At 62.8% G+C, this 57,671-nt stretch carries 47 protein-coding genes, 3 tRNA genes and 1 riboswitch (1 of these 51 running past the window's edge); of the genes, 31 read left to right on the top strand and 19 right to left on the bottom strand.

The features are described from left to right. Positions 1-1,420 carry the 3' portion of a patatin-like phospholipase family protein gene (locus tag AC54AG_RS17140; RefSeq protein WP_496631049.1) on the top strand. 839 nt of this gene lie to the left of the window's left edge, so the window shows 1,420 of its 2,259 coding nt (coding positions 840-2,259); the start codon falls outside the window, past its left edge; the stop codon is at positions 1,418-1,420. Here AC54AG_RS17140 and AC54AG_RS17135 read toward each other — a convergent pair. Continuing rightward, positions 1,393-2,178, bottom strand: a complete 786-nt coding sequence (locus AC54AG_RS17135; RefSeq protein ID WP_496631047.1) for a helix-turn-helix domain-containing protein — start codon at positions 2,176-2,178, stop codon at positions 1,393-1,395. The genes AC54AG_RS17140 and AC54AG_RS17135 overlap by 28 nt on opposite strands. Before the next feature lie 168 nt (positions 2,179-2,346). Here AC54AG_RS17135 and AC54AG_RS17130 point away from each other — a divergent pair, with 168 nt between their 5' ends. After that, positions 2,347-2,961 (top strand): outer membrane protein, encoded by a 615-nt coding sequence (locus AC54AG_RS17130; RefSeq protein WP_070304524.1) that lies wholly within the window; start codon positions 2,347-2,349, stop codon positions 2,959-2,961. Between the two features lie 69 nt (positions 2,962-3,030). Here the strand turns inward: AC54AG_RS17130 and AC54AG_RS17125 are convergent, their stop codons facing one another. The 8 genes from AC54AG_RS17125 to AC54AG_RS17090 all read right to left on the bottom strand — a co-directional run bounded on the left by AC54AG_RS17125 (position 3,031) and on the right by AC54AG_RS17090 (position 10,454). Beyond that, entirely contained in the window at positions 3,031-3,225 is a 195-nt protein-coding gene (locus AC54AG_RS17125) for a hypothetical protein (RefSeq protein ID WP_034753063.1), read from the bottom strand. Positions 3,226-3,243: 18 nt separating this feature from the next. Continuing rightward, entirely contained in the window at positions 3,244-4,596 is a 1,353-nt protein-coding gene (gene hslU, locus AC54AG_RS17120; RefSeq protein ID WP_034753607.1) for an ATP-dependent protease ATPase subunit HslU, read from the bottom strand. Between the two features lie 37 nt (positions 4,597-4,633). Beyond that, positions 4,634-5,170, bottom strand: a complete 537-nt coding sequence (gene hslV, locus AC54AG_RS17115; protein ID WP_034783551.1) for an ATP-dependent protease subunit HslV — start codon at positions 5,168-5,170, stop codon at positions 4,634-4,636. Positions 5,171-5,393: 223 nt separating this feature from the next. Then, positions 5,394-5,846, bottom strand: coding sequence for an RNA polymerase-binding protein DksA (gene dksA / locus AC54AG_RS17110; protein ID WP_034753066.1), 453 nt, complete (start codon positions 5,844-5,846; stop codon positions 5,394-5,396). 481 nt (positions 5,847-6,327) lie between these two features. Continuing rightward, a complete protein-coding gene (locus AC54AG_RS17105) occupies positions 6,328-7,434 on the bottom strand; it encodes a CobW family GTP-binding protein (protein ID WP_496631044.1) in 1,107 nt (368 codons plus the stop codon). Between the two features lie 138 nt (positions 7,435-7,572). Continuing rightward, positions 7,573-8,520: a tyrosine recombinase XerC gene (locus tag AC54AG_RS17100; RefSeq protein ID WP_496631042.1), complete on the bottom strand. Its 948-nt coding sequence runs from the start codon at positions 8,518-8,520 to the stop codon at positions 7,573-7,575. 7 nt (positions 8,521-8,527) lie between these two features. Then, positions 8,528-9,205, bottom strand: coding sequence for a DUF484 family protein (locus AC54AG_RS17095; RefSeq protein WP_035823876.1), 678 nt, complete (start codon positions 9,203-9,205; stop codon positions 8,528-8,530). Positions 9,206-9,383: 178 nt separating this feature from the next. Then, on the bottom strand, positions 9,384-10,454 hold the full coding sequence (locus AC54AG_RS17090; protein ID WP_034753069.1) for a porin: 1,071 nt from the start codon (positions 10,452-10,454) through the stop codon (positions 9,384-9,386). Positions 10,455-10,869: 415 nt separating this feature from the next. Here AC54AG_RS17090 and AC54AG_RS17085 point away from each other — a divergent pair, with 415 nt between their 5' ends. Next, the gene (locus AC54AG_RS17085) at positions 10,870-12,372 is read left to right on the top strand and encodes a tetratricopeptide repeat protein (RefSeq protein WP_496631040.1); all 1,503 of its coding nucleotides are present in this window, start codon (positions 10,870-10,872) and stop codon (positions 12,370-12,372) included. 11 nt (positions 12,373-12,383) lie between these two features. Here the strand turns inward: AC54AG_RS17085 and dapF are convergent, their stop codons facing one another. The 3 genes from dapF to AC54AG_RS17070 are packed head-to-tail and all read right to left on the bottom strand — an operon-like array spanning position 12,384 to position 15,000. Continuing rightward, positions 12,384-13,247: a diaminopimelate epimerase gene (gene dapF / locus AC54AG_RS17080; protein WP_496631039.1), complete on the bottom strand. Its 864-nt coding sequence runs from the start codon at positions 13,245-13,247 to the stop codon at positions 12,384-12,386. An 11-nt stretch (positions 13,248-13,258) separates the two neighbouring features. Then, positions 13,259-14,134: an LpxL/LpxP family acyltransferase gene (locus tag AC54AG_RS17075; RefSeq protein ID WP_034753075.1), complete on the bottom strand. Its 876-nt coding sequence runs from the start codon at positions 14,132-14,134 to the stop codon at positions 13,259-13,261. Continuing rightward, positions 14,131-15,000 (bottom strand): lysophospholipid acyltransferase family protein, encoded by an 870-nt coding sequence (locus tag AC54AG_RS17070; RefSeq protein ID WP_034753077.1) that lies wholly within the window; start codon positions 14,998-15,000, stop codon positions 14,131-14,133. The genes AC54AG_RS17075 and AC54AG_RS17070 overlap by 4 nt, the downstream gene beginning before the upstream one ends. A gap of 188 nt (positions 15,001-15,188) precedes the next feature. Between AC54AG_RS17070 and metK the strand changes: the two genes are divergently transcribed. From metK to metF, 4 genes are all read left to right on the top strand, one after another. Further along, positions 15,189-16,355 (top strand): methionine adenosyltransferase, encoded by a 1,167-nt coding sequence (gene metK, locus AC54AG_RS17065; protein ID WP_034783537.1) that lies wholly within the window; start codon positions 15,189-15,191, stop codon positions 16,353-16,355. Between the two features lie 123 nt (positions 16,356-16,478). After that, a riboswitch (S-adenosyl-L-homocysteine riboswitch) is annotated at positions 16,479-16,547 on the top strand. A gap of 24 nt (positions 16,548-16,571) precedes the next feature. Then, positions 16,572-17,996: an adenosylhomocysteinase gene (gene ahcY / locus AC54AG_RS17060; protein ID WP_092713571.1), complete on the top strand. Its 1,425-nt coding sequence runs from the start codon at positions 16,572-16,574 to the stop codon at positions 17,994-17,996. Between the two features lie 188 nt (positions 17,997-18,184). Beyond that, positions 18,185-18,541 carry a phage holin family protein gene (locus AC54AG_RS17055; RefSeq protein ID WP_034753082.1) on the top strand — a complete coding sequence of 119 codons (357 nt, stop codon included), beginning with the start codon at positions 18,185-18,187 and terminating at the stop codon, positions 18,539-18,541. Then, positions 18,528-19,358, top strand: coding sequence for a methylenetetrahydrofolate reductase [NAD(P)H] (gene metF, locus AC54AG_RS17050; RefSeq protein ID WP_496631037.1), 831 nt, complete (start codon positions 18,528-18,530; stop codon positions 19,356-19,358). Before AC54AG_RS17055 ends, metF begins: the two co-directional genes overlap by 14 nt. 14 nt (positions 19,359-19,372) lie before the next feature. Here the strand turns inward: metF and AC54AG_RS17045 are convergent, their stop codons facing one another. Beyond that, positions 19,373-19,972 (bottom strand): 5-formyltetrahydrofolate cyclo-ligase, encoded by a 600-nt coding sequence (locus AC54AG_RS17045; RefSeq protein ID WP_496631036.1) that lies wholly within the window; start codon positions 19,970-19,972, stop codon positions 19,373-19,375. Between the two features lie 32 nt (positions 19,973-20,004). On the opposite strand from AC54AG_RS17045, the gene AC54AG_RS17040 reads away from it, so the two are divergent. The 4 genes from AC54AG_RS17040 to AC54AG_RS17025 are packed head-to-tail and all read left to right on the top strand — an operon-like array spanning position 20,005 to position 24,557. Continuing rightward, on the top strand, positions 20,005-21,993 hold the full coding sequence (locus tag AC54AG_RS17040; RefSeq protein ID WP_496631035.1) for a lytic transglycosylase domain-containing protein: 1,989 nt from the start codon (positions 20,005-20,007) through the stop codon (positions 21,991-21,993). Between the two features lie 12 nt (positions 21,994-22,005). Next, positions 22,006-22,722, top strand: coding sequence for a glutathione S-transferase family protein (locus AC54AG_RS17035; RefSeq protein WP_034753087.1), 717 nt, complete (start codon positions 22,006-22,008; stop codon positions 22,720-22,722). A gap of 12 nt (positions 22,723-22,734) precedes the next feature. Further along, positions 22,735-23,847, top strand: a complete 1,113-nt coding sequence (locus AC54AG_RS17030) for a tRNA nucleotidyltransferase/poly(A) polymerase-related protein (RefSeq protein WP_496631033.1) — start codon at positions 22,735-22,737, stop codon at positions 23,845-23,847. Further along, positions 23,844-24,557 carry a GNAT family N-acetyltransferase gene (locus AC54AG_RS17025; protein ID WP_338680498.1) on the top strand — a complete coding sequence of 238 codons (714 nt, stop codon included), beginning with the start codon at positions 23,844-23,846 and terminating at the stop codon, positions 24,555-24,557. Before AC54AG_RS17030 ends, AC54AG_RS17025 begins: the two co-directional genes overlap by 4 nt. On the opposite strand, the gene AC54AG_RS17020 is transcribed toward AC54AG_RS17025, so the two are convergent. Further along, positions 24,549-25,073: an Lrp/AsnC family transcriptional regulator gene (locus tag AC54AG_RS17020; protein ID WP_034753092.1), complete on the bottom strand. Its 525-nt coding sequence runs from the start codon at positions 25,071-25,073 to the stop codon at positions 24,549-24,551. The two genes, AC54AG_RS17025 and AC54AG_RS17020, sit on opposite strands and share 9 nt — an antisense overlap. 125 nt (positions 25,074-25,198) lie before the next feature. Here AC54AG_RS17020 and hppD point away from each other — a divergent pair, with 125 nt between their 5' ends. The 11 genes from hppD (at position 25,199) to kefC (ending at position 42,703) form a co-directional block, all read left to right on the top strand. Further along, complete coding sequence (hppD, locus tag AC54AG_RS17015; protein ID WP_496631031.1) at positions 25,199-26,326, top strand: 4-hydroxyphenylpyruvate dioxygenase; 1,128 nt, start codon at positions 25,199-25,201, stop codon at positions 26,324-26,326. Between the two features lie 299 nt (positions 26,327-26,625). Next, the gene (locus AC54AG_RS17010; protein ID WP_496631029.1) at positions 26,626-30,222 is read left to right on the top strand and encodes an indolepyruvate ferredoxin oxidoreductase family protein; all 3,597 of its coding nucleotides are present in this window, start codon (positions 26,626-26,628) and stop codon (positions 30,220-30,222) included. Between the two features lie 123 nt (positions 30,223-30,345). After that, positions 30,346-31,857, top strand: a complete 1,512-nt coding sequence (locus tag AC54AG_RS17005; RefSeq protein ID WP_496631028.1) for a S41 family peptidase — start codon at positions 30,346-30,348, stop codon at positions 31,855-31,857. Between the two features lie 162 nt (positions 31,858-32,019). Then, the gene (locus tag AC54AG_RS17000) at positions 32,020-34,743 is read left to right on the top strand and encodes a TonB-dependent receptor plug domain-containing protein (RefSeq protein WP_496631027.1); all 2,724 of its coding nucleotides are present in this window, start codon (positions 32,020-32,022) and stop codon (positions 34,741-34,743) included. A gap of 125 nt (positions 34,744-34,868) precedes the next feature. Next, positions 34,869-36,668, top strand: coding sequence for a M14 family metallopeptidase (locus AC54AG_RS16995; protein ID WP_496631026.1), 1,800 nt, complete (start codon positions 34,869-34,871; stop codon positions 36,666-36,668). Between the two features lie 119 nt (positions 36,669-36,787). After that, positions 36,788-37,933, top strand: coding sequence for an ankyrin repeat domain-containing protein (locus AC54AG_RS16990; RefSeq protein WP_496631025.1), 1,146 nt, complete (start codon positions 36,788-36,790; stop codon positions 37,931-37,933). Positions 37,934-38,044: 111 nt separating this feature from the next. Next, positions 38,045-39,172 (top strand): MGDG synthase family glycosyltransferase, encoded by a 1,128-nt coding sequence (locus AC54AG_RS16985; protein ID WP_070304542.1) that lies wholly within the window; start codon positions 38,045-38,047, stop codon positions 39,170-39,172. Positions 39,173-39,180: 8 nt separating this feature from the next. Next, complete coding sequence (locus AC54AG_RS16980; RefSeq protein WP_230540300.1) at positions 39,181-39,651, top strand: hypothetical protein; 471 nt, start codon at positions 39,181-39,183, stop codon at positions 39,649-39,651. Continuing rightward, the gene (locus AC54AG_RS16975; protein WP_496631024.1) at positions 39,648-40,223 is read left to right on the top strand and encodes a dual specificity protein phosphatase family protein; all 576 of its coding nucleotides are present in this window, start codon (positions 39,648-39,650) and stop codon (positions 40,221-40,223) included. The genes AC54AG_RS16980 and AC54AG_RS16975 overlap by 4 nt, the downstream gene beginning before the upstream one ends. Next, complete coding sequence (locus AC54AG_RS16970) at positions 40,220-40,804, top strand: SRPBCC family protein (RefSeq protein ID WP_331778288.1); 585 nt, start codon at positions 40,220-40,222, stop codon at positions 40,802-40,804. Before AC54AG_RS16975 ends, AC54AG_RS16970 begins: the two co-directional genes overlap by 4 nt. A gap of 84 nt (positions 40,805-40,888) precedes the next feature. Continuing rightward, a complete protein-coding gene (kefC, locus tag AC54AG_RS16965; RefSeq protein WP_072455771.1) occupies positions 40,889-42,703 on the top strand; it encodes a glutathione-regulated potassium-efflux system protein KefC in 1,815 nt (604 codons plus the stop codon). Between the two features lie 94 nt (positions 42,704-42,797). Here kefC and pepF read toward each other — a convergent pair whose 3' ends face one another. Further along, the gene (pepF, locus tag AC54AG_RS16960) at positions 42,798-44,678 is read right to left on the bottom strand and encodes an oligoendopeptidase F (protein ID WP_496631022.1); all 1,881 of its coding nucleotides are present in this window, start codon (positions 44,676-44,678) and stop codon (positions 42,798-42,800) included. 147 nt (positions 44,679-44,825) lie between these two features. After that, positions 44,826-46,154 (bottom strand): amidohydrolase, encoded by a 1,329-nt coding sequence (locus AC54AG_RS16955; RefSeq protein ID WP_496631021.1) that lies wholly within the window; start codon positions 46,152-46,154, stop codon positions 44,826-44,828. A 196-nt stretch (positions 46,155-46,350) separates the two neighbouring features. Here AC54AG_RS16955 and AC54AG_RS16950 point away from each other — a divergent pair, with 196 nt between their 5' ends. Then, on the top strand, positions 46,351-48,048 hold the full coding sequence (locus AC54AG_RS16950; RefSeq protein WP_331778292.1) for a methyl-accepting chemotaxis protein: 1,698 nt from the start codon (positions 46,351-46,353) through the stop codon (positions 48,046-48,048). A 53-nt stretch (positions 48,049-48,101) separates the two neighbouring features. On the opposite strand, the gene ttcA is transcribed toward AC54AG_RS16950, so the two are convergent. The 3 genes from ttcA to AC54AG_RS16935 are packed head-to-tail and all read right to left on the bottom strand — an operon-like array spanning position 48,102 to position 50,301. Beyond that, positions 48,102-49,055 carry a tRNA 2-thiocytidine(32) synthetase TtcA gene (ttcA, locus tag AC54AG_RS16945; protein WP_413774559.1) on the bottom strand — a complete coding sequence of 318 codons (954 nt, stop codon included), beginning with the start codon at positions 49,053-49,055 and terminating at the stop codon, positions 48,102-48,104. A 5-nt stretch (positions 49,056-49,060) separates the two neighbouring features. Continuing rightward, on the bottom strand, positions 49,061-49,459 hold the full coding sequence (locus AC54AG_RS16940) for a dihydroneopterin aldolase (RefSeq protein WP_070304550.1): 399 nt from the start codon (positions 49,457-49,459) through the stop codon (positions 49,061-49,063). Positions 49,460-49,512: 53 nt separating this feature from the next. Then, entirely contained in the window at positions 49,513-50,301 is a 789-nt protein-coding gene (locus AC54AG_RS16935) for an SDR family oxidoreductase (RefSeq protein WP_219328474.1), read from the bottom strand. 74 nt (positions 50,302-50,375) lie between these two features. Here AC54AG_RS16935 and AC54AG_RS16930 point away from each other — a divergent pair, with 74 nt between their 5' ends. The 8 genes from AC54AG_RS16930 to AC54AG_RS16895 form a co-directional block, all read left to right on the top strand. Then, the gene (locus AC54AG_RS16930) at positions 50,376-51,527 is read left to right on the top strand and encodes a class I SAM-dependent methyltransferase (RefSeq protein WP_496631019.1); all 1,152 of its coding nucleotides are present in this window, start codon (positions 50,376-50,378) and stop codon (positions 51,525-51,527) included. A 149-nt stretch (positions 51,528-51,676) separates the two neighbouring features. Continuing rightward, positions 51,677-52,768, top strand: a complete 1,092-nt coding sequence (locus AC54AG_RS16925; protein ID WP_319992113.1) for a J domain-containing protein — start codon at positions 51,677-51,679, stop codon at positions 52,766-52,768. A gap of 63 nt (positions 52,769-52,831) precedes the next feature. Continuing rightward, on the top strand, positions 52,832-54,427 hold the full coding sequence (locus AC54AG_RS16920) for a DUF3369 domain-containing protein (protein ID WP_070304557.1): 1,596 nt from the start codon (positions 52,832-52,834) through the stop codon (positions 54,425-54,427). A 133-nt stretch (positions 54,428-54,560) separates the two neighbouring features. Further along, on the top strand, positions 54,561-56,207 hold the full coding sequence (locus AC54AG_RS16915) for a response regulator (RefSeq protein WP_496631017.1): 1,647 nt from the start codon (positions 54,561-54,563) through the stop codon (positions 56,205-56,207). A 232-nt stretch (positions 56,208-56,439) separates the two neighbouring features. After that, a tRNA-Tyr gene (locus tag AC54AG_RS16910) sits at positions 56,440-56,524 on the top strand. A gap of 62 nt (positions 56,525-56,586) precedes the next feature. Then, a tRNA-Gly gene (locus tag AC54AG_RS16905) sits at positions 56,587-56,660 on the top strand. 43 nt (positions 56,661-56,703) lie between these two features. Then, positions 56,704-56,778, top strand: a tRNA-Thr gene (locus AC54AG_RS16900). A gap of 88 nt (positions 56,779-56,866) precedes the next feature. Further along, a partial coding sequence (locus tag AC54AG_RS16895; protein ID WP_496631015.1) for an elongation factor Tu occupies positions 56,867-57,671 on the top strand: 805 nt, incomplete at its 3' end.

Here is a 57,671-nt window from a genome sequence, read left to right as displayed (position 1 = left end):
CACGGAGCAGAACGTGCAGCGCTCGCTCAAGGAGCTGCAATCGCAGGATATCCTCGTGGCGCCCGACCTGACGGGCGTCAGTTTCCTCGACTTTGAAAACTATGCGCGCGCCATGCGCGCCGGCGAGCAGGCGGCGCAGGCCTTGGCCGCCCGCCTGGCGCCGCTGGCCCTGCCGCCGGAACAGTATGCGGCGCGCGAGCAGCTGCGCCTGGCGGCGCCGGCCCTGCTGGACGTGGCCCTGCCGCTCACGCGCCTGGCCGTGGAGAGCGAAGGCGATATCAATCCGCGCATCCTGCAGGCCCAATCGGGCCTGGTGGAAGGGCAGCCGGTCAGTCAGGAAGATGTGCTCAAGGCGGCCGCCAGGCTGTATGGCCGTGGCGACGTGGCGCGCGTGGAGACGGAAGTGGTCGACGCGGGCGACCAGCGCACGGTCAACATCAAGGCGGTCGAAGCGCCGTGGGCCAGCAACCGGCTGCGCGTGGGCCTGGAAATGGCCAGCGATTTCAGGGACAGCAATACCTTTGCCCTGAAGCTGCTGCACGTGCGCTCGAACCTGAACAGCTGGGGCGGCGAATTGCGCAGCATGGCGCAGATCGGCAATGAGCGCGGTTATGGCGTGCAGTTCTGGCAGCCGCTGGGGGCCGGCAACCCGTGGTATATCGCGCCGGAACTGCAGTACAGCTCGTCGGCGATGGATTTGTTCGACAAGGGCCGGCGCAGTTCCCGCGTGACATATAACGGCCAGACGGCGGCGCTGGTACTGGGACGCCAGTTTGGTACCTGGGGCGATCTGCGGTTTGGCGTCACGCGCACGGAGGTCAAGGGCCGGCTGGCGATTCCGGCCGACCCTACGCTGCCGGAATCGCGTGCACTGGGCACCACGCAGTTTGTGCAGCTCCGCGTCGATACGCTCGATTCACCGGGTTTCCCCACGCGCGGCATGCTGGTGGATGCCACCTGGACGCGCGATTCGAGCACGGGGTCAGGCGAAGCGGCCCTGGGCCGCTCTTCCATCACCGGCATGCAGGCTTTTAGCCGCGGCAACTGGGCCGGCCATGTGTATGGCGAATGGGCGCGCGCGCAGCGCGGAGAGGCGCCGCTCAGCCTGGGCGGCTTCCTGCGCCTGTCCGGCACGCAGTTCGAATCGGTGACGGGACGCAGCGTGGCCCTGGCGCGCTTCGTGATGGCGCGCCGCATCGGTTCCCTGCCCAGTACCCTGGGCGGCGCCGTGCGGGCCGGCTTTTCGCTGGAGATGGGCGGCGGCTTCGATCAGAGCGAGCGCTGGAAATCGACCAAGTTCACGCAAGCGAGCAGCGCCTTCATTTCCGTCGATACGCGCTTCGGTCCCGTGTACGTGGCCTCGGGCGCATCGAAGGGCGGCGAGAGCACGTTTTATCTGTTCCTGGGACCGGTCTGGTAGGGAGCCGCCGGGGCGGCGGACGCCGAGCTGCGGCGCAGGGCCGTGAAGGCGGCAAATTCCCATGAGCGGAAACCCAGCAGCAGGGTAAAGCCATCGCGCTCGGCGGGTGCCAGGCGCCGGTCGTTCTGGTGCAACCGCGCCAGTTCCTCGGCCAGCTGGCGGATCTTCTGCACCAGCTCCTGCGCACTCGACAGCGACAGGCGCGCCGGGATGCACATCAGGGTCTCGCCGGCGCCGTCGAAATGCCCGCTGAAGTAATCGGCCACCACGTGTTCGCGGAAGTACTGCTGCACCGGACCGTCGGCCAGCCAGTGGAAGGCGTTCGAGACGCGCAGGCTGTAGCGGTTCAGCGGCTTGAGTTCGATCAAGCCCAGTCGGTCCAGTTCGGCCAGGCAGCCGATGCATTCGGCCTGCGTCAGCGCATACGTTTCCACCACCTGCTCCAGGCTCCAGTGGCCGAGGCAGCAGATCGCCACGAGCAGCAGGCGCGGATGCGCCACCAGCGATTTTTCCTGCACCAGGGTGAGCGTGTCGGCATGCGGCGTGATGTCGGCCGCGCCGCGCAGCACGTCTTCCATGGCGATGCCCGAGGCCTTGCAGATCAAGGCCAGGCGCGACAGCGACATGTCGTGCTGGCCAAACATGCGCTTGACGCTCGACTCGCTCATGACGATGCGTTCGGCCAATACCTTGTACGTGATGCCGGCGGCGCGCAGTTGGGTGCGCAGCACGCGCAAAACCAGTTCAGGTGAACTCACGGGATATCCTTTTTTACAAGTTTGGTAGCGGGTGACGGTACCGAATGTAGCCGTTAATGGCACTTTGCACAAGGTGATAGTACTTTTTGGCAAAAGCGATGACACTCCCGCTTGTGGCTCGCGCAGCGCGCTACAACCAGGCAATCCATCCACTTGTAGAGGTTATCCATGTTCCCATCTTTCCGTTTCCCCGCAGCGCTGCTGGCGCTGGCCACCATCGCTCCCTTGCACGCCAACGCAGCCGAAGCTGCACCGGGTCCCATCTATGCGGGCGCCAGCTATGGCTTTCGCGCCAGTAGCGGCCTCGATTGCATCGCCGGACAAAGCGATTGCGACAAAAGCAGCAAGCGCAATGGCAAGGCCTACGTGGGTTACAGTTTCGACGCGCTGCCGTTTCAGGGCGGCGTGGCCGTGCCTTCGATTGAACTGGTGGGGTACATGGGTGGCGAGGTCAAGTCCGGCTTCGACACGGACGCGGGCAAGCGCGCTGGCCGCGGCAAGTTCTCGGGCCTCGGCATGCAGGGCGTGCTCGGCTACCAGTTTGACGCGTTTACATTGAGTGGCCGCGCCGGTGCGGCCTACACGCAGGGCAAGGTCGATTATCTGGGTGGCGGTTCGGACAAGAAGAGCAAGATCGGCCTGACCTACGGCCTTGGCGCGGCGTATGCGCTGAACAAGAACTGGTCGCTGCACCTCGACTGGGACCGCGTGCCCGTCAAGTACAACAGCAAGCAAACGACCAAGGTCGACATGTTTTCGCTGGGCGCGTCCTACCGCTTCTAAGGGGATGCTGCCGCGGCAGAGAGTGGCCTGATGGCGGACGCCCTGTAAAAAGGGGTGTCCGCGGGCGGCCTATTTGTCCGTTTCTACTTTCAACAGCAGTTTCGCCAGCAGGCGTTTTTCCTGCTGGCGCTGGCCTGATACGGTTTTCACGTGCGCCCCGGCGGCGCGCTGCAGGGCTGCAGTGGCGACCGGGTTGCGCGGTTTTTGCGAGGGTTCGACGCGGAACTGCATTTTCTGCCGCGTCGCCAATGCCTTGTTTGCCATCGGTTTCCCCCCTCTTTCTTACAGCACGTAGCGCGACAGGTCCTCGTTGACCGACAGCGCTTCCAGGCGTTCGTTGACATACGCGGCATCGATCACCAGCAGGTTTTCCGAACTGCTGCTGCCTTCGCTGGCCGTAAACGACACTTCTTCCAGCAGCTTTTCCATCACCGTGTGCAGGCGGCGCGCGCCGATGTTTTCCGTGCGCTCGTTAACCGAATAGGCGATTTCCGCCAGGCGCGTGATGCCTTCCGGCGCGAACTGCAGTTTCAGGTTTTCCGTCGCCAGCAAGGCTTCATACTGCATCGTCAGGCAGGCGTCGGTGCTCGTCAAGATGCGCTCGAAGTCCGAGATCGACAGCGATTCCAGCTCCACGCGGATGGGGAAGCGCCCTTGCAGTTCCGGGATCAGGTCCGACGGCTTCGACAGGTGGAACGCGCCCGAGGCGATGAACAGGATGTGGTCCGTGCGTATCATGCCGTACTTGGTGTTGACGGTCGTGCCCTCGACCAGCGGCAGCAGGTCGCGCTGCACGCCCGCGCGCGAGACGTCGGCGCCGCCCGACTCCGAACGCGAGGCGATCTTGTCGATCTCGTCCAGGAAGACGATGCCGTTCTGCTCGACGTTCTGGATGGCCTTCTGTTTCAGCTCATCTTCGTTGAGCAGCTTGGCCGCTTCTTCCTCGACCAGCAGTTTCAAGGCTTCCTTGATCTTGACCTTGCGCGCCTTCTTACGCTGCGCGCCCACGCCCGAGAACATGGACTTGATCTGTTCCGTCATTTCTTCCATGCCTGGCGGCGCCATGATTTCCATCTGCGGGCCCGCCTCGGCCAGCTCGATCTCGATTTCCTTGTCATCGAGCTCGCCCTGGCGCAAGCGCTTGCGGAAGGTCTGGCGCGTGCTGTCGCCGCTGCCCGTGTCCACGGCCGCGGCCGTATTTGGCGTGAAGCCGAAGTCGCGCGCCGGCGGTACGAGGATGTCGATCACGCGGTCTTCGGCCGCATCTTCGGCGCGTGCGCGCACTTTCTTCATTTCCAGCGCGCGCGTCTGCTTGATGCCGATGTCGATCAGGTCGCGGATGATGGTGTCGACGTCGCGGCCCACATAACCGACTTCGGTAAACTTGGTCGCTTCGATCTTGATGAACGGCGCCTCGGCCAGCTTGGCCAGGCGGCGCGCGATTTCCGTCTTGCCGACGCCCGTGGGGCCGATCATGAGGATATTTTTTGGCGTGATTTCATGGCGCAGGGGCTCGGCCACCTGCTGGCGGCGCCAGCGGTTGCGCAGGGCGATGGCGACGGCGCGCTTGGCCTTGGCCTGGCCCACCACGTGCTTGTCGAGTTCAGTGACGATTTCCGACGGGGTCATGTTCATGATCATAATTGGCTTTCCATTCTGTGCTCGGGGACGCTTAGTCGAGCGTCTCGATAATGTGGGACATGTTCGTGTAAATGCACAGCTCGGCGGCGATGGTCAGCGATTTCCTGACCACGTCGGCCGGCGACAAGTCCGTGTTTTCCTGCAGCGCCTTGGCGGCGGACTGGGCGTAGGTGCCGCCCGAGCCGATGGCGCCGATGCCGTCTTCCGGTTCCAGCACGTCGCCATTGCCCGTGATGACGAGGGTCGATTCGCTGTCGGCCACCAGCAGCATCGCTTCCAGGCGGCGCAGCACGCGGTCGGTGCGCCAGTCCTTGGCCAGTTCGACGGAGGCGCGCAGCAGATTGCCCTGGTGTTTTTCCAGCTTGCCTTCAAAGCGGTCGAGCAAGGTAAAAGCGTCGGCGGTGCCGCCGGCAAAGCCGACCAGGACTTTGCCCTGATACAACTTACGCACTTTGCGGGCCGTGCCCTTCATGACGATGTTGCCGAGCGTTACCTGGCCGTCGCCACCCAGGGCGACTTGCTTGCCGCGCCGGACGCAGAGGATGGTGGTGCCGTGAAATTGTTCCATAGTGACCTCAAAAGATTCGTGCCGATGCGTGCAAGGCCATGCGATTGCGCGCCCATGCTTCAAAAGTGGGGATGGAAAAGGCAATTGCAAGCGGCACTTGCCGCTGCCGTGCTTGCTTCAGTGTAGTCGGCGCGGGACGAAAAAAAAGCACGCAACCGGGGTTGTGTGCTTTTTTTATCGCCATCACGGGGCCGCCGGGGCGGCCGCGCAAGGGGAGGGGCGATCAGTCGCCGTAGAGTTTTTGCTTCAGTTCGCGCCGTTGCTGGGCTTCCAGCGACAGGGTGGCGGTCGGACGGGCGATCAGGCGCGGGATGCCGATAGGCTCGCCCGTTTCTTCGCACCAGCCATAGTCGCCGGCGTCGATGCTGGCGATCGATTGTTGTACTTTCTTCAGCAATTTGCGCTCGCGGTCGCGCGTGCGCAGTTCCAGCGCATGCTCTTCCTCGATCGTGGCGCGGTCGGCAGGGTCCGGTACGAGCACGGTTTCACGCAAGTGTTCCGTGGTTTCGCCGGCGTTTTTCAGCAGATCTTTTTCGAGCTGCTGCAGGCGCGCCTTGAAGAATGCCAGTTGTGCCGGATTCATGTAGTCATCTTCGCTCATGGCGCGAATTTGATCTTCGCTGATGAGAGGGATGTCTTGGTTGGCGGCCGGGGTCGATTTATTAGTTTTGGTCATAACTTCGCTTACCTTCGATACGACAGAGTTTTCAAATTGATCAGTTGATGCGGCGATACCGAGCAACTGTACAGGTTCCGCTTGGCATTGCTGTCCCGCTGTACTGCGTGCGACCTTGGCTTGCCGGCGTAAGCCAGGATTACCGGCCGGCTAAGGTGCCATGTTGATAACTTTTTACCGCTCTATGCCAGTCGCGCTATGCGCGCGTCAACAGGCGTGTTGGGTGGATCGGTTGCATGCCTGGCATGCGGCCAGCGGCAGTTTGCCAGCATTTCATGACAGGCTAACGACATGGGCCGTTTTCGTCGCTGATTTTGGCACGCTTTGCTTTATATTGCCATCCCGATTTGTTGACTAGCCGATCAGAGACGGCTACTTGTTGGTTTATACCAGCAAGATGGGTGTCGGACAGCGGGAAAGCGTGCTTAACTTTCCCTTTTGTTTCTGCTTTGCAACGGATACTTTGCAAAACCCGGCTAGTTTATACCAAACATTGTTCGAGTCCGCGAATAAAAATGTCTTTTGGTAGATTTTTGCCAATAAATACCATTTTGCTGCCACGCACTTCGTTGTCGCCCCATTTGGCGCCCAGGTCGCTGCCCATCAGCTGGTGCACGCCTTGGAAGACCACCTTGCGCTCGGCGCCCTGCATCAGCAGTACGCCCTTGTAGCGCAGCATGCGCGGGCCATACACTTGCACCAGGCCGCCGAGGAACTCGTCGAGCTTGGCGCTGTCGAACGGTTGCGTGCTCTTGAAAACAAAGGCGGCGATATCGTCGCTGTGCTGCGCGTGGTGGTGGTCGGCATGGCCGCAATCGGTGGCGCAGGCTTCGGTGTGCTCATGTGCGTGCTCATGCTTGTGCTCATGGCCATGTTCATGTGCGTGATCGTGGTCGTGCGCATGGTCATGATCGTGCACGTGCGCCGTTTCCGTGGCCAGGAAATCCGGGTCCAGTTCCAGCTTTTCATTCAGGTTGAAACCGCGGATGTCGAGCACTTCGGCCAGCGGCGCGCGGCCGAAATCGACCTTGGCGATCGGTGCGCGGGGATTGATGCGCTTCAGGCGGCGCGTCAGGGCGGCCACGTCGTCTTCACTGACGAGGTCGGTTTTCGACAGCAGCAGGTTGTCGGCAAAGCCCACTTGCCGCTGGGCTTCCTCGTATTCATCGAGTTGCTTCATTGCATGGCGGGCATCGACCACCGTGATGATGGCATCGAGCATGTAGTGGCTGCCCACTTCCTCGTCGACAAAGAAGGTTTGCGCCACGGGACCGGGATTGGCCAGGCCCGTCGTTTCGATGACGACGCGGTCGAATGCCAGCAGGCCGGCGTCGCGCTTGCGCGCCAGTTCCGTCAAGCCCACGATCAGGTCGCCGCGTACGGTGCAGCAGATGCAGCCGTTGTTCATCTCGATGATGTGTTCGTTGCTATCCTGCACCAGGATTTCATTGTCGATGTTTTCCTGGCCAAACTCGTTTTCGATCACGGCGATGCGCATGCCATGGTCTTCCTGCAGTATGCGGTTGAGCAAGGTGGTTTTGCCTGCGCCCAGGAAGCCGGTGAGGATGGTGGTTGGAATCAGTGCCATGAAGATGCCTATGCTGTAATCGGTGGTGCCGCCGCGCAAGCGGAAGAATGCGGACGATTATGCCGGAATTTTGCAAAAGCTTGCAAATGCGCGCCGATCCGCTTGATATGGATCAGGCTGGCCAACGGGCGCGGCTGCCTACTTGACCTTGGCGCGCGGGTGCGCCTGGTCGTACACGTGCGCCAGGTGCTGGAAATCGAGGGCCGTGTAGACCTGGGTCGAGGTGATGCTGGAATGGCCCAGCATTTCCTGCACGGCGCGCAAGTCGCCCGACGATTGCAGCACGTGCGAAGCGAACGAGTGGCGCAGCACGTGCGGATGCACGTTCGCGGGAATGTCCGTCGCCAGCGCGTGCGCCTTCAGGCGCAGCTGCAGTACGCGCGGCGAGATGCGCGTGGCGCGCGTGCTTAAAAACAGGGCAGCGCTGCCATCGGCCGCCGGCGGACGCACGGCCAGCCAGGCGGTCAGGGCCACGAGGGCTGCCTTGCCGACCGGCACCTTGCGCATCTTGTTGCCCTTGCCCGTGACGATGACTTCGAAGCTGGCCATGTCGAGCCAGCCCAGCGAGGCGGGTTGGCCGTTCTCGGCCTTGCAGTAATGGGTGTCCAGGCTGGTCAATTCGGACACGCGCAAGCCGCTCGAATACAGTAGTTCGAACATGGCGCGGTTGCACAGCTGCTCCGGCTCGGCGGCGCCTTGCTGGTGTTGCGCGGGCGCCACGAGGCGCACGGCGTCGTCCACCGACAAGGCTTTGGGTAAGGTTTTGGCCCGCTTGGGGGCGCGGATGCCGTCGACGGGATTGGCGTCGAGGGTGGTCTCGCCGCTGAGCCAGTTGAAAAAGCCCCGCCACGACGACAGCTTGCGCGCGATTGAGCGCGGATCGAGGCCGCCAGCGTGCAGCTTGGCCGTGTAGCGGCGTACTTCGTTGTGCGCCAGCGCCGTCCACGGCGTATCGCCGCTCAGTTCCAGCAAGGCGCGCAAGTCGCGCCCGTAGGCGTTCAAGGTATGCGGCGACAGCTTGCGCTGCGTGGCCAGCTGCGCCAGGTAGGCGTCGAGCCACTCGGCCTTGCCGCGCGCCGCATTCATGGCGTATTCAGGCAGGCGAGCCGGCGCGCAGCGCGGCCAGGGCGGCGCTGGCCGTGGCGCCGATATGCACGAGGAAGTCCGTGCCCATGCTTGACGTAAAGCGTTCGCTGTCGGGCGAACCGAGCACCAGCAAGCCGAAGGTGCCCGTGGTGTTCGGGGCGCGCAGGGCGATCATGACGGTCGATTCGATCTTGTCAGCTTGCAACCAGTGCACGGCTTCGAAATCGCGGTTGCTGCCGCAGTACGGCGTTTGCAGGCTGTTGGCGAACATGCGCACGTCGGCCGTCACGTCTTCCGTGAACCAGCCGTCGGCGTGTTCCGGCAGCACTTGCCACAGGCGCAGGCTGACGTAGGGCACGTCGAAATTGCTTTGCAAGGCATCGACCAGCACGCGCGGCATGTCCGCATCGTTGCGCACTTGCAGCATGGCCTGGTTCCAGCCGTGGAACTTGCTGGCGATATCGCCATTTTCCTCGGCCACGCGGCTCAGCTTGGACATGCGCAGCTCGAGCGCCTTGTACTTGTCGCGCATCACTTCCATCTGCCGCTCCTGCAGCGAGATGGTGCGTCCCGTCAGCGGGCTGCTCAGCTTGACCTCACCGAGCAGGGCGGTATGCTCTTCGAAGAAATTCGGATGCTCGCTCAGGTACTGGGCGACGGTGCTGGAATCGAGTGTGGCGGTCATTGAGAATATCTGTCAGTGAAAGTTGAACGCTTCATTCTAACCGAGAGTGCGGCGGCATAGGCGCAAAGGGCGCGGCACCCAGGCATTTTCCGCACGCCCATGAAAAAAGCGGCATGGTTACCCATGCCGCCTTATCTTCCTGGTCAATTGTCACCCGCGGAGGGTGACAGGCGGGCCATTAGAAGTTGTGGTGTACGCCGACGCCGATGTAGTTGGTCGTGCTCGAAACGTTGTAGTTGGTCGTGCTGGCAGCTTTCTTGTTCGAAATATCTGCGTACACGTAGGTACGTTTCGACAGATTGTAGTCATAGCCCAGCGATGCTTGCTTGGTTTTGACTACGCCATCCGGCGTTTTTTGACCGTAGCCAGCGCGGATCTTGCCTGGGCCGACGTCGTAGTTGGCGCCCAGTACCCACGATTTGGTTCCGGTATTGACGATCTTGAATTCTTCATCGTTCTGGTGCTGGATCGACAGCATGACTTTCAGCTCAGGAATCGGATTGACCGACGCACCGACCGACCACAGCTTGGCTTGCAGGCCATTGCGCTCGTAGGCGGCCATGGCGGCAAAGCCTGGCGAGGAGTACGTCACGGATACCGAGTATGGATTCGATGCCGGCGCCACATTGCCTGGCACGAAGTAGTTACCGGAGGCATTCGTCGTCAGGTTGCGCACGGACGCTGCAACGGCGGCGTTGTTGTTCGCTTCCTTGGCGGCCACGGTGGCGTTGAACTGGAAGCCGCTGATGACTGGCGAGTTGTAGAACACGGCATTCGAGAAGCGGTTACGCGAGTTGCCGGCTGGGCTCAGCGGATCGCTGGTGTAGCCGGCGACGGTCAGGTCGGTCTGGAAACCGGCTGGCGTAGGCATGCCCGACCATGGTTCGAAACCGGTGCTCGTTTCCTGGAACGCGGTCAGGCCACGGCCCAGACGTACGGTACCGAAGTCTCCTTGCAGGCCGACGCGGCTTTGACCTTGGAACAGCGGACGGGCGCCATTGCTTTCCAGCGTGCCGGTGTCGGATTCATAGCGAATTTCGAGTTGGAAAATAGCTTTCAAGCCATTGCCCAGATCTTCCGTGCCCTTGAAACCCAGTTTGTTGTTGTCGCGCTTGGTAACGGCGGTGGTCGAACCAGTCGCTTTGCCCAGGCCTGCATCGATCGTGCCGTAGATTTGGACGGACGACTGCGCTTGTGCGGTTGCGGCAAAGGCGCCGAAGAGTGCGAGGGCAACGAGTGATTTTTTCATGTCTTATTCCCTATTAAAAGTGAGTTCCGTCCGAGATCCGAGCAGATTGAAATGCGCTAACTGTCGCGTTTCGATGAATGAACCTTAATTCGTCGGCGCGCAAGACGTGCGGGATTGGTCAAATATGCGTGAAAAGATTGGTGAAAAGCGGCATAACTGCATACCCCTGTTGTATTTTTGTAACGCGCGGTTTCTGCCAGTCCTGCGCCGATGGCCGGCGTTTTCCCATCGCCACCGTCGCGGCGCCGTGTCATCTTGGCATGTTGGGAACAGGACATTGTTGCGTTGAATCAAGTTCTTGAGGCCGCTTTGGCGGATTTACGACACAAGGACGTTACACTAAGGGATGGCCTGCAAGGATGGGTCTGGAGATGGCTCACTATTATTAGAATCATTGACTCAATATCGAGAATCGATGGCAAATCGCGAAACATTAGGATTGATCAAGGGCGCACGTGCTGGCGATGTGGCTTGCCAGCTGGCGTTGGGACGGGTGTACCTGTTTGGGCAGGGGGTGCCGCAAAGCTTGCCGACCGCCTTGCACTGGCTGGCGCGGGCGGCCCAGGAAGATAGCGAGGAAGCGTGCTTGCTGATCGGTACGCACGTGCCTTTCGAAGTGGCGCAACCGGCAGCCAAGGCGCTGATCCCGTATTACGCGCAAGCGTTCGATGCGGGTCTGGTACAGGCGGGCCTGGTGCTGGCGCAACTGGTGCTGGGCAACGCCGCCAGCAGCAGTGAAGCCTTGCGCGCCAAGGCCCGCGTGGCGCTGGACGCCGCCGTACGCGCCGGCTTGCCCGATGCGCAATGGTTGTTGTCCCTGCAAGAACGATCATCGGCGGCGCCCGGACAGGACACCAGCGCCGCTGGCGAGCAAGCCATCGATGGCGACGCGCCGCTGCATGCCTGGCTGGAGCAGGCGTGGAGCCAGGGCAACCATGCGGGCTTCCTGTCGCAAGGCTTGCCGCTGGCGCGCGAGCTGCTGCAGCGCCAGGCGGCGGCCGGTACACGCACGATCGCCCTCGACGCGCAGCAGGTGCTGTTGCTGTCGCGTTGCGCCCAGGCATTGGCGCCTGGCGGCGATGCCGAAGGCTGGCAGTGCTGCGAGTTGGCCGCGCATGGCGGCGACCGCACGGCGCAGCTGGAGCTGGGGCTCGGCTATGCGCGCATGGATGCGCACGGCCGGCGCCTGGCCACGCGCAATGGCGCGGCCAATTTCAAGCGTGCCGTGCGCTGGTTGACGCAGGCGGGCGAGCAGGGACTGGCCGAAGCCTGGTTCGTGCTGTCGCGCATCTATACGAAACCGGAATTTTCCCAGCGCAATGTGGTCGAAGCCCATTTCTGCCTGGAGCGTGCTGCCGACCTGGGGCATGGCCCGGCGCAGCTCGAGTGCGGCATGCATGCGTGGCGTAACCGCCGCGACGGTGTCAACAACGATGTGCGTGCCGCGTATTGGCTGCTGCAGGCGCAGGCGCAAGGCAGCAGTGAAGCGGAAGCGGCGCTGGCGAAAATCGCGCCGCAAGGCGAGCCCGGCGACTGGGGCCAGTGCGCCGCCATGCACGCCGATGAACATTTGCGCCAGCTGGGCCAGAGCCACCCCCTGCTGGCGGCGCGCCTGGCGCTGGCACGCTGCTTTCATCTGTCGCGTGCCGAGGCGCTGCTGCTCGATATCCATGCGGCCGACCAGGGGCATTGCCTGTTGATCGATATCAGTGCCACGCATGGGCGCGGCAAGCGGCGCCTCGTGCTGATCCGCACGGCGCAGGAACGCCAGCTGCTCGACCAGGTGGTACGGCTGTTCGAGCGCGTCGATTGCAGCGTGGCGGGGCCGGAAGGCAATTACCGGCAGCGTCTGTACCGCCTGAAGTGCTACCTGGCCGAGCTCGATGCAACGCAGGAACAGCAGTTCCTGGCGGCATGATGCAGCGTTGATTACAGCTCGATCGTGCCTTCGAACACGGTCACGGCCGGGCCCGTCATCAGGACGGGATGGCCGGGACCTTGCCAAGCGATCGACAGTTCGCCGCCGCGCGCGCTGATGCGCACGGGGGAGTCGAGCAAGCCGCGGCGGATGCCGGCCACGGCGGCGGCGCAGGCGCCCGTGCCGCACGCCAGTGTTTCACCGGCACCCCGCTCAAACACGCGCAATTTCACGTGCTGGCGGTCGACGATCTGCATGTAGCCGGCGTTGACCCTGCGGGGAAAGCGCGGATGATGCTCGATGCGCGGCCCTGTCACTTCCAGGTCTTGGGCGTCGACATCGTCGACCACTTGCACGGCATGCGGGTTGCCCATCGAGACGACTGACACCAGCACAGGAGAGGTTTGGCCCGGCAAAGCCAGGTCTAGCGGCCACAGCAGATCGCTGCCTTCGGCCACGCCCGTCAAGCCAGCCGCATCGAACGGCACCAGCGCCGGTTCGAGCACGGGCGCGCCCATGTCGACCGTGATGCTGCCGTCGAGTTCCAGGCGCGGCGCGATGACGCCGGCCATGGTTTCCACGCGGATGCTGGCCTTGTTCGATAACCCTTTTTCGCTGACGAACTTGACGAAGGCGCGCGCGCCGTTGCCGCATTGCTCGACTTCGCCGCCATCGTTGTTATAGATGCGGTAGCGGAAGTCGCAGCCGGGCAGGCGCGGCTTTTCCACGACGAGAATCTGGTCGGCGCCGATGCCGAAACGGCGGTCGGCCAAACGCTGCCACTGGGCCGGCGTGAAGGCTATGTCCTGGTTGATGGCGTCGATGACAATGAAGTCATTGCCGGCGCCATGCATCTTGGTAAAGTGGAGTTTCATGGTCTGCCGTATCACTTGTGCTGGTTATAGAACGACGCTTCGCCTTCCGGACGCGTCTTGAAGCGTTTATGGGTCCAGAAATACTCGGCCGGCGCTTCGCGCACGCGCTCCTCGATGAACTCGTTCATGCGGCGCGTGGCGGCCGTGATGTCGTCGCCCGGATAATCGTCCCACGCCGGATAGTAGGTCACTTGCCAGCCCTGGTAGTTGGGCAGGAAGGTGGCGATGACGGGAATCACTTGCGCCTTGGCGGCCAGCGCCAGGCGCGCCGTGGCCGTCAGGGTGGCGGCGGGCACGCCGAAGAAGGGCACGAATTCCGCATCCTTTTCGCCGAAATCCATGTCCGGCAGCATGAAATACGGCAAGCCGTCGCGCAGCGCGCGCAAAATCGTCTTGATGCCGTCCTGGCGCGTAAACAGCTTGGGCGGCTTGAAGCGCGAGCGGCCGTTGCGCAAGGCCTGGTCGAAGGCGGCGTTCTTTTGCTGCACATACATCGACGAGGCGGAAATTTCCATGGCCGTGGCGGCGCCGGCCACGTCGAGGCAGACGAAGTGCGGACACAGCAAAATCGTGGGCTTGGCCGCGATCTGCTGGCCCGGGAAGGCGGGCACCTTCTTGATCAGACGGTTCAGGCGCGCTTCCGAGGACCACCACAGGATGCTGCGTTCCCACACGCTGCGCGAATAGGCCTGGAAATGCTGGCGCGCCAGCGCCACGCGCTGTTGTTCCGTCAATTCCGGCATGCACAGGCGCAGATTCGTCAGGGCGATCTTGCGCCGCGTGGGCATGGCGATGAACAGCACGCTGCCGACGGCCACGCCGAAGCGGCCGAGGATGGGTAAAGGCAGCCAGTGCAGCAGCCACATGAAGGCGATCAGCAATCTCATGCCTGCTCCCCGGCGGCATCGGACGTGGCCGGCGTGGGCGGCGGTGCGCCGCGCGGCACTTTATAGCGGTTGTAGCTCCACAGGTATTGCGCCGGGCTGCGCGCGATCAATTGCTCCATGGCCGCATTGATGGTGCGCGCCTGCTCGGCCGAGGTGCTGGCTAGCGATTCGGTGAACGGCACGAAATGCACGACATAGCCGCGCCCGCCCGGCAGGCGTTCCGCGTAGGTGATGATGACTTCGGCGCCGCCCATCTGCGCCAGCTTGGCCGGCAGGGTCATGGTGTAGGCGGGGCGACCAAAGAAATCGGCCCACACGCCTTCGCCTTCCTGCGGCACCTGGTCGGGCAGCAGGCCGATGGGCTGGCCTTTTTTCAGGCATTTGGCAAAGATGCGCACGCCCGACATATTGGCTGGCGCCAGCATCAGGTTTTCGCGCGCGCGGGCTCCTTCGATCAGCGGTTTCAAGGCGGCGCGCTTGGGCGGGCGGTACATCACGGTGAGCGGCGTGCGCAGCGCGATTTGCTGGGCGACGATTTCAAAGCAGCCCAGGTGCGGCGTCAGGAAGACGATGCCGCGGCCATGCTGCAGCGCTTTTTCCACCAGTTCCCAGTTTTCCACCGTCGCATGGCGCGCCACGCGCTCGGCTGGCGCGCACCAGATGAACGGTAATTCCAGCACGCTCTTGCCCGCTTCGGCCACGGCCGTGTGCAAGTGTTGCGAAAACCCCGCACCCTGCATGTTCTCGCGCATGCGGCGGCGGTAGGACGGCGAAATGGCGTAAATCACCCAGCCGAGCGCAGCGCCCAGGCCATGCAGGACGGGCAGGGGAAAGACGGACAAGAAGCGAAAAATTGGGACTAACATGTATAAGCGGTTTCCAGGAATGGCGTGTTGCTGTGCCAAAATTTTTTAAGAAGCGTAAAATACCACGTATGCAGTAACCGCTGAGTTAATAGACAACTTGCGAAGCGGAATATAAATATCGCTAAAGCGTCGCAGGCAAAATCCTCTTTACTGCGACAGAACATTCACATAGTAAACAGGAGCTTGCAATGTCAAACGACTATCTCTTCACTTCCGAATCCGTTTCGGAAGGCCATCCCGACAAGGTTGCCGATCAAATTTCCGACGCCATCCTTGACGCCATCCTGACCCAGGATCCAGCCGCCCGCGTGGCTGCCGAAACCCTGTGCAACACGGGCCTGGTGGTGCTGGCTGGCGAGATTACCACGCACGCCAATGTTGATTATATTCAAGTTGCGCGCGAAACCATCAAACGCATCGGCTACGACAACACGGAATATGGCATCGACTACAAGGGTTGCGCCGTGCTGGTGGCCTATGACAAGCAGTCGCCCGACATCGCGCAAGGCGTCGATGAAGGTGCGGGCATTGACCTGGATCAAGGCGCTGGCGATCAGGGCCTGATGTTCGGCTACGCTTGCGATGAAACGGCCGAGCTGATGCCGGCCGCCATCCACTACGCGCACCGCCTGGTCGAGCGCCAGTCGCAGCTGCGCAAGGATGGCCGTTTGCCATGGCTGCGTCCGGATGCGAAATCGCAAGTGACCCTGCGCTACGTCGATGGCCGCCCCGTCGGCGTGCACACGGTCGTGCTGTCGACCCAGCATGCGCCGGAAATCTCGCACAAGCAGATCGAAGAAGCCGTCATCGAAGAAATCATCAAGCCGATCCTGCCGCGCGAATGGCTGACGGAGACCAAATTCCTCGTCAACCCGACGGGCCGTTTCGTCATCGGCGGTCCGCAAGGCGATTGCGGCCTGACCGGCCGTAAGATCATCGTCGACACCTACGGTGGCGCAGCCCCGCACGGCGGCGGCGCGTTCTCGGGCAAGGATCCATCCAAAGTCGACCGTTCGGCAGCCTACGCGGCCCGTTACGTGGCGAAAAACATCGTCGCAGCCGGCCTGGCGCGCCAATGCCAAGTGCAGGTCAGCTACGCCATCGGCGTGGCCAAGCCGATCAACATCACTGTCTACACGGAAGGCACGGGCGTGATTCCCGACGCGGAAATCGCCAAGCTGGTGCTGGCGCACTTCGATTTGCGTCCAAAAGGCATCGTGCAAATGCTCGACCTGCTGCGCCCGATCTACCAGAAGAGCGCCGCCTACGGCCATTTCGGCCGCGAAGAGCCGGAATTCACGTGGGAGCGTACGGACAAGGTCGCCCTGCTGCGCGACGCCGCCGGCCTGAAGTAATCTAGTCAAAATTGCAAGAAAAGCGCCCCGGCCTTCTGGCCGCGGGCGCTTTTTTTATGTGTTGTTACATGGCAATGTATGGCGAACAAGCTGGCGTACCGGCCTTGACAATGTTAAAATCCCCCGTCCGAGGAGCGTTGCGACGAAGAAATTCGCCAGGCTCGGAATATCCTGCAACTGCGCTCACGTACCTTTTTCAACTGAAAGGAGGGCGTGATGAACGCCGTACTCAAATCGCAACACGACTACACCATCGCCGATATCACCTTGGCCGCATGGGGCGACAAAGAAATCAAGATTGCTGAAACGGAAATGCCTGGCCTGATGGCCATCCGCGAAGAATTCGCGGCAGCGCAGCCATTGAAAGGCGCGCGCATCACCGGTTCCATCCACATGACCATCCAGACCGCTGTGCTGATCCAGACCCTGGAAGCACTGGGCGCGCAGGTGCGTTGGGCATCGTGCAACATTTATTCGACGCAAGATCACGCCGCCGCCGCCATCGCTGCCGCCGGCACGCCTGTGTTCGCCGTCAAGGGCGAGTCGCTCGACGACTACTGGGAATACACGCACCGCATCTTCGAATGGCCGAACGTGGACGGCAAGGCTGTCTACTCGAACATGATCCTCGACGATGGCGGCGATGCCACCCTGCTGCTGCACCTGGGCGTGCGTGCGGAAACCGACCTGTCGGTGTTGGCCAACCCCGGTTCGGACGAAGAAATCTGCCTGTTCAATTCGATCAAGAAGCACTTGCTGGCCGATCCGACCTGGTATTCGAAGCGTTTGCCGGAAATCCTCGGCGTGACGGAAGAAACGACGACTGGCGTGCACCGTTTGTATCAGATGCACAAGGAAGGCAAGCTGGCTTTCCCTGCGATCAACGTGAACGATTCCGTCACGAAATCGAAATTCGACAACCTGTATGGCTGCCGCGAATCCCTGGTCGACGGCATCAAGCGCGCCACCGACGTGATGATCGCCGGCAAAGTGGCCGTTATCGCCGGTTACGGTGATGTCGGCAAGGGTTCGGCCCAAGCCATGCGCGCCCTGTCGGCGCAAGTATGGGTGACGGAAGTCGATCCGATCTGCGCACTGCAGGCGGCGATGGAAGGCTACCGCGTCGTGACCATGGATTACGCCTGCGAACACGGCGACATTTTTGTCACCTGCACGGGCAACTATCACATCCTCACGCACGATCACCTGACGCGCATGAAAGACCAGGCCATCGTCTGCAACATTGGTCACTTCGACAATGAAATCGACGTCGCTTCGTTGAAGCAATACGAGTGGGAAAACATCAAGCCGCAAGTCGACCACATCATCTTCCCGTCGGGCCGCCGCATCATCCTGCTGGCCGAAGGCCGCCTGGTCAACCTCGGTTGCGGCACCGGCCACCCGTCGTACGTGATGAGCTCGTCGTTCGCCAACCAGACGATCGCCCAGATCGAACTGTACGCAAACACGGCCAACTACCCGGTCGGCGTGTACACCCTGCCAAAACACCTGGACGAAAAAGTCGCCCGTTTGCAACTCAAAAAGTTGAATGCGCAGCTGACGGAACTGACGCAAGAGCAAGCCGACTACATTGGCGTGCGCACGGAAGGTCCTTATAAACCAGAGCACTACCGTTATTAAGATGGTTGCCTCATGAACCTACTGCGCGGCGCGGCGCGCGGCCGGCGATGCTCACTGTGCTAAAGCACAGCTGCGCTTCTCGGCCGCGCCGCGCATCCGCTCGCTACGGTTCCTGAGGCAACAAGACTGATCGGTATATCTTTTGTGCCGGCTGTTGCCGGCCTGACTTTCTTTGACAGGCTAGAGAAATGCGCTTGCTACTGATTTGGTTTATCAATGCGGCAGCCCTGTTTGCCGTCCCTTATTTGATGCACTCGGTGACGATGAGCAGCGGCTGGACCGCGCTGCTGGCCGCTGCCGTGCTGGGGCTGGTCAATGCGCTGATCCGTCCTTTGCTGATCCTGCTGACCCTGCCTGTGACGTTCTTGTCGCTGGGCCTGTTCATTTTCATCATCAACGGCTTCATGTTCTGGCTCGTGGCGCAGGTGATCGATGGTTTCCATGTCGCCAGTTTCTGGTCGGCCGTGGGTGGTGCATTGCTGTACAGCGTCATTTCCTGGGCCCTGTCGACCTTACTTTTGAGTAATGACGATGGAAAAGCATAATTTCAGTATTGAGTTTTTCCCGCCGAAAACCCCGGAAGGGGCGGAAAAGCTGCGCGCCACGCGTGTCAAGTTGTCTGAATTGCACCCGAAGTATTTCTCGGTGACGTTTGGCGCCGGCGGCACCACGCAGCAGGGTACCCTGGACACCGTGCGCGAGATCCTGGCGGCCGGCGAACAGGCCGCACCGCATCTGTCGTGCGTCGGCGGTTCGCGCGAATCGATCCGCGCCGTGCTGGCCGACTTCAAGGCGGCCGGCGTGCAGCGTATCGTCGCCTTGCGCGGCGACTTGCCCAGCGGCTATGGCGCTTCGGGCGAGTTCCGCTACGCCAACGAGCTGGTGGAATTCATCCGTACCGAGACGGGCGACCATTTCCATATCGAAGTGGCCGCCTATCCGGAAGTGCACCCGCAAGCCCGTTCGCCGCAGGACGACATGAACGCGTTCGCGCGCAAGGTACAGGCTGGCGCGAATGCGGCCATCACCCAGTACTTCTACAATGCCGACGCGTATTTCCAGTTTGTCGAGCAGACACAGAAGATGGGCATCAACGTGCCCATCGTGGCCGGCATCATGCCGATCACGAACTACACGCAGCTGATGCGCTTTTCGGACATGTGCGGCGCGGAAATTCCACGCTGGGTGCGTCTGAAACTGGCCAGCTTCGGCGACGACAGCGCGTCCATCAAGGCCTTCGGCCTGGACGTGGTGACGGGCTTGTGCGAGCGTTTGCTGGAAGGCGGCGCGCCAGGCTTGCATTTCTATAGCATGAACCAGGCGGCGCCCACGACCGCACTGTGGCAGCGCCTGGTGAAATAAACCGTCCTGACTTGTCAGTACAGGTCGCCCTCGGTTACGACGTAATCGAGGGCGATGTCGTATTCGCCGTTGGGAAAGCTGGCCGCCAGGCAGGCATAGGCAATACCGAGCGTGCGCGGACGCGGCACGGCCGCCAGGGTGCGGTCGTAATAACCGCCGCCATAGCCGAGCCGGTACCGTTCCTCATTGAATCCCAGGCAGGGCACGAGCAGGGTGGCGGGCGCCGGGCGCAGGCGCAGCCGGGCCGGCACGGCCACGCCCATGCCATCCTTGACCATGGGTTCGCCCGGCGTCCAGGCGGAAAAGGCCAGCGGCGCATGTTTTTCCAGCACCACGGGCAGACTGAGCGCCACGCCGCGCGCGGCCAGCTGCGCATACGCGCCGTGCAAGTCCGGCTCGCCGTGCAGGGGCCAGTACACGCCCAGTTCCTTGACGTTTTCCTGTGCGCACCAGTCCAGCAGGCGCTGCGCGATGGCCGCATCCCACCCGGCGCGCGTGGCGTCGGGCAGGGCGCGCCGGGCCGCCAGCAAGGCTTTGCGCAAGCCGGCTTTTTCCTGTGGCGCAATGGGTGGCCGTGTAGCCGGATCGCATGTTATTCTAGGGTCGCTATTCATATCACCATCAAGTTAAGATTGAGAGTCGTACATTGATTTCCCCACTGAAATGGATTGCCGGCACGATGCTGTGTGTTGCATCGGCCTTGTCTCCCTTGGCCGCCCTGGCCCAGGTTTCCACCACCGTATCCCCAGCCGCCCCCGACACGCGCAGCGAGGACGATGCCTTCCTGTTGCTGCGCGACGCCGCGCGCAAGGATGACGTCGAAAAAGCCGACTTTTATGCGGGGCGCCTGACGAATTACCAGATTCCATCGTATGTTGACTATTATCGGCTGAAACCGCGCATCAAACTGCTGACCGAGGCGCAATTTCGCGATTACCTGAACCGCTACAAGGGCAGCGCCATCGCCGACCGTTTCCGCAACGACTGGCTGCTGGAACTGGGCCGCAAGCGGGACTGGGTCGTGTTCGATGAACAATACCCGCAATTCGCCCTCGACGACGACACCCAGCTCAAGTGCTACGCGCTGATGTCGCGCGCGGCCAAGGGCCAGAACGTGGCGGCCGAGGCGCGCAACCTGCTCGTGTCTCCGCCCGGCTATGGCGAAGCGTGCGGCAGCCTGATCGCGGCATTGGCGCAAAACGGCCAGTTCGACACGAACGACCTGTGGGCGCAGATCCGCCTGGCGGGCCAGACCAACGCCACGGGCCCGGCGCGCCGCATCGCGCTGCTGCTGGGCGCGTCCGACGCGAAGATGGCGCAAGCGATCGACTTGCCGGCGCTGGTGTTGGCCAAGGGCGCGGGTCTAAGTCGCGCCGACCACGAGATGTACCTGGTGGCTGTCGGCCGCATGGCGAAAAGCACCTTGAAGCTGGGCGTCGTGGCCCTGCAAAAGGCGAGCGCGCAGCTGACGCCGCAGGAACAGGCCATCGGCTGGGCCAGCCTGGCCCTGCAAGCGTCGTATTCGCTGGCGCCGGAAGCGTTCGAATATTGGCAAAAAACCAATGGCGCGCCATTGACCCTGGAACAGATGCAGTGGAAGGCGCGTATCGCCTTGCGTGAAGGCAACTGGCCCGTGGTGAAGGCGTCCATCCAGGCCATGCCGGCGTCCTTGCGCGCCGATCCTACCTGGGTCTACTGGCTGGCGCGCGCGCAGCAGGCGGAAACGCCGGGCCGCCCGAACGCGCAAGCGGATGCCCTGTACCGCACGATCAGTGAACAATCGAATTTCTATGGCTTGCTGGCCAATGAAGAGCTGGGCAACCACCTGGTGCTGCCGCCGCCTGGCCAGCCCATCACGCCGGCGGAAATCGCCGCCATGGCCGCCAATCCAGGCTTGCAACGCGCCTTGAAATTCTTCAACATGCGCTTGCGCTTCGAAGGCACGCGCGAATGGAACTGGGAATTGCGCTCGATGACGGACCGCCAGCATCTGGCGGCTGCGGAATTTGCGCGCCAGAACAATGTGCTCGACCGCATGGTCAACACCTCGGACCGCACGCGCCTGGAAGTGGACTATACGCAGCGCTACCCGACGCCGCACGACGACGTCATGCACCCGGCCACGCAAACCCTCGGTCTCGACAAAGCCTGGGTATATGGCCTGATCCGCCAGGAATCGCGCTTCATCATGGATGCGCAGTCGCACGTGGGCGCGTCCGGCCTGATGCAGGTGATGCCGTCGACGGCCCGTTATGTGGCCAAGAAGATCGGTTTGACGGATTTCGTCACGGAAACCTTGAGCGACGTGCGCACCAACGTCTTGCTGGGCACGAATTACCTGAACATGGTGCTTGGCGGCCTGGACGGTTCGCAGGTGCTGGCCAGCGCCGCCTACAACGCGGGGCCGGGACGCTTGCGCATCTGGCGCGCCACCATGACGCGTCCGCTGGAAGGCGCCATCTTTGCCGAGATCATTCCGTACACGGAAACGCGCGGCTACGTGAAAAACGTGATGGCCAACGCCACGTATTACGCGGCCCTGTTCGAGAAGAGCCCGCAATCGCTGAAGGCGCGCCTGGGCACCGTCGGGCCGAAAAACAGCGCCATCGCGGCCGACTTGCCCTCATCCAACTAAAGATACCCGACCATGCAGACGACCATCCTTGATCCCAGCCTGACGCAAACCCTGGCCGCCGCGCGCGAGCCGGGCCTGACCCTCATCATCGGCAACAAGAATTACTCATCGTGGTCGATGCGCCCGTGGGTGGCCATGACGGCGTTCGGCATTGCGTTCCAGGAAGTGCGCGTGCTGCTCGACCAGAACGACACGGCCACCAAAATTGCCGAGTATTCGGCCTGCGGCCGGGTTCCCGTGCTGCTGGCGGGCGAGATCACGATCTGGGACAGCCTGGCCATCTGCGAATACCTGGCCGAGCAGTTCCCTGACAAACACATGTGGCCGCAAGACGTGGCCGCGCGCGCCATGGCGCGCTGTGTCTGCGCGGAAATGCATTCCGGCTTCACGGGCTTGCGTACGGACATGTCGATGAATATCAAGGCGAAGTTGCCGGGGCGTGGCCGTACGGCCGCCGCGCAGGCGGACATCGGCCGCATCAGCGAAATATGGGAAGAGTGTTTATCTCGTTTTGGCCACCACCAGTTCCTGTTCGGCGACTTTTCCATCGCCGATGCGTACTTTGCTCCCGTCGTCATGCGTTTCCGCACCTATGGCGTCAGCCTGGCGCCGGCGCTGAACGCGTATTGCGAGCGCGTGCAGGCGCACCCGGCCGTGGCCCGCTGGATCGCGGAAGCGCTGGCGGAAACGGAAACGGCGCCCAAGCACGATGCGGAACTGCCTGATTAAGAAAAGAATGTTATGAAGATATACACGGTCGGTGGCGCGGTGCGCGACCAACTGCTGGGCTTGCCCGTGAAAGACCACGACCACGTGGTCGTCGGCGCCACGCCGGACGACATGCTGCGCCAGGGCTTCCGGCCCGTGGGCAAGGATTTCCCCGTCTTCCTGCATCCGAAGACGCAGGAAGAGTACGCGCTGGCCCGCACGGAACGCAAGACTGCCCCCGGTTACCGGGGTTTTGTCTTCCACACCGCGCCCGACGTCACCCTGGAAGACGACCTGGTGCGCCGTGATCTGACCATCAACGCCATCGCGCAGGCCGAGGACGGCAGCCTGACCGACCCGTTCGGCGGCATTGACGATATTCAAAACAAAGTGTTCCGCCACGTCTCCGACGCGTTCGGCGAAGACCCCGTGCGCATCTTGCGCCTGGCCCGCTTTGCCGCCCGTTTCGATACTTTTACGGTGGCGCCCGCCACCATGGCCCTCATGCGCCAGATGGTGCTGGACGGCGAAGTCGACGCCCTGGTGGCCGAGCGCGTGTGGCAGGAAGTGGCGAAAGGATTGATGGAAGCGCGGCCGTCGCGCATGTTGACAGTGCTGCACGAGTGCGGCGCCCTGGCGCGTATCCTGCCGGAACTGGCGCTCAACGAGCATCTGCTGCAGGTGATCGATCACGCGGCGGGCGCGGGCCACGCACTGTGCGTGCGCTTTGCCGTGCTGATGCTGGCCGTGCCGCTTGAGCAGATCAATGTGCTCAGCGAGCGCCTGCGCGTGCCCAACGATTGCCGCGAGCTGGCCGTGATGGCGGCGCGCGAGCAGGCTGCCGTTGCCGGTGCGCTGGCCTTGAGCGCCGAAGAACTGGTGCGCTTGTGCGAACGCTGCGACGGACTGCGCAAGCCGCAACGCTTCGTGCAGATGCTGGACGCCATCGCCTGCGACGTGCAGGCCCAGGATCCTACGTTCCCGCAGTCCGCCTGGCTGCAAGCCATGCTGGCGGCCGTGCGCGGCGTCGATGCGGGCGCGCTGGCACAAGCCTGCGCACACGAACCGAAGCGGATTCCCGAGCTCATCCATGCGGCGCGGGTCGAAGCCGTCACGAACGCGATCAGCGGCACGGAGCTGCCATGACCCTGCCCAAATTGTTCCAGAGCCCGTTTCGCCGCTGGCTCAGCCGCAGCGGCGGCGGGCGTCCGACCGTGCTCGTCAAGCAATTGCATGAGCGCGACCGGCGCCGCATGATGAAGCATTTCCTGAATCTGGAGAAAAGCGACCGCCTGCTGCGCTTCGGCAGCGCCTTGCCCGATGAGCTCGTCGCCCAGTACGTGCAAAAGATGGATTTCTCGCGCGACATGGTCTACGGCGTCTACAACAGCCTGTTCAAGCTGGTGGGCGTGGGGCATCTGGCGTTCGCGCCGAAGGACACGTCGCCGGCGAAAAGCGTCGTGACGGACAAGGAGCAGGTGGCCGAGTTTGGCGTGTCCGTATCGAAATCCATGCGCGGCATGGGGGTCGGGTCAAAACTGTTCGAGCGGGCGGCGATCCACTGCCGCAACAACGATGTCGATACCCTGTACATGCATTGTTTGTCGTCCAACAAGACGATGATGCATATCGCCAAGAAGGCGGGCATGGAAATCCAGCGCGACTATGGCGAAGCCGATGCATATCTGAAACTGTTGCCGCCGAACCCGAGCAGCATGCTGCAGGAAGCCGTGCAGGAGCAGTTCGCCATGTTCGACTACACGTTCAAGGCGAATGCGCGCGCCGCGTTCAAGTTGTGGGACCGCTTGCCAGGGCGCAAGAAGAAGCCCGGGCCGCCGTCACCGCCGTCACAGTAAGGGCAGGGCCGTCGTATCCTTGATGCGCTGCAAGGCAAAGCTTGATTTCACGTCCAGCACGGCCGGGTGGCGCAGCAGGGTCGCCATCATGAAGCGCGAAAAGTGCTCCATGTCTTCCACGTGCACGCGCAGCAGATAATCCATTTCGCCCGTCATCGCGTAGCAAGCCACCACTTCCGGCCATTGCGCCACGGCCACGGCAAAGTCGGCGCGCGGCGACGTGTTCGTCACCAGATTCGGCGCCAGCACTCTTGCCGTGCTGTGGGCCGTGGCGTCGCTGTGCTTTTCCAGCCGCACGTTGACATAAGCCAATAGCCCCAGGCCGATCTTTTCCGGGTCCAGCAGGGCCACGTACTGGCGGATCACGCCCGCTTCTTCCAGCCGTTTGACGCGGCGCAAGCATGGCGACGGCGACAGGCTGACTTGCTCGGCCACGTCCTGATTCGACAGGCGGCCATCGGCCTGCAGGACGGCGAGGATCTTGCGGTCCGTTTTATCCAGCGTAATTTTGCTCATGCTTCCTCCGGTGGTTCGTGTTTCACGCAATATTATTGCGCAAATCATGATTGTTCGGGAGATCTTTGGCATTTAATGCCCACAGACCGCGCCTATACTGTGCGCTACTTCTTGGAGGAGACATCATGCAATTTCAGCCTTGGGATAACCCGATGGGTACCGATGGTTTCGAGTTCGTCGAGTATGCAGCACCAGACCCAAAAGCATTGGGCAAGCTGTTCGAGAACATGGGATTCACGGCCATCGCGCGCCACCGCCACAAGGATGTGACCCTGTACCGTCAGGGCGACATCAATTTCATCATCAATGCCGAACAAGATTCGTTCGCGCAGCGTTTTGCCCGCCATCACGGCCCGTCCGTGTGCGCCATCGCCATCCGCGTCGATGACGCCGCCTTTGTGTACCGCCGCGCGCTGGAACTGGGTGCCTGGGGTTTCGACAATAAAACGGGCCCGATGGAACTGAATATCCCCGCCATCAAGGGCGTGGGCGATTCCCTGCTGTATTTCGTCGACCGCTGGCGCGGCAAGGGCGCCGAGAAGCCGGACGCGGCCGCACCAGGCGGCATCGGCGACATCAGCATCTATGACGTCGACTTCGTCGCCATTCCCGGCGCCGTCGCCAACCCGGTCGGCCATGGCCTGACCTATATCGACCACCTGACGCACAATGTGCACCGTGGCCGCATGAAGGAATGGGCCGGTTTCTATGAAAACCTGTTCAACTTCCGCGAAGTGCGCTACTTCGATATCGAAGGCAAGCATACGGGTCTGAAGTCGAAAGCCATGACTTCGCCATGCGGCAAGATCCGCATCCCGATCAATGAATCGTCGGACGACAAGTCGCAGATCGCCGAATACCTGGATCAGTACCACGGCGAAGGCATCCAGCATATCGCGCTGGGTACCGATGATATCTATGGCTCCGTGCAAGGCATGCGTGATACGGGTATCGATTTCCAGGACACGATTGAAACGTACTATGAGCTGGTCAACCGCCGCCTGCCGAACCATGGCGAGCAGCTGGAAGAACTGCGCCGCCTGCGCATCCTGATCGATGGCCACAGCACGGAAACCGAACGCGAATTGCTGCTGCAAATCTTCACGCAGACGGTGATCGGCCCGATCTTCTTCGAGATCATCCAGCGCAAGGGCGACCAGGGCTTTGGCGAAGGCAACTTCCGCGCCCTGTTCGAATCGATCGAGCTGGACCAGATCAAGCGCGGCGTGTTGAAAGATACGAGCGCGGCGTAAGCTGGTGGTGTTTGTCGGCTTACGCCGTTCCGGCTAAGCCGACCTACGGCTGGGGCCAGTAATGTAGGTCGGGTTAGCCAGGTTGGCGTAACCCGACATGCCCGCAAAAAGAAGCACTAAAAAGCAGCAAAAGGTACGAACGCAGGAGTGCAGTGCAGCAAAAGAACTGTGCGCCTTCCTGTGGTAGTCTACGACAAACAAGTCATTTTTCCGCACCGGCATTGCTCACAAAGCGCGGCCGGTACGTGTGAGTTCAACCGACTTTGCACGCGTAGCACAGAGAATAATGGAGACAAGTAATGAATGCACCAATCAAGGGCTCGAGTCTTGAGCCGGGCGCGCACGCGTCCGAGATTTCCCTGAACGACAAATACACGCTCGAGCGTGGCCGCGCCTTCATGACGGGCACGCAAGCGCTGATCCGCCTGCCCATGCTGCAGCGCGAGCGCGACCTGAAGGCTGGCCTGAATACGGCCGGCTACATCACCGGTTACCGCGGTTCGCCTGTGACGTCCGTCGACATGACGGCGATCAAGGCCAAGAAATATCTCGATGAACACCACGTCAAATTCCACCCGGGCCTGAACGAAGATCTGGCCGCCACGGCCGTCTGGGGCACGCAGCAAACGAATCTGTTCGAAGACGCGAAATACGATGGCGTGTTTGGCATGTGGTACGGCAAGGGCCCCGGCGTCGACCGCTGCGGCGACGTTTTCAAGCACGCGAACAACGCCGGTTCCGCCAAGCACGGCGGCGTGCTGGTGCTGGCCGGCGACGACCATGCGGCCAAATCCTCGTCCACCGCGCACCAGTCCGACCATATCCTGAACGCCTGCGGCATTCCCGTGCTGTACCCGTCGTCGGTGCAGGAATACATCGACTACGGCTTGCACGCGTGGGCCATGAGCCGCTACACGGGTCTGTGGGTGTCGATGAAATGCGTGACCGACATCATCGAGTCGGGCGCCGCCGTCGATTTCGACCCGGACCGCGTGCAGATCACCTTGCCGACCGACTTCGAGATGCCGGCCGGCGGCTTGAACATCCGCTGGCCCGACACGGTGCTGGAGCAGGAAGTGCGCATGAACAGCTACAAATGGTATGCGGCGCTGGCGTATGCGCGTGCCAACAAGCTCAATAAGATCATCTGGGACAGCCCGAAGGCGCGCATCGGCATCATCACGGCCGGCAAGTCGTATCTGGACACGCGCCAGGCGCTGGCGGACCTCGGCATCGACGAGCAGACGGCGTCCGACATCGGCATCCGCCTGTACAAGATCGGTATGACCTGGCCGCTGGAAGCCGATGGCGTGCACGAATTTGCCAAGGGCCTCGACGAGATCCTCGTGGTGGAAGAAAAGCGGCAGATCCTCGAGTACGCGCTGAAGGAAGAACTGTACAACCTGAAGGATGGCGAGCGTCCGCGCGTGGTCGGCAAGTTCGACGATACGGGCGAATGGAGCAACCAGAAGGGTACCGGTCACGGCGACTGGCTGCTGCCGGCCACGTATGAGCTGAACCCGGCCATGATCGCCCGCGCGATTGCCAGCCGCATCTCGCGCTACTACGCGGGCCATCCGGTCGAGCAGCGCGTGAAGGAACGCATCGCCTACCTGGAAGCCAAAGAGAATGTGCTCAAAGCGATCAGCGTGAAACCCGATCCGCAGAAAGACCGCACGCCGTTCTTCTGCTCCGGCTGCCCGCACAACAGTTCCACGAAAGTGCCGGAAGGCTCGCGCGCGCTGGCCGGCATCGGCTGCCATTACATGGTGCTATGGATGGACCGCGAAACGTCGACGTTTACCCACATGGGCGCCGAAGGCGTGACTTGGGTGGGGCAGGCGCCGTTCACGAACGAGAAGCACGTGTTTACCAACCTCGGCGACGGCACGTATTTCCACTCGGGCATCCTGGCCATCCGCGCTGCCGTATCGGCCAAGGTGAACATCACGTATAAAATTCTGTTCAACGATGCGGTGGCCATGACGGGCGGCCAGGAATTCGACGGTCCGCTATCGCCAGCCATTATCTCTCGCCAGATCGCCGCCGAAGGCGTCGGCCCCATCATCGTCGTCACGGACGAACCGGAAAAATACCCGGACGATTACGCCTGGGCGGAAGGCGTCACCGTGCGCCACCGTTCGGAACTGATGGACGTGCAGCGCGAACTGCGCGACATGCCCGGCGTGTCGGCCATGATCTACGACCAGACCTGCGCCTCGGAAAAACGCCGCCGCCGGAAACGCAATGAATACCCGGACCCGGCCAAGCGCGCCGTCATCAACGAAGCCGTCTGCGAAGGCTGCGGCGACTGCTCCGTGCAATCGAACTGCCTGTCGGTGGAACCGCTGGAAACGGAACTGGGGCGCAAGCGCCAGATCAACCAGTCGTCCTGCAACAAGGATTTCTCGTGCACGACGGGTTTCTGCCCCAGTTTCGTGACGGTGGAAGGCGGCGGCTTGAAAAAGCCGAAGAAGGCAGCTGCCGCCGACAAGGATGCGCCAGCCGCGCCGGCCTTGCCGACACCGCAGATTCCTTCGACGGCCGAGCCGTTCGGCATCCTGGTCACCGGCATCGGCGGCACGGGTGTCGTCACCGTCGGCCAGATCCTGGCCATGGCGGCGCACGTGGAAGGCAAGGGCTGTTCCGTGCTGGACATGAGCGGCCTGGCGCAAAAGGGCGGCCCTGTCATGTCGCACGTGCGCCTGGCGGACCGCCAGGAAGATATCCACTCGACGCGCGTCGGCACCGGTGCGGCTGACCTGGTGATCGGCTGCGACCTGATCGTCACGGCCAGCCGCGACGCCCTGTCTCGCATGGGGGAAGGCCGCAGCTGGGCCATGATCAACTCGACCAGCTCGTCGACGGCCGCCTTCGTGAAGAACCCTGACTGGCAATTCCCGGGCGCTTCGGCGCGCATGGAAATCGAAAAAGCGTGCGGCAGCGACCACGTGGACTTCATCGACGCGGGCCAGATCGCCACGGCGCTGATGGGCGACTCGATCGCCACGAACATGTTCATGCTCGGCTACGCCTGGCAAAAGGGCAAAGTGCCGCTGTCGGAAGCGGCCATCATGAAGGCCATCGATTTGAACAACGTCTCGGTGGCGTTCAACAAGGCGGCCTTCAACTGGGGCCGCGCCGGTGCGCATGACGCGGCCAGCCTGGTGCGCATGACCACACCGGCCAAGGTGGTGGAATTCAAGCGCATCGACACGCTCGACGACTTGATCGAAAAGCGCGTGGCCCTGCTGACGGCCTACCAGGACCGCGCCTATGCGCAGCAGTACATCGATTTCGTCGGCCAGGTACGCGCCGCCGAAAGCGCCCTGAATGGCCCGCACTTGCGCCTGACGGAAGCCGTGGCCCGCTACTTCTACAAGCTGATGGCGTACAAGGACGAGTACGAAGTGGCGCGCCTGTACACGGACGGCGCCTTCCAGGCAAAGATCGCGTCCATGTTCGAAGGCGACATCAAGCTCAAGTTCCACCTGGCGCCGCCCATCATGGCGAAAACGGATGCCCAGGGCCATCTGGTGAAGAAGGAATTCGGCCCGTGGATGATGAAGGCGTTCGGCGTGCTGGCCAAGTTCAAGGGCTTGCGCGGCACGGCGTTTGACATCTTCGGCCACACGGCCGAGCGCAAGATGGAGCGCGCGCTGATTCTTGAGTACCGTGCGACGGTGGGCGGCTTGCTGCCGAAACTGACGACGGCCAAGCTGGCGCAAGCCGTGGCCATCGCCAGCATCCCGGAAGACATCCGCGGCTATGGCCACGTGAAGGAGCGTCATTTGAAGGCGGCGAAAGAGAAGGAAGCGAGTCTGCTGATCGCCTTCAATGCACCGACGCCGCTGCCGCCCGTCATGGCAGCACCCGTGGCGGCCACCGTGGCGTAACGGTTTGCGCATAATCTTGTAGCAATGGCGCCTGCGGGCGCCATTTGTTTGTGTCAAAGAAAACAACGCTTGCTGGCAAAACGCATTATAATTTTTCGATAATTTCTTCTTGGAAAGTTTCTCATGCATTCCCTGCGCCTGCGTTGCCTCGTTGTTTCCCTCGGATTCGTGTTGAGTGCCTGCGGCGGCGGAGGAGGCGGCAGCAGCGACAGCGCGCCCGTCGTGCCGCCCTTGACGCCAACCGGGCCGACCGGGCCGACGGCGCTGGTCGCTTCCTCCACGGTGGCGAACCGTTGCGAGGCACCGCGCAGCGGCAGCAGCATCGACAAGCCGGGCACCTTGCTCGATGAGCAGACGTGGGTGCGCAGCTGGATCGATGAAACGTATCTGTGGTACCGCGAAGTGCCAACCACCTACCTGCCGCAAAGCTTTGCCACGGCGAAGGCGTATTTCGATGTGCTCAAGACAACAGCCACGACGGCGTCCGGCAAGCCGAAGGACCAGTTCCATTTCACGTATACGACGGCCGAATGGGAAGCCTCGCTCAATGGCGTCGAACTGGGCTACGGCATGCTGCTGGCGCTGACGCGCACCACGCCGCCGCGCAAGGCCGTGGTCACGATCGTCGAACCAGGCTCGCCTGCGGCACTGGCGGGCTTGCGGCGCGGCGATGCGCTGCAAACCGTCGATGGCGTCGATTTCGTCAATGCCCCAGACACTGCCAGCGTGGGTATCATCAACGCGGGCCTGTTCCCTTCGGCGCAAGGCACGCACACGCTGGCGTTCAGCCGCAATGGCGCGCCCATCTCCGCGAGCCTGCAGGCGGTGGATGTCAGCACGAGTTCCGTGCAAAACGAGCGCATCATCGACACGCCCACGGGCAAGGTGGGCTATCTGACCTTCAACACCCACAACAACGTGTCCGAGCGCCAGCTGGCCGAGACCATGGGCCGCTTCCAGGCGGCCGGCATCAGCGACCTGGTGCTCGACGTGCGCTATAACGGCGGCGGCTACCTTGATGTCGCCAGCGAGCTCGCCTACATGATTGCCGGTCCGCAAGTCACCACCGGCAAGACCTTCGAGCAGGTGCTGGCCAATGACAAGACGCGGCCGGCGGCGCCCGTGCCATTCCATGCGCAAAGCCTGGGCTTTGCCGGGCCGAACCCTCTGCCCAAGGGCACACCGCTGCCCTCGCTGGGCCTCAAGCGCGTGACTTTGCTAACGACGGGCAATACCTGCTCGGCCAGCGAAGCCATCATCAACGGCTTGCGCGGCGTGGACGTGCAGGTCAACCTGATCGGCGGCACGACGTGCGGCAAGCCCTACGGTTTCTATCCCACGCCCAATTGCGGCACCACGTATTTCGCCGTGCAGTTCCAGGGCGTCAACGCCAAGGGCTTTGGCGACTTCGCCGATGGCATGGCGCCGACCTGCGCCGTGGCCGACGATTACCGGAACCAGCTGGGCGACCCGGACGAAGGCATGCTGGCGGCGGCGCTGCGCTACCGCAGCAGCGGCAGCTGTAGCCCTGCCACGGGTGCGCTCAGGCTGTTGAGTTCGATGGAGAACCCGGCCGACATGGCCACGCGGCTGCTGCGCCCGGCCTACAAGGAAATTGCTGTCTTGAAACGCTAAAGTCCCATTGTGCCCCCCTTCCTGGGTGAAGGAAGGGGGGCTTTCTGCTCAGAAATCTTTCTATATAACAATTTTGATATATGAAAAGATGAATCCATTCGTTCTGTAATTACTGGCATTTTGATATCTTTCGCCTTCTCCCTAACCTTGAGAAGCGCAAAGATGCCTATACAATTCAAGTTACCACCGCTCACCGTCGCCGTACTGGCCATCCTGGGCGGTTCCGCATGGCAGGCGCACGCGCAAACGCAAGCGCCCGCAGCGGATGAGCAGCCGGCGGCCACCCCGCCAGCCGTCGTGGTCACCGGTTCGCGCATTCCCCGCGCCAGCCTGGAAGGACCATCGTCCGTCACCATTCTGACGGGCGATGAAATCACCAAGCAAGGGTACAAGAACGTCTTCGATGCGCTGACCAACCAGGTACAGAACAGCGGCTTCACGCAAGGCGAGGACTTCGGCAATACGTTCACGCCTTCGGCCAATACCATCAGCCTGCGCGGCCTGGGCCCGAACCACACCTTGATCCTGCTGAACGGCCGCCGCCTGGCCGACTTCCCCGTCGCCTACGAAGGCACGGTCAACTTCACCAATCTGGCGAATATCCCGTCGAGCATAGTCGACCGCATCGAGATCCTCAACGGCGGCGCCTCGGCCATCTATGGATCCGACGCGATCGCCGGCGTGGTCAACGTCATCCTGAAAAAGCAGACGGAAGGTTTCGATATCAACGTCAAGGCGGGCGGCACCTCGCGCGGCGGCGCCGGCAACCAGCGCGTGCAGCTGACGGGTGGCGGCAATTTCGACAAGCTGCATACCCTGTTCAGCGTGGAGCTGAGCCAGCGCGATCCGCTGTCGAGCCTGCAGCGTGATTTCATGGCCACGCGCTCGGGCACGCCGACGAATATCGCCTCGCGCCGCGTGGTACAGGCGGGCACCTCGGGCAGCTACGTGGACCTGGGCGACACCTGCAACCAGTTCGGCGACCTGTTCGGCGGCAGCGTCGTCAAGTACCAGGCGAAGAACGGCAGCTATTGCGCCAGCCCGAAAGTCGGCCCCACCTATTGGACCACGCAAACCAAGAACCGCAGCCAGAACGTGTTCGGCAGCGCCAACTATGAGCTGTCGCCGGAAACGACGCTGTTCGCCGACTTCCTGATCGGCAAGAATTCGACCGAGAACAATACGCGTGGCCCGACGTGGACGTCGTCGTCGACGGGCAGCAGCTATTTCCGCAACCAGAATACGAACCGCTACGAAGCGTGGACGCGCTATATCTCGCCCGAGGAAATGGGCGGCGTGGAGCGCTACAACCGCAAGTGGGACGACCTGGCCACGGCCATCTCGCTGGGCGCCAAGGGCCGCATTCCCGGCACGTCATCGTGGCAGTATGAAGCGAACTACAACGCCTCGGTGTACAAGAGCGAAAGCCACACGCCGCGCGCGCTGGCCAATATCGACAGCTTCTTCCTGGGGCCGAAACTGGGTACCGACACCGCCGGCGTGCCGATCTACGCACCGGACCCGGCCCGCTTGTCGCGCCGCCTGACAGCGGCCGAATTCGACAGCATCACGGGCAATTCCGACAGCGACGACAAGGCCTGGACGAATACCCTGAGCCTGGCCACGAATGGCGACCTGTTCCAGCTGCCCGCTGGCGTGGCGAAGATCGCCACCATCGCCGAATTGGGCAAGCAGGGCTTCAGCAATGTGCCCGATGCGCGCCTGAACGACGGTTACTTCAACGTCGCCACCAAATCCGATATCACGGCCGGAACGCGTACCCGCTATGCGCTGGGTGCCGAGATCAACCTGCCGCTGCACGAGAAGCTGACCGGTACCCTGGCTGGCCGCTATGACCGCTACAACTTTGCCGGCCGCAGCGATGGCAAGTTCACCTACAACGGCGGCCTGGAACTGCGTCCCGCGCCGGAGCTGCTGTTCCGCGCCAATTACGCCACCAGCTTCCGCGCGCCGGACATGAACTACATCTACAAGGCGCGCGGCACCGGCTACTATTCGAGCACCACCGATTACTACCGCTGCGGCGCTGCCGGACAGGCCATCGAGGACTGCGACTACGCGAATAAATCGCCGGGCGCCGACTATGTGCAGAACGGCAGCAAGGATCTGCAGTCGGAGAAGGGCAAGTCCTTCGGCGTGGGCGCCGTCTGGTCGCCAAGTTCGAATTTCGACGTCTCCGTCGATTACTGGAACATCAAGATCGACGACCTGGTGACGAACCTGAGCGCCGACAAGATCCTGCGCGACGAAGCCGATTGCCGCCTGGGCAAGCTCGACATCAATTCGCCCACCTGCGCCGATACCCTGGGCCGCGTCGAGCGTTTCGCGGCCAATGCCTTGAACCGCGCCGGCGAGATCAAGACCATCACCGTCAATCCGATCAACGCGGCCAAGCAAAGCAGCAGCGGCATCGACATCAGCATCAAGTATTTGCTGCGCACCGCGGATTATGGCCGCTTTGCCTTCAAGGCCAATTACGCCAAGGTGCTGAGCAACAAATCACAGCAATTTGCCGGCGACGAAGAGATCGACGAACTCAAATCGCTGAACAATACGGATTGGCGCGACAAGCTGAACCTGAGCGTCAACTGGGCTGCGGGCGACTGGTCGAACACTTTGCTGGTCAGCCGCTACAGCAAGATCCCGAACGGCGGCGGTACCGGCTACCTGACGCCGACGGCGCTGGCCAACATCAGCACCGTGTACCGCATCAACGACCGCGCCACCTTGTCGCTGATCGTCAACAACGTGTTCGACAAGATCAAGCGCGACGACAGCGGCGGCTGGCCGTACTATCCGGTGGGCAGCTACAGCCCGCAGGGACGCCAGGGCTGGGTAGAATTCAACTACCATTTTGGCTCGTAATTCACGCTTGCCAGAGCAAGGCCGGAGCAGCTGACGCTGTTCCGGCTTTTTTATTTGCCACGGCGTTTTTACCTCACCGCCACTCTATAATTGCCCGCTTGTCCTCTCTCGATGGAGTTTGACCCATGCTACGCCACGCCGTGTTGTCCGCCGCCTTGTTGTCCCTGTTTGCCGTCAATGCACATGCTGCGCGCGATATGCGGCTGTTTTCCCTGAAGACGGTGGCCGAGTACTCGGGCTTCAAGAATACGGGCCGCTACGAGGAAGTGGAAGCCTTGTGCCGGCGCTTCGAGGAGCACCGTCCGAAACAGGTGCGCTGCTTTGAATTTGGCCGCACGCCGGAAAACCGCCCCATGCTGGCGCTGGCCGTTTCCAATACGGGTGCGCTGACACCGGACGCGGCCAAGCTGCGCAAGATACCGGTACTGCTGGTGCAGGGTGGTATCCATGCGGGGGAAATCGACGGCAAGGATGCGGGTTTCCTGGCCCTGCGCGAAGTATTGGAGGGCAAGGCGGCGCCCGGCGCGCTGGACAAGCAGGTGCTGCTGTTCGTGCCCGTCTTCAATGTCGATGGCCATGAGCGCTTCGGCCAGTGGAACCGTCCGAACCAGCGCGGCCCCGTGGAAATGGGCTGGCGCAGCACGGCGCAAAACTACAATCTGAACCGCGAATACATGAAGGCCGATACGCCCGAGATGCAGCACATGCTGGCGCTGGTCAATGCCTGGGATCCGCTGGCCTATGTCGACCTGCACGTCACCGACGGCGCCCAGTTCGAACCCGATATCTCGATCCAGGTCGAACCCGTGCATGCGGGCGATGCCGCCTTGCGCGCGGCGGGAACGGCGCTGCGCGACGGTGTGCTGGCCGACCTGGCAAAGCAGGGTTCCGATCCGAAGCCGTTCTACATGTCATTTGCCGAAGAAGATAATCCGCAGTCGGGTTTTGTCGATTCGACGCCGAACCCGCGCTTTTCGCACGGCTATTTCTTGTTGCGTAACCGTTTCGGCGTGCTGGTGGAAACCCACTCGTGGAAGGACTATCCGACCCGCGTGCGCATCACGCGCAACACCATCATTTCCCTGCTGTCGCAGATGGCGCAGCACGGCGCCGCATGGCGGCAAACCGCCATGGAAGCGGACCAGCGGGCGATGCAGCTGGCCGGCAGTGCGCTGCCCCTCAGCTACAAGACCACGGAGAAAAGCCGCATGATCGCGTTTCGCGGTTATGCGTATACGCGCACGCCGTCCGAGGTGTCGGGCGCCCTGATGACGCGCTATGACGAAAAGACGCCGCAAATCTGGAACGTGCCGCTGCGCGACGAGATCGTGCCCGACCTGCAGGTGACCGGGCCGAAGGCCGGCTATCTGGTGCCATGTGCACAGGCGAAGATGGTGGGCGCCAAGTTGCGCCAGCACGGCATCGCCTACAATGAAATGACCGGCTTTTTCTCTAGGCAGAATGTGGAAATCTTCCGCGCCACGCAGGTGAAGTTCGGCGCGCAGTCGTTCGAAGGACGCCAGACGGCCGCGGTACAGGGCGAATGGGAAAAGGCAGTGCGCCTGATCGACAGCTGCGTGCTGTACGTGCCCGTCAACCAGCCTAAGGCGCGCCTGGTGATGGCCCTGCTCGAACCGCGCGCGCCCGATTCACTGCTGGCCTGGGGCAGCTTCAACACGGCGTTCGAGCGCAAGGAATACATGGAGGACTATGTGGCCGAGGATGTGGCGCGCGCGCAGTTGGCGGCCGACCCGGCGTTGGCGGCGCAGTTCCGGCAGAAGCTGGCTGACGAGCCCGAGTTTGCAAAGAATCCGCGCGCGCGCCTGGAGTTTTTCGCCCGCCGCCACGCCTCGTGGGATGAGCGGCTGAATCTGTATCCGGTCATGCGCGTCGACGTGGCGCCTGTCAGTTTCATGGATTTGTAACGCCAATACGCGCGTCGCCGCACGGTGCACACCGAAGTTGTCAAATCGCGCAGATTAATCGAAAGAAAATGCTATTCTCCGCTCGATGATGGCGCCGCCACCACGAGCAGGGAACATGCATGGTCAACAAGACACTCTTTAACCAGCACCGCGAGGCGTTTTTTCGCCTCTGTGACGCCGTCGGCGAGAATCAGGTGGAACAGGTGCGCAGCCTGCTCGAGGCCACGCCGCTGCTGTTGACCTTGCGCCGCTATAACATGGATGACGGCGAGTCGCTGCTGCACCTGGCCGCGGCCGGCGGCAGCCGCGAGGTCTGCGCGCTGCTCGTGTCGCTGGGCATGGACGTCGACCTGCCCCTGCCCGGTTACCGCAACCTGACGCCGCTGGACGCGGCGGCAAGCCATGGCCACCTCGCTACCTGCCGCTGGCTGCTCGAGCAGGGCGCTGCCGTCGATGGCTTGCCGGACAATATACTGTCGCCGCTGGACAGCGCCTGCGTTGGCGGCCACGAGGACGTGGTCGCATTGCTGCTGCAGCGGGGCGCCAATCCGAACCGCCTGCATACGCGCTGGAACCAGGCGCCGGTCGATATCGCCACCGGCTGGGGCTTTCCCGCGATCGCCCAATTGCTGGCTGCCGCCGGCGGCGTCAGCATACTCGACGTGCCGCAGCAAGCGGCCGCGTCGCCGCCGGAAGCTATCCGTACCTTCATTCACAACAGCGCCGGCTGGGTGCTGCCGGCCGTGTTCAGTCCGGACAGCGGCGACGCGCGCTTTTCGCTGGGGATCAGCTGCATCGGCGGCAAGCGCGATTTCAAGCTGCTGTTTACCACCGGCCTGTTCCGGCAATCGCCGATGACCGAACTGGCCATCTGCCTGCCGGCCCGCTGGCCGCTGACCGTGCACGGCTTTGCCGAGCACAGCCCGTGGCGCTTTCCCGTGGCGCTGCTGGCGCGCCTGGGACGGCGCACGCTCGACCAGGCCAGCCTGGCGGCGGGCGAGCTGCTGCGGCGCGACGATCCGTACCTGGCGGACCTGGCCTGGCCGGACGGCGTCGATGCGCTGCTGGCCATCGACAAGCGCTGGAACCCCGCGCCGGAGGAAGACGACATTGCCGACGATGACAAGGTCACCATTTATCTGCTGGTGCCGGTGGCGTTCACCAAAAAAGGCGCGCCCGGCGCCAGCGCCTTGCCGGCCTTGATCGAGCGAAAGCTCAAAGGCAGCTGGAAAGTGTCGGCCTTGCCCATCCCCGTGATTGGCTAGCGCCGGCCTGCACGCGCGCATGACCAGATCAAGCCGCACCGCTTGCAGCAATGTTATCCTGCCAATAAATTTTCCGCGTCCGCGCCAACCCGTTTCACGCATCGGTTTTCCATGACAAAAAAAATTCTTCTCCTGAGCGTCTCGGCCGGCGCCGGCCACATGCGCGCGGCGCAAGCCATCGAGGCGTATGCGGCGCGCGATGGCGGTGGCGGCCCTGCGGCGCTGGCCCTGCATCTGGACGTGATGGATTTCGTCACGCCCGCCTTCCGCAAGCTGTACACGGATTTCTATATCAAGCTGGTCAACAAGGCGCCCGCACTGTGGGGCTATCTGTATCACGCCACCCACGACGCGCCGCGCGACAGCTCGATGCAGCGCTTGCGCCGCGCCGTCGAGCGCCTCAACACGCGCGCGCTGATGACGCAGATCGCCGCCTTCCAGCCCGACGCCATCATCTGCACGCATTTCCTGCCGGCCGAACTGCTGTCGCGCGCCCTGCGCCAGCACCAGCTGTCCTGCCCCGTGTGGGTGCAGGTCACGGATTTCGACTTGCACCGCATGTGGGTGCACGAGCAGATGGAAGGTTATTTCGCCGCCACCGACGAAGTGGCGTTCCGCATGCGCCACGAAGGCATTCCCGCCGAGCGCATCCACGTGACGGGCATTCCCATCATGCCCGCGTTCGCGCAGCTGCCCGAGCGCGTGCAGTGCGCGCAGGCGTTTGGTCTCGACCCTAGGCGCACGACGATTTTGCTGATGGGCGGCGGGGCGGGGCTGGGCAGCCTGGAAACGGTTGCCGCGCGCCTGCTGGCCTTGCCAGGCGACTTCCAGCTGATCGTATTGGCGGGGAAAAACGCCGCCGCGCTGGCGGCGCTGCAGGCGCTGGCCGGCCAATATCCGGGGCGCCTGCTGGCGCAAGGCTTTACCAGCGAAGTCGAGCGCCTGATGGCGTGCGCCGACCTGGTGATCACCAAGCCGGGCGGCCTGACCACGTCCGAATGCCTGGCGCTGGGCTTGCCCATGATCGTCAACTCGCCGATTCCCGGACAGGAAGAGCGCAATGCCGACTATCTGCTGGAGCAGGGCGTGGCCCTGAAGGCATTCGACGCCGTCACCCTGGAATACCGCGTGCGCCTGTTGCTCGACCATCCCGAGCAGCTGCAAGCCATGCGCGCGAAAGCGCTGGCCCTGGGCCGTCCGCGCGCCGCCCTGGAGGTACTGGCGCAGGTGCTGGCTTGACGGGCGCCGTGGCAAAACCCTGGCAGATCGCTCTGACCCTGGCCTGGGTGGCCTTGCTGGGATTATTTTTCGCGCAGGTGGAAATCCAGATCGAAGGGGCTGCCGGCTGGGCCGCGAACCTGCCCACCTGGCGTATCGAAAGCCATTGGCTGCTCGATATCTTCTGGGGTGGGCGGCCGATGACCGGCTACCATGCCTGGGTCTTTCCCTTCATCGCCCTGTTTTTCCATTTTCCCATGATCTTCCTGGCGCAATGGTCGCTGCGCCTCGAATGCCGCGCCATCGGCTGCATCATGCTGTTCTGGATCATCGAGGATTATCTGTGGTTCGTGCTCAACCCCGCGTATGGCGTGGCGCACTTCAATCCGGCCCATATCGCCTGGCACAAGCACTGGCTGTGGTGGGCACCGACCGACTACTGGGTATCGCTGCTGCTGGCTGGCGTACTGCTGTGGTTTTCATACAAGAGGAAGTCATGACCTTGCCGTATCTCCTGCTGTTGTCCCTGGCCCTGGCGGCCGGTTCCGCCAGCGCGCAGGCGCCCTTGCCGCCCGAGCGCAATACCGAGTGGGCCACGCCGCTGCCGCAGGTGTCGAACCTGCACCAGGTCACGCCCGTCCTGTACCGCAGCGCCAAGCTCGATAGCAGCGACGTGGCCCAGCTGCAGGCGCTGGGCGTGAAGACGGTGATCAGCCTGCGCTCCTTCCACTCCGATACGCAGGTGCTCGAAGGCAGCGGCATCCGCGCCGTGCGCATCCCCATCAATACCTGGGCCATCCGCGACAAGCACGTGGTCGAGACCATGCGCAGTATCCGCGCCGCAGAGCAGCAGGGACCCGTGCTGCTGCATTGCCTGCACGGCGCCGACCGCACGGGCATGATGGCCGCCATGTACCGCATGCTGTACCAGGGCTGGCCGCGCGAGAAGGCGATCGACGAGCTGAAAAACGGCGGTTACGGCTACCACGCCGTGTGGAAAAATATCGAAAGCTACCTCAAACGCGTCGACGTGGCGGCACTGCGCGCGCAGATCGAGCAGGAAAAACCATGAAGACCTTGCTGTTCGCCCTGGCCGCCTGCTGCGCCTGTTATCCGCTGGCCACCCTGGCGGCCGCGCCGGCGCTCGAGGTGCGCGACGTCAGCAAGGCTGGCATGCCCGGCAAGACTTTTGCCGCCGCGACCAGCATGCCGGCCAGCGTGGCCACCGTCTGCGCGGCCATCCAGGATTTCGCCGCCTATCCGCAGTTCATGCCCAACGTGGACAAGATCAAGGTGTCGGCCGCCGGCGGCGGCGCCTCGCTGGTCGACGTCACGCTCAAGCTGCCGATGGGGAAAATCAAGCAGTACCGCCTGAAGATGACGCCCAAGGTGCTCGACGCCAGCTGCAGCCTGGCCTGGAAGCTGGTACCGATGGAGGGCCTGAAGGTGGAAGACACCATCGCCGACACCAGCGGCTACTGGCAGTTGTCGCCTGATCCGTTTGACGCGGGCGGCGCCGCCGTCAAGTACCAGGTGTACACGGACCCGGGCCCGGTACCGATGGGCCTGGGCTGGATCGTCGACAGCATGAGCCGTGACAGCATCCCGAAAATGTTCGACGCCCTGCGGGCGCGGGTGGCTGCGCGCAAATAGCCGGCGTGGCGTGGCAGCCACTTCACGCTGGCGCGCCACTTCAGGCATGATGTTGTCTCATCCACACATCTGCCCGGAATCCGCATGGAACACCACAGCTTTCTCATCAACATACTGTTTTACCTGGTCGCCGCCATCATCATGGTGCCGCTGGCCAAGCGCCTGGGCATGGGCGCCGTGCTGGGTTATCTGGTGGCCGGCGTCGTCATCGGACCGTGGGGACTGGGCCTGATCAAGAATGTCGAGGTGATCCTCAGCTTTTCCGAATTCGGCGTGGTGCTGCTGCTGTTCCTGATCGGCCTGGAGCTCGAGCCGAAGCGATTGTGGCTGCTGCGCCGGCCGATTTTCGGCTGGGGCGGGGCGCAGGTGGGCGTCGTCAGCGCGGGGCTGTGCGCCGTGGCCATGGCGTTTGGCGTGGATTGGCGCACGGCGCTGGTCGGTGCGCTGGGGCTGTCGCTGTCGTCGACGGCCATCGTGCTGGCCACTCTGGGTGAGCGTAAATTAATGAGCACGCCGGCCGGTTCCGCCGGCTTTTCGATTCTGCTGTTCCAGGATATCGCCGCCATTCCCATGATCGCGCTGGTGCCGCTGCTGGGCGGCCTGGTTACGCATAGCGGCGAACCGGGCTGGCTGCGCGTGGCCAAGCTGGCCGCCGTGCTGGCGGCGCTGGTGATCGGCGGACGCTTCCTCGTCAACCCCATCCTGCGCTTCATCGCCCGGACGGATTTGCGCGAAATCTTCACGGCCTTCGCCCTGCTGCTGGTGATCGCCATCTGCGTGCTGATGGAATCGGTGGGCCTGTCGATGGCACTGGGCACCTTCATGGCGGGCGTGCTGCTGGCCGATTCCGAATACCGGCATGAGCTGATCAGCGACCTGGAACCGTTCAAGGGACTGCTGCTGGGCCTGTTCTTCATCGCCGTGGGCATGTCCGTCGATTTCGGCGTGCTGCGCGCCCAGCCCTTGCTGATCCTGGCCCTGGTGGCGGGGCTGCTGGTGGTGAAGATCGCCTTGCTGTACCTGCTGTCGAAGTTTGTCGACATTCCCCGCGGCCAGCAGCTGTTCTTTGCGCTGCTGCTGTCGCAGGGTGGCGAATTCGCCTTCGTCGTGTTTGCCGCCGCCGAGGCTGCGCACGTGTTTGCGCCGGAGACGGCCGCGCTGCTGGTCGTGGTGGTGACCCTGTCGATGGTGGCCACGCCCTTGCTGCTGCTGGCGCACGACAAATTCGTCGCGCCGCGCCTGCAGGGCGACAAGAAGCGCCGTCCCGACGACCATATCGAGGCGCAGGACAATCCCATCGTCATCGCCGGCTTCGGACGCTTCGGCCAGATCATCGGCCGCCTGCTGGCGGCGAACAAGATCGGCGTGACGGTGCTCGATCACGACCCGGACCAGATCGAGCTGCTGCGCAAATTCGGCTTCAAGGTGTTTTATGGCGACGCAACGCGTGTGGATTTATTGGTGGCGGCCGGCATCGAGAAGGCCAGGGCGCTGGTGATCGCCATCGACAATGTCGATGACAGCCTGGCCCTGGTCGACGCCGTGCGCCTGCGCCTGCCCGAACTGACGATACTGGCGCGCGCGCGCAACGTCACGCATTACTATGAATTGATGAAGCGGGGCGTGACCCTGATCGAGCGCGAGACGTTTGCGGCGGCCCTGCTGCTGGGCGAGCAGACCTTGCGCCAGGTGGGCTTCAGCGAGGAGCGGGCGCAGCGCGCGGCCGGCATCTTTGGCCGGCATAACCTGAAGACCTTGCTGGAAGTGGCGCCGCACTTCCAGGACCAGCAAAAAGTCATGTCCCTCACGCGCCAGGCGCGCGAAGAGCTGGAAGACATGTTCGAGAGCGATGCGGCGGCGTTTGCGGCGGCGGAAGTGGAAAACGGTAGGTCGGATTAGCGGCGAAGCCGCGTAATCCGACACAGTGTTGGCGTTGTGGGGGGGTGTCGGCTTACGCGCTTTGCGCTAAGCCGACCTACGCCTCGTCCCGGCTTTATTTCCCCCGCTTCGCTTCAATCGCCTCGATCTGATCCATGATGCCGTTCATGCGCGCCACCAGCGCCTGGTACGGTTTCGGCGAGGCCAGGTCGACGCCGGCTGCCTTCACCAGCTCGTACGGATAGGCCGAGCCGCCCGCACTGAGCATCTTCAGGTAGGCGGCCAGCGCGCCCGGTTCCTTGTCGAGGATGCGCTGCGCGAAATCCTGCGCCGCCGCGATCGAGGTGGCGTACTGGAACACATAGTAGCCGTGATAGAAATGCGGCACGTAGGCCCATTCCAGCGCGTAGGCGGGATCGATGGTCATGACGCCCTGCGCTTCGCCGTGGTAGCGCTTGAGGATGCCGGCGTAGATGGCCGTGATCTCTTCGCCCGTCAGCGACTCTCCTTTATCTACCTTGCCGTGGATGGCCGCTTCGAATTCGGCGAACATGGCCTGGCGGAAGAAGGTGCCGCGCAGGTTTTCCAGCGCCGCGCCCAGGTACAGCAGGCGCTCGTCGTCATCGTTGGCCTGCTTCAGGCGTGCGTCGAGCAGCAGTGCCTCGTTCGTCGTCGAGGCGATTTCCGCGACAAAGATGCTGTACGGCGCATAGATCGATGGCTGCGCCTTGTTGGCCAGCACCGAGTGCATGGCGTGGCCCCATTCGTGCGTCAGGGTGCTGACGGCTTCGTAGTTGTCCGTGTAGTTGAGCAGCACGAACGGATGCACGTCGTACGCGTCGCCATTCATGTAGGCGCCCGCCACCTTGCGCGGGCGCGGATACACATCCATCCAGCGCGCCTCCACCGCGGCGCTCAATGCCTTGACGTAGTCGGGGCCCAGCGGCGCGGCCGAGTCGAGCATCATCTGCTTGCCTTCGGCCAGCGGGAACGTGCGGTCGCTTTTCAGCAGCGGCGCATAGATGTCGTAGTAGGCCAGGTCCTTGACACCCAGCATGCGCGCGCGCAGCTTGAAGTAGCGGTGCAAGGTGGGCAGGTTGGCGTTGGTTTGCGCGATCAGGGTCTGGTAGACGGCCGGCGGCAAATTGTCGGCGTCGAGCGCGGCGCTTTGCGAGTCGGGATAGCGGCGCACTTTTGCATACGCGGCGTCCGTCTTCAGCTGGCCGTACAGGGTCTCGCCAAACGTGCGTTCATACTCTTTCCACTTGCCGAAGAAGGCGTCGAACACCAGCTTGCGGTCGGCGCGCTGGTCGTCACCGCGGTATTTCGTGTAGGCCGCCTGGTCGAGGCGCACCTCCTTGCCGTCAGACAGTTTCACGGTGGGCCACGGGATTTCCGCATTGGCCAGGGTGCGGTAGACGCTGGCGGCCGAACTTGTGGCCAGGCCGAATTGCGCCACCAGTTGCTCGCCGGCCGCGTCCAGCGTATGCGGCGCGCTGCGCAGCATGTTACTCAATTGGAAACGATATAGTTGCAAGCCCTTGTCTTGCGCCAGCATGGCATCGATGCGTTTGGCGCCCAGGGCGAGGATTTCCGGCTGCAGAAAGGTCGTCGCCTGGCTGAAATCGTTACCGAGCAGGGCAGCGCGCTGATTCAGCTGGTTGCCCTTGCTGTCGCCCGTATCCTGATCGTAATACTGCGCCGCATAGGTGGTGAGCGTGTTGACGCGCTTGCGCGCCTCGGCGTACAAGTCCAGGCAGCTTTTCAGGCGGGCTGGCGAGGTGCTCAACTGCCCCTTGCAGGCGCCCAGCTGCTGCAGCTGGGCCGACAGTTTTTTCGCGTCGGCGTCGAACGCGGCGTCGTTCTGATACAGCGCCGTCAAATCCCAGCGGTCGGCCTGGCGGTCGGTGGGCGCAGGAGCGGCAAAGGCGGTGGAGAGGGCAAAGCCGAGGGCCAGCAGGGTCAGTACGGGGCGTTTGAGCGCGGTTGTCGGCATACAGTATCCATTCATGGTCTGGTTGCAAGGGATGCCGGCACAGGCGTGGCGGCAGACAACGAGCTTACTGCAGCAGGGGGATGAAGGAAAGCATTTCGGACAAGGTGAGGCAGGCGGGGAAGGCTGGCTTCCCCGCGTACGCCATGCTTACTGCTTCTTGCCCAGCAAATCGAGCAGGATCGACGTTTCCGCCGTGATCGCCGCCTTGATGGTCGGCTGGTACTCGGGCGCCCACTGCGGCGAGTGCGGGCCGGCCAGCGGTTTGCCGCTGGCCTTGGCCGCGGCCAGCTTGGACGGCTCCACGGCGCCGATATGCAGCAGTACGGCTTTCACGCCGGCCTGGCCGTAGTTGGCGAAGTCTTCCGACGTCATCTTGGCCGGCATTTCCGTCACATTGGCCGCGCCCAGCGATTTTTGCAGGGTAGACACCATGCGCAGGGTCAGGTCCGGATCGTTGTAGACGGCGTCCGTGCCGGGACGAATTTCCAACAGCGGCTCTTTCGGCGCGCCGGCGGCAAACGCTTCACCCTTGACTTCACGCGCGATGCTGGCCAGCACGCGCTTGCGCACGGCGTCCTTGAAGGTGCGCACCGTCAGCTGCATGGTGACCTGGTCGGGCACGATGTTGGCCTGCGTGCCGCCATGGATGCTGCCCACCGTGATGACGACGGGGTCCATCGGATTGTTTTCGCGGGAGACCAGGGTTTGCAATGCCAGCACGATGCGCGCGGCCATGACGACGGGGTCGCGCGTGTCGTGCGGCGCGGCACCGTGGCCGCCCTGGCCGTACACGGTGATGCTGATGGTGTCGGCGGCGGCGCGGAAGTAGCCGGCGTGGTAGCCCACCGTGCCCGATGGCAGCGTCGCTTCATCGTGGAAGGACAGCGCGTAGTCCGGTTTCGGGAAGCGCGTAAACAAGCCGTCCTTGAGCATGGCGGCCGCGCCCAGCAGCGGCTCTTCGGCCGGCTGGCCCACCAGCATCAGGGTGCCGCTCCAGTGCTGGCGGTTGTCCGCCATCAGCTTGGCGCTGCCATACCAGGCCGACATGTGCACGTCGTGGCCGCAGGCATGCATCACCGGCACGGTTTCGCCGGCCGCGTTCTTGGCCACTGCGCTGCTGGCAAACGGCAAGCCGGTTTTTTCCAGCACGGGCAGGGCGTCGATCTCCGTGCGCAGCATGACGACGGGGCCGGGACCGTTGCGCAGGATGGCGACGACACCCGTGCCGCCGACGCCCGTGGTCACGTCAAAACCGAGCGCCTTGACCTTCTCGGCCAGCTTCTTTGCCGTCTCGACTTCCTGGAACGCCAGTTCCGGGTGGCGGTGCAAGTCCAGGTACAGGCTTTCGACGGCCGGGTAGTTGGCTGCCAGCTGGGCCGCGATGGCGGGCGGCAAGGCCGCGCCGTGAGCGCTGGCGGCACAGGCGAGGGCGGCGGCGAAGGTGATTTGTTTCAGGGGGAATGCGGAAAATTTCATAGGTTTCTTTGAGAGACAGACGGGCGGACACGCACTGCGCGCCTGTGATTGCTGAGGAGACTTTTAACTTAACAGAAACATTTCTCAAAATCAATAAATCAGCTACATATATTTCAACAATGTATAATCTGCAAGATAAAAAATTCCATATGGAATTAAATATATCTTCGATGCACTTATTGAGAGAAAAGACACCATGGGCTTTATCGCAAATATCAAGATCGGCAAGCGCCTGAGCATCGGCTTTGTCCTGATCCTGGCAATGACCGTTCTGATTGCTACCGTAGGCGTGTGGCGCCTCAATGAAGTGGCGACGTCCACGCGCGCCATGATGGCCGAACCGCTGACCAAGGAACGCCTGATTACCGACTGGTATGGCTTGAACTTTGCCTCGATCCGCCGCACGGCCGCCATCGTCAAGAGCAGCGACCCGGCGCTGGGACCGTATTTCAAGGAAGACTCGGCCGCGTCCGTGAAGAAGGCGGCCGAATTGCTCAAGCAGATCGAGCCGCTGGTCGCGGGCGAGAAAGAAAAAGCCTTGTTCGCCAAGATCCTCGAACAGCGCAAGGTGTACAGCGCCTCGCGCGATGGCGCCGTCAAGGCCAAGGCCGATGGCGACGTGGAAGGCGCGGCGCACATCCTCGACACCGCGTTCACCCCGGCCGCCAAGGTCTACCAGGATTTGCTGCAGGAACTGGTGACCATGCAGCGCGAAAGCATCGATGCGACGGCCAAGCAGATCGACGCTTCCGCCGTGCATGACACCACCGTCATCAGCCTGCTGACCCTGTTTGCCGTGGCGTTCGGCGTGTTGTGCTCGTGGCTGCTGACGACGGGCATCACGCGTCCCCTGCGCCAGGCGCTGGCGCTGGCCGAAACGGTGGCCGCCGGCGACCTGACGCAGACCGTCGCCACGACGGCGAAGGACGAAACGGGGGCGCTGCTGACGGCCCTGGGCAATATGAACAACAATCTGGTCGGCATCGTCAGCCAGGTGCGCAGCGGCACGGACAGCATCGCCACGGCGTCGTCGGAAATCGCCGCCGGCAACCTGGACCTGTCGTCGCGCACGGAACAGCAGGCCGGTTCGCTGGAAGAAACCGCCTCCTCGATGGAAGAACTGACCAGCACCGTCAGGCAGAACGCGGACAATGCGCGCCAGGCCAACCAGCTGGCCATCGCGGCGGCCGGTATCGCCAGCCGCGGCGGCGCGGTGGTGGCCGAAGTGGTAGAGACGATGGGTTCGATCAACGAATCGTCGCGCAAGATCGTCGACATCATCAGCGTGATCGACGGCATCGCCTTCCAGACGAATATCCTGGCGCTCAACGCGGCCGTGGAAGCGGCGCGGGCCGGCGAGCAGGGCCGCGGTTTCGCCGTCGTGGCCGGCGAGGTACGCAACCTGGCGCAGCGCTCGGCGGCGGCGGCCAAGGAAATCAAGGGATTGATCGACGATTCCGTCAGCAAGGTGGGCGTGGGCGCCAAACTGGTCGACCAGGCCGGCGCGACGATGGATGAAGTGGTGTCCAGCGTCAAGCGCGTGACCGACATCATCGGCGAGATTTCCAGCGCCAGCCAGGAGCAGACGCACGGCATCGGGCAAGTCAACCAGGCGATTACCCAGATGGACCAGGTGACGCAGCAAAATGCGGCGCTGGTGGAAGAGGCGGCGGCGGCGGCCGGTTCGCTGCAGGAGCAGGCGCATGGCCTGGCGCAAGTGGTCAGCGTGTTCAAGTTGCGCGAGCAGCCAGGCTTGCTGCGCCGCCCGGCGCCACAGCCGGCAGCCGCGCGTCCTGCGCCGGCGCCGCGTGTTGCCGCGCGCAGTATTGCCGTCAAGGCGAAGCCGCCGGCTCCCGCGAAAGCGCTGGCCGGCGACGACTGGGAAGAGTTTTAAGGCAGGTTAATACAGAAACGGCGCCATCGTCATGATGGCGCCGTGCGTCAGGGTCAGCCTTGCTGCAGCGGGATCGTGCCGAACGTCGTCGGCGTCGAGCACGGCTCTTCGTCAAACGCGATGTCGCCCATCGGGTTGGCCACGCCGTCCGCCTTCAAGTCCTTGAAGCCGAACAGTTTCGGGTCCATCAAATGCGATGGCGCCACGTTCGACAGGGCCGAGAAGATGCTTTCCACGCGGCCGGGGAACTTCTTGTCCCATTCGCGCATCAAGCCCTTGATCTGCTTGCGCTGCAGGTTTTCCTGCGAACCGCACAGGTCGCACGGAATGATGGGGAAACCCTTGACTTCCGCATAGCGCTGCGTGTCTTCTTCCTTCACATACGCCATCGGGCGGATGACGATGTGCTTGCCGTCGTCCGATTGCAGCTTGGCCGGCATGCCTTTCAGTTTGCCGCCGAAGAACATATTCAGGAAGAACGTTTCCAGGATGTCGTCGCGGTGGTGGCCCAGGGCGATCTTGTTGGCGCCCAGCTCGTCGGCCACACGGTACAGGATGCCGCGGCGCAGGCGCGAGCACAGCGAACACGTCGTCTTGCCTTCCGGGATCAAACGCTTGACGATGCTGTAGGTATCCTGGTTTTCGATATGGAAAGCCACGCCCAGTTCCGTCAGGTAGGCGGGCAGGATTTCCGGCGGGAAGTTCGGCTGCTTTTGATCCAGGTTGACGGCGACGATATCGAAGTGGATCGGCGCGCGTTCGCGCAAGGTCATCAAAATGTCCAGCAGCGCATAGCTATCCTTGCCGCCCGACAGGCAGACCATCACCTTGTCGCCGTCTTCGATCATGTTGAAGTCGCCGATGGCTTGCCCCACCAGGCGGCACAGGCGCTTGTGCAGCTTGTTGTTTTCCAGGGCGATCTTTTCCGCCTTCTTGCGCGCCAGTTTCTGCGCTTCCACGTTGGCCGGAATTTCCACGGCGGTTTCCATGACTGCGGTGTCGTTCATGTTGCTCATACTTCATCCTTGATTTTGAATACTTCCACGCCCACGCCTTCGCAGTCGGGATACACGTCCGGTTTCATGCTCGACACGCGCGCGGCGCGCACGCGCGGGTGCGCCAGCATGGCGGCGAGCACGTCGTCGACCAGGCTTTCCTGCAGCTGCACGTGGCCTTGCGCCATGCGCTTGGCGATGGTTTCGCGCATGAAGTCGTAATCGACCACCTCTTCCAGTTGGTCATCCTTGGGCGTCGACAGGGCCAGGGGAATGTACAGGTCGACGTTGATGAGGACGCGCTGCTCGCCCTTTTTTTCGAAGTCGTAGACGCCGATGTTGATGAGGACTTCGTAATTGCGCAGGAACAGCCGGCGGCAATCGGCCAGGCGAGGGTGGTACAGGGCGGACGACATAGTTTTACCTTTTTGGGGATGCTGGAATGCTGGTTGTTTGGCAGGGCTGCTGATTATTTGGTCAAAAACATGACGTCGCGCGGCAAACCGATCAGATGCTGGCCGCCATCGACCAGCAGGGTCGTGCCCGTCAGCGCGCGCGCGCCGGCCACGTAACAGACGCAGTCGGCCACATCCTCGGGCGTGCTGGAGCGGCCCAGCGGCGTGTTTTCATGCGCCTTGGCAAAGTTCGCTTCCGTCTGCTCGCCGGAGACCATGGTGATGCCGGGGGCGATGCCCACCACGCGCACTTTCGGCGCCAGCGCCTGGGCCAGCATGGTGGTCGCCGACAGCAGCGCCGCCTTGGACAGGGTGTACGACAAAAAATCAGGATTGAGATTGTACAGTTTTTGATCCAGCAAGTTGATGACCACGGCTTGCCCGCCTGCCGGGGTGGCCTGGTACAGCGCTTGCGCCAGCAGGATGGGAGCGGCCAGGTTGGCGTGCATGTGGGCGTCGAGCGCGGTGAAGGAAAAATCGCCCGCATTGTCGTATTCAAACAACGATGCGTTGTTGACCACGCAAGTCACTGGCCCCAGCGCCGCCTGTGCCTGCGGCAACAGCTGGCGCACGGCCTCTTCCTGCGCCAGGTCGCAGGGGAACGCTTGCGCGCGGCGGCCCAGCGCCGTGATTTCCGCCACCAGGCTCTGCGCTTCCTCGCGCGAGTCGCGGTAATGGACGGCGATATCCCAGCCGTCGCGCGCCAGGCCCAGCGCGATGGCGCGGCCGATGCGGCGCGCCGCGCCCGTGACGAGGGCGACGCGGGGAGTGCTGTCGAAGGGCGTTGTCGTTGCTTCTGTCATGTCTTTGCTATGGTTGAGATATTCGGTGGACGCCACACTGGCGGCATGCGCCGCCGATTCGCTACAATGCGGGAATGTCTCTTCCCGCACCCGATAGCGACGCGCTGGCCGCGTCCCATGCCTTGCAGCACCAGATTGCCGCCGAAATCGCGCGCAATGACGGCGCCATTCCCTTTGTCCGCTTCATGGAGCTGGCGCTGTATGCGCCTGACCTCGGCTATTACAGCGGCGGCGCCGCCAAGCTGGGTAAAGATGGCGATTTTACAACCGCACCGGAGATTTCGCCCCTGTTCGGCGCCACCCTGGCCCATGTGGCAGCCGCTATTATGGCGCAAACGGCCCCGCGCATCCTCGAATTCGGCGCCGGCACGGGCAAGCTGGCCTTCGATATCCTGACGGAAGCGGCGCAGGCCGGCATCGCGATCGAACAGTATGCGATCGTCGAATTGTCCGGCGAATTGCGCGCGCGCCAGGAGCAGGCGCTGGCCGCCTTCCCGCAAGTGGTGTGGCTCGACGGCTTTCCCGAAAGTTTCGACGGCGCCGTGTTCGGCAATGAAGTGCTCGACGCCATGCCCGTCAACCTGATCAGCAAGACACCGGCCGGCTGGTGCGAACTCGACGTCAGCATTGCCGATGGCCAGTTCGTGTTTGTCGAGCGCCCGGCCGGCGCCGACGTGGCCGCGCAGATCGCCGCCCAGGTACCCGGCGCCGATGATTTGCCCGTCGGCTATGTCAGCGAGATTCATGGCGTCGCCTGCGGCTTCATGCGCTCGCTGGCGCAGATGCTGACGAATGGCCAGGGCGGCGCGGCCGTGCTGTTCGATTACGGTTTTCCTGCACACGAGTATTACCTGGACTTGCGCGCCACGGGCACCCTGATGTGCCATTACCGCCATCACGCCCATGCTGAACCGTTTTATCTGCCCGGCTTGCAGGACATCACGGCCCACGTGGATTTTACGGCCATGGCGGTGGCGGCGCAGGATGCGGGCCTCGACGTGCTCGCCTACATGAACCAGGCATCCTTCCTGCTGGGCTCCGGTATCGGCGACTTGCTGCTGCGCACCGATCCCGAGCAGGTCAAGACGTACTTGCCGCAGGCCAGCGCCGTACAAAAGCTGGTGTCGCCGGCCGAGATGGGAGAATTGTTCAAGGTGCTGGTGGTGGGGCATCGCGTGGAGTTGCCGGAAGCGCTGTTGTCCAGTGACCGCAGTCACCGCCTGTAAGCGCCGGCAATATCAAGGCAGGGCCGTACCGCCCTGCAATTTCCTGTCCGCCGATGGTTATTATCTTGTCATATCGTATATGATGACCGACACAGCACGGTTCCATCCTGCAAGAACCCGTCGCCGCGCACCGATTTCAAGATAGAACGATGGGAAAGATACATACACACTATGACAACCTGAAAGTGGCGCGCCTGGCGCCGCAGGAAGTCATACGTGCCGCGTACAAAGCCCTCAGCCAGAAATACCATCCAGACAAGAATCCCGGCGACGAAAAGGCCGCCCGCATCATGGCGATCCTCAACAGCGCCTATGGCACCTTGTCCGATCCACAACGCCGCAAGGAACACGACGAGTGGATCGCCGCCGAGGAGTGGGAAATCGAATGGCTGGAAAGCACCCACCACGAAGAAGGCAAGACCCGCGATGGCCGCGCGAAAGGCCATGCGCAATCGCATGAGCACGCCTGGGCGCAGGATGTGCCGCCGCCAAAGGGCAAGGCGCAGCGCGGCCTGCAGCCCATCTGGCGCAACTGGCGCTGGTGGCTGAGTTTGCTTGTTTGCCTGCTGCTGGGCTGGCTGGGCGCCTTGCTGATGCTCGATACCTCGCAGCCCGTGCCTGCCGCGCTGGCCTCGGCCTGGAGCGGCCTGGCCCGCGATGGCGGCAAGGCGCACCCGGACACGGCAACGGCGGATAGCGTTGCCACGCCGCCGGCAAAAAACGAAGCCGTGGCCATCGATAGCTGGGCGGTAGGCAAGCCGTATGCGGCCGAGCCCGCGCAAGCGAAGGCGCCCGAGATCCGCGTGCTGGCCGTGGCGCAGCTGAGCCTGAAAGCCAGCCGGCCCGTCTGCGATGGTGCCAGCCAGGCCGAGTCGGCAACGCTGGTGGCGCCGAATGGCGAGCCTTGGCCGGCGCGGTCCGGCTATGTCGATGGCTTCCCGATCGGCAACAAAGGCGACGAACTGAGTTTGACCATCGATAACAGCGGCAACACGGCGCCCGTCTTCGTCAAGCTGTATGACCAGGAACGGCGCTCGAATGTGCGCTACCTGTACATCCTGGGCAATGACAAGCTGACGGTGGAGCAGCTCAGCGCGGGCAAGTACGAAGTGCGCTACCAGGCCGTCGGGCCAGGCCAGGACAACTGCGGCGGCGCCCCGCGCAGCGGCGCTTCGATACCGGCGCCAGCGCCTGCCGCGGGAGAGGGCGGTACGCAGAATCCTGTTGTAAGCAGCATCTAATCTGATTATGCTTGATATGCGTCAACGCAGCGTCCACATCGAACTTATCCCTTAGGAGTATTCATGACCGACCTCAAAGCCGATGCAGATGATAACTGGCTGCTCGACGAAGATGAGCCGGTGGCCAGTCCCTCCGGGCTGGCTGCGCCCGACCAGCGCCTGTGGCGTGTGCTGATCGTCGATGACGACGTCGATGTGCATGCGGTCACGCGGCTGGCGCTGCGCAATGTCAGTTTCAAGGGCCGCGAACTGGAACTGTTTTCCGCCTACAGCGGCCGCGAAGGATACGAGATCCTGCGCGACACGCCCGATATCGCGCTGGTACTGCTCGACGTGGTGATGGAAACGGATGACGCGGGCCTGATCCTCGCCAAGCGCATCCGCGCCGACCTGAACAACTCCATCGTGCGCGTCGTGTTGCGCACGGGCCAGCCGGGCCAGGCGCCCGAGCAGCGCGTCATCATCGAATACGACATCAACGATTACAAGGCGAAGACGGAACTGACGACACAGAAGCTGTTTACCACCGTCATTTCGGCCCTGCGCGCCTACGAGAGCCTGATGATGCTCGAGCGCAGCCGCATCGGCCTGGGCAAGATCCTCGCCGGCGCCACCAATCTGTACCAGATCCATTCGCTGCGCGAATTCGCTTCCGGCGTGCTCAACCAGGTCAGCGCCATCCTCGACGTGGGCGCCGATGGCGTGCTGTGCCTGATGCAGGGCGGCGCCGGACGGCCCGAGGTGGTGGCCGCCACGGGCACATATGCCGTGCTGGCCGAATCCGAAGCGATGCCGGCGGATCACGCGCTCACGCCCACCATCGACAAGGCGTTCGCGGAAAAGCGCAGCCAGTTCGAGCATCCCGCCAATGTGCTGTTCATTCACACGGAAGGCAACCGCGAACTGGCCATCTCCGTCACACCGCCGTGGCCGCTGGCGCAGATCCAGCGCGATCTGCTGGAAGTGTTTTGCCAGCGCATCGCCGCCGCCTTCGACAACCTGTACATGTTCGGCCAGTTGCGCAAGGCGCAGGAAGCGACCGTCGTGGCGCTGGCCGACCTGGCCGAGTTCCGCGACAGCGACACGGGCGGCCACGTGCGGCGCGTGCAGCTCTTGTCCGACGCCATCGCCCAGCGCATGCAGCAGCGCGGCGCGTATGCCGACGAGCTCAGCCCGCAACTGCTCGACATGATCGGCCTGGCCAGCATCCTGCACGACGTGGGCAAGGTGGCCACGCCGGACGCCGTGCTATTGAAACCAGGCAAGCATACGGACGAGGAGCGCACGCAGATGCAGCTGCATGCCAGCGTCGGGCGCACCATCCTCGAGCGGGCCGCCAACATGGTCGACGGCGTCAGCTACCTGACCTATGGCGCGCAGATCGCCGGCGGCCACCACGAACACTTCGATGGCGCCGGCTACCCGAATGGCCTGAAAGGGCGCGACATCCCCGTGGCCGCGCGCATCGTTGCCGTGGTCGACGTCTTCGATGCCTTGCTGCATGAGCGGCCCTACAAGGAGCCGTGGCCGTATCCGCAGGTGCGCGAATACATCGAACAGCGCAGCGGCAGCCAGTTCGATCCGGAAGTGGTGGCGGCGCTGCTCGACCTGATCGACAACGAGCCGCAACTGTGGCATCCGGAGCACGCCACGGCTTGAGCAGCAACTTCGTTGGCGCTTTTCGGCCCGCCGCCATTCCCTTGCGCGCAACGCCGTCATATACTCGGCAGCCTCATGCTGGCCGGCGCCACGCACCAGTGTGGCGCGCCGCGGAGTTTTCGGACATCACGACATGAAAGAACTCAAGGGCCTCAGCGCACTGATCATCGAACCGCATCCGGGCATGCGCGCCAGCCTGCACAATATGCTCAACCTGTGCTGCCTGGCGAAGATCGACGACGCGGCCAGCTCGGGTCAGGCGATCCGCATGCTGGGCAGCAAATCGTATGATCTGATCCTGTGCGAATACGACCTCGACGGCGGGCAGGATGGCCAGCAGATGCTGGAAGACTTGCGCCACCACAAGTTGATGCACGCATCGACCATGTTCTTCATGGTCACGGGCGAAGGCAGCTTTGCCAAGGTGGTCAGTGCCGTCGAGCTGTTGCCCACCGATTACATCCTCAAGCCATTCACCGCTGACAACATGCTCGAGCGCATCGGCCGCGCGCTGGACAAGCGCAATGCCTTCGTGCCCGTGTATGAACTGATCGACGTGGGCAACGAGCGCGCGGCGATCGCCGCCTGCGCCGAGGGTGCCAGCCTGTATCCGCGCTACGCCACGGATTTCCTGCGCCTGCGCGCGGAATTGCATTTGCTGCTGGGCGAGGCGGGCGACGCCGAGCCGATCTACGCAGCCTTGTACGAGAGCAAGTCCATCGGCTGGGCGCGCCTGGGGCAGGCCAAGACGCAGTTCCTGCTGGGCGAATACGAAGCGGCGCAGGGCACCCTGGAGGGACTGCTGGAAAACAACAAGCGTTTTCTCGACGCCTATGACTGGCTGGCGCGCACGCACCTGGCGCAAGGCAAGCCGGAACTGGCGCAGGCGGCGCTGAGCGAAGCGGTAGCCCTGTCGCCGCACGCCGTGCGTCGCTTGCGCCGCCTGGGCGAGGCGGCCCTGGCGGCCGACGATATCGAGATGGCGGAAAAATCCCTCAAGTTAGTGGTCAGCAAGGCCAAGTATTCGGAATTCCGCGATCCGGAAGACCATGTGCGCCTGGTGCAGACCCTGGTGCGCAAGGGCGACCCGCTGCAGGCGGGCGCCGTGATCCGCGACCTCGACAAGTCAATGGGCGGGCAAAAGAATGCGGAACTGTGCAGCGCCCTGTGCAGCGCCATGCTGCATGCGCATACGGGCAACGAAGAGCGCCTGCAGCAATCGCTGGACGCGGCGCTGGCCGCCAACCGTCACAGCGTGGGCGGCTCGAACATGCTGAAAACCGAACTGGCGCGCCACTGCCTGGCGCATGGGCGCGAGGATGGCGCGGCCGAGGTGATGCGCGAAGTCATGCGCAACGCGCCCGACAGCGCCGCCATGACGCGCGCCATGGCCGTGTTCGAACAGGCGGGACGCGAAGAGCTGGCCAAGGCGCTGGCGCGGCAAAGCCGCCAGGAAGTGGCCGACATGGTGGCGGCCGGCGCCGCCCGGGCGGGAGAGGGCGATTTCCGCGGCGCCGTCGACCTGATGGGCGAGGCCGTCACGCGCCTGCCCGATAATCCGCAAGTAGTCTTCAATGCGGCCGTGGCCGTGCTGAAATGCCTGGAGCACGAGGGCTGGGATGAGCGCATGGGGCAGCAGGCGCTGACATTTATCGCCGGCGTGCGCCGTTTGGACCCGCGCAACCCCAAATTGCCCGTGCTGTCGGGGCTGCATCAGCAGTTGTTGCGTAAATATAAGCCGCTAGGCAACTCCTGGATGCATCCGCCTGACGCCAGATAAACAGGAAAATGCGGGGCGAATGACGGGAAAATGCGGCTTACAGGTAGGATGGATAAAAAAAATGCGAAAAAAGTCGACTTTTTCGCGCCAACCCTTGCACATTCTCAAATCGGGAGCTTATAATCACGCCCCGAAGCAGCCAACTTCTTCTTTATACGCAAATGCAGCAGTCAGGCATCAGTAAATAAGGTTGACAGTTGTGAGTAGATGCTTCATACTCTGCGGTTCCCGCGGAGGGGTGGCCGAGTGGTTAAAGGCGACAGACTGTAAATCTGTTCTCTATGAGTACGCTGGTTCGAATCCAGCCCCCTCCACCAAGTTTTTGCAAGGAAAACTGGGTAGTAGCAAAAAGCAAGTGAAGAAAAGTGAACGATACCTCGCGGGTGTAGCTCAATGGTAGAGCAGAAGCCTTCCAAGCTTACGACGAGGGTTCGATTCCCTTCACCCGCTCCAGTTTCCGTTCAGATGCTTGATGCATCGCATGCAACAAATTACAGCCCTTGTAGCTCAGTGGTAGAGCACTCCCTTGGTAAGGGAGAGGCCACGTGTTCGATCCACGTCAAGGGCACCAGAATTCGCAGCAGGCAGCACAGAAGCAATTCAAACCAGACCGTCGGGCGTGTGCCTGAGCAATCTAATCAAATCATTAGGAGTTCAAAATGGCAAAAGGTAAATTCGAACGGACCAAGCCGCACGTCAACGTCGGCACCATCGGCCACGTCGACCACGGTAAAACCACGCTGACCGCTGCAATCGCAACGGTTCTGTCGAAGAAATTCGGCGGCGAAGCTAAAGCATACGACCAGATCGATGCAGCACCAGAAGAAAAAGCGCGCGGTATCACGATCAACACCGCCCACGTCGAGTACGAAACGGAAACGCGTCACTACGCGCACGTTGACTGCCCAGGCCACGCCGATTACATCAAAAACATGATTACCGGTGCAGCCCAGATGGACGGCGCGATCCTGGTGTGCTCCGCAGCTGACGGCCCAATGCCACAGACCCGCGAACACATCCTGCTGGCCCGCCAAGTTGGCGTTCCATACATCATCGTGTTCCTGAACAAGTGCGACCTGGTCGACGACGCAGAGCTGCTGGAACTGGTTGAAATGGAAGTGCGCGAGCTGTTGTCGAAGTACGAATTCCCAGGCGACGACCTGCCAATCATCAAAGGTTCGGCACGTATGGCGCTGGAAGGCAAAGAAGGCGAAATGGGCGTTGACGCAGTGCTGCGTCTGGCCGATGCGCTGGATGCTTACATCCCAACGCCAGAGCGCGCTGTTGACGGTGCTTTCCTGATGCCAGTGGAAGACGTGTTCTCGATCTCGGGTCGTGGTACCGTTGTGACCGGTCGTATCGAGCGCGGCATTGTCAAAGTCGGCGAAGAGATCGAAATCGTCGGTATCACCGATACCGTCAAAACGACTTGCACCGGCGTGGAAATGTTCCGCAAGCTGCTGG

The sequence above is a fragment of the Janthinobacterium sp. BCJ23 genome (assembly GCF_059617945.1).
This window is presented reverse-complemented; position numbering and strand designations above follow the sequence as displayed.

What these genes read in the sequence shown, in the direction of transcription:
- AC54AG_RS17090 (WP_034753069.1), bottom strand. Translation starts at nt 10,454, where the DNA reads ATGAAAAAATCACTCGTTGCCCTCGCACTCTTCGGCGCCTTTGCCGCA.
- AC54AG_RS17025 (WP_338680498.1), top strand. Translation starts at nt 23,844, where the DNA reads ATGACCCTGCCCAAATTGTTCCAGAGCCCGTTTCGCCGCTGGCTCAGC.
- ahcY (WP_092713571.1), top strand. Translation starts at nt 16,572, where the DNA reads ATGAACGCCGTACTCAAATCGCAACACGACTACACCATCGCCGATATC.
- AC54AG_RS16950 (WP_331778292.1), top strand. Translation starts at nt 46,351, where the DNA reads ATGGGCTTTATCGCAAATATCAAGATCGGCAAGCGCCTGAGCATCGGC.
- pepF (WP_496631022.1), bottom strand. Translation starts at nt 44,678, where the DNA reads ATGCCGACAACCGCGCTCAAACGCCCCGTACTGACCCTGCTGGCCCTC.
- AC54AG_RS17100 (WP_496631042.1), bottom strand. Translation starts at nt 8,520, where the DNA reads ATGAATGCGGCGCGCGGCAAGGCCGAGTGGCTCGACGCCTACCTGGCG.
- AC54AG_RS16995 (WP_496631026.1), top strand. Translation starts at nt 34,869, where the DNA reads ATGCTACGCCACGCCGTGTTGTCCGCCGCCTTGTTGTCCCTGTTTGCC.
- kefC (WP_072455771.1), top strand. Translation starts at nt 40,889, where the DNA reads ATGGAACACCACAGCTTTCTCATCAACATACTGTTTTACCTGGTCGCC.
- hslV (WP_034783551.1), bottom strand. Translation starts at nt 5,170, where the DNA reads ATGGAACAATTTCACGGCACCACCATCCTCTGCGTCCGGCGCGGCAAG.
- AC54AG_RS16915 (WP_496631017.1), top strand. Translation starts at nt 54,561, where the DNA reads ATGAAAGAACTCAAGGGCCTCAGCGCACTGATCATCGAACCGCATCCG.
- AC54AG_RS16985 (WP_070304542.1), top strand. Translation starts at nt 38,045, where the DNA reads ATGACAAAAAAAATTCTTCTCCTGAGCGTCTCGGCCGGCGCCGGCCAC.
- AC54AG_RS17035 (WP_034753087.1), top strand. Translation starts at nt 22,006, where the DNA reads ATGCAGACGACCATCCTTGATCCCAGCCTGACGCAAACCCTGGCCGCC.
- AC54AG_RS17000 (WP_496631027.1), top strand. Translation starts at nt 32,020, where the DNA reads ATGCCTATACAATTCAAGTTACCACCGCTCACCGTCGCCGTACTGGCC.
- AC54AG_RS16955 (WP_496631021.1), bottom strand. Translation starts at nt 46,154, where the DNA reads ATGAAATTTTCCGCATTCCCCCTGAAACAAATCACCTTCGCCGCCGCC.
- AC54AG_RS17095 (WP_035823876.1), bottom strand. Translation starts at nt 9,205, where the DNA reads ATGACCGCCACACTCGATTCCAGCACCGTCGCCCAGTACCTGAGCGAG.
- dksA (WP_034753066.1), bottom strand. Translation starts at nt 5,846, where the DNA reads ATGACCAAAACTAATAAATCGACCCCGGCCGCCAACCAAGACATCCCT.
- metF (WP_496631037.1), top strand. Translation starts at nt 18,528, where the DNA reads ATGGAAAAGCATAATTTCAGTATTGAGTTTTTCCCGCCGAAAACCCCG.
- AC54AG_RS16935 (WP_219328474.1), bottom strand. Translation starts at nt 50,301, where the DNA reads ATGACAGAAGCAACGACAACGCCCTTCGACAGCACTCCCCGCGTCGCC.
- AC54AG_RS17055 (WP_034753082.1), top strand. Translation starts at nt 18,185, where the DNA reads ATGCGCTTGCTACTGATTTGGTTTATCAATGCGGCAGCCCTGTTTGCC.
- AC54AG_RS17085 (WP_496631040.1), top strand. Translation starts at nt 10,870, where the DNA reads ATGGCAAATCGCGAAACATTAGGATTGATCAAGGGCGCACGTGCTGGC.
- AC54AG_RS17020 (WP_034753092.1), bottom strand. Translation starts at nt 25,073, where the DNA reads ATGAGCAAAATTACGCTGGATAAAACGGACCGCAAGATCCTCGCCGTC.
- AC54AG_RS17105 (WP_496631044.1), bottom strand. Translation starts at nt 7,434, where the DNA reads ATGGCACTGATTCCAACCACCATCCTCACCGGCTTCCTGGGCGCAGGC.
- AC54AG_RS16930 (WP_496631019.1), top strand. Translation starts at nt 50,376, where the DNA reads ATGTCTCTTCCCGCACCCGATAGCGACGCGCTGGCCGCGTCCCATGCC.
- AC54AG_RS17045 (WP_496631036.1), bottom strand. Translation starts at nt 19,972, where the DNA reads ATGAATAGCGACCCTAGAATAACATGCGATCCGGCTACACGGCCACCC.
- AC54AG_RS17010 (WP_496631029.1), top strand. Translation starts at nt 26,626, where the DNA reads ATGAATGCACCAATCAAGGGCTCGAGTCTTGAGCCGGGCGCGCACGCG.
- AC54AG_RS17070 (WP_034753077.1), bottom strand. Translation starts at nt 15,000, where the DNA reads ATGTTAGTCCCAATTTTTCGCTTCTTGTCCGTCTTTCCCCTGCCCGTC.
- dapF (WP_496631039.1), bottom strand. Translation starts at nt 13,247, where the DNA reads ATGAAACTCCACTTTACCAAGATGCATGGCGCCGGCAATGACTTCATT.
- AC54AG_RS16975 (WP_496631024.1), top strand. Translation starts at nt 39,648, where the DNA reads ATGACCTTGCCGTATCTCCTGCTGTTGTCCCTGGCCCTGGCGGCCGGT.
- AC54AG_RS17005 (WP_496631028.1), top strand. Translation starts at nt 30,346, where the DNA reads ATGCATTCCCTGCGCCTGCGTTGCCTCGTTGTTTCCCTCGGATTCGTG.
- hslU (WP_034753607.1), bottom strand. Translation starts at nt 4,596, where the DNA reads ATGAACATGACCCCGTCGGAAATCGTCACTGAACTCGACAAGCACGTG.
- AC54AG_RS16990 (WP_496631025.1), top strand. Translation starts at nt 36,788, where the DNA reads ATGGTCAACAAGACACTCTTTAACCAGCACCGCGAGGCGTTTTTTCGC.
- ttcA (WP_413774559.1), bottom strand. Translation starts at nt 49,055, where the DNA reads ATGAACGACACCGCAGTCATGGAAACCGCCGTGGAAATTCCGGCCAAC.
- AC54AG_RS17130 (WP_070304524.1), top strand. Translation starts at nt 2,347, where the DNA reads ATGTTCCCATCTTTCCGTTTCCCCGCAGCGCTGCTGGCGCTGGCCACC.
- AC54AG_RS16920 (WP_070304557.1), top strand. Translation starts at nt 52,832, where the DNA reads ATGACCGACCTCAAAGCCGATGCAGATGATAACTGGCTGCTCGACGAA.
- AC54AG_RS16940 (WP_070304550.1), bottom strand. Translation starts at nt 49,459, where the DNA reads ATGTCGTCCGCCCTGTACCACCCTCGCCTGGCCGATTGCCGCCGGCTG.
- AC54AG_RS17030 (WP_496631033.1), top strand. Translation starts at nt 22,735, where the DNA reads ATGAAGATATACACGGTCGGTGGCGCGGTGCGCGACCAACTGCTGGGC.
- AC54AG_RS17125 (WP_034753063.1), bottom strand. Translation starts at nt 3,225, where the DNA reads ATGGCAAACAAGGCATTGGCGACGCGGCAGAAAATGCAGTTCCGCGTC.
- AC54AG_RS16970 (WP_331778288.1), top strand. Translation starts at nt 40,220, where the DNA reads ATGAAGACCTTGCTGTTCGCCCTGGCCGCCTGCTGCGCCTGTTATCCG.
- metK (WP_034783537.1), top strand. Translation starts at nt 15,189, where the DNA reads ATGTCAAACGACTATCTCTTCACTTCCGAATCCGTTTCGGAAGGCCAT.
- hppD (WP_496631031.1), top strand. Translation starts at nt 25,199, where the DNA reads ATGCAATTTCAGCCTTGGGATAACCCGATGGGTACCGATGGTTTCGAG.
- AC54AG_RS17075 (WP_034753075.1), bottom strand. Translation starts at nt 14,134, where the DNA reads ATGAGATTGCTGATCGCCTTCATGTGGCTGCTGCACTGGCTGCCTTTA.
- AC54AG_RS16925 (WP_319992113.1), top strand. Translation starts at nt 51,677, where the DNA reads ATGGGAAAGATACATACACACTATGACAACCTGAAAGTGGCGCGCCTG.